This window comes from Schaalia sp. lx-100 (assembly GCF_021083625.1).
In the GTDB taxonomy this organism is placed as follows: domain Bacteria; phylum Actinomycetota; class Actinomycetes; order Actinomycetales; family Actinomycetaceae; genus Pauljensenia.
The window spans coordinates 1-57,671 of sequence record NZ_JAJNRP010000010.1 but is presented as its reverse complement, the minus strand read 5'-3'; the positions used below and the strand labels follow the sequence as shown (position 1 = coordinate 57,671).

Here is a 57,671-nt window from a genome sequence, read left to right as displayed (position 1 = left end):
TGAGGCGAAAGCGCAGTGCCGATACCTAATGCTTTGTATTCAGCGGAGGCAGCCTTAGCGAATTCCAGCACAGTGGAAGGTGAGAATGTCGCCGCTAAACCTAATGAGGAAGGCCACTTCGAGATTTCACCAACCTCACTGAAAGACTTGTCTTTGGAAGCATCAGAACGAGGATCGGATGAGTAGTTCACAGGAACATACGGGGTTTGTGCGCTGGCCAGTGTTTCCACATAAGCTTGCATTTCATTGACCCACTGAACATTCTGCTTCGCATCAGAAGTGCCTGCATTCAAAACTGCACGCAAATGCGAACCTGATAAGTATTCTTTCTGCTTATCGGTCAGGCCATCGCCCGGAGCACGTTCATGAGATGAGAACAGCATCAAACCAGCTTGCTGTTCTTTTGACAACTGTGGAGCCAAATCAGCTGCGCGCGCGCTGTCATCTAGGCGCCAGTCCTCAAAGGGGTCCAATGTGCCATTTGCATTCATATCTTTGAAAGCGTAAGTGTAGTCGCCATCAACAACTTCAATCACTTTCATGCTTCCACCGGTTGCGAAACTTAAAGTTGCACCACCGTTAGGGTTCACTACGCGAGTGAATTCTGTTTTTCCGTCAGTTAGTTCCTGTGTTGTAAATGTCTTAGCGGCATTACTCTCACCGGAAGCCTGCGTGTTATTAGCAGATGAGCATCCTGCTAAAACGAAAGCTACTGCGCCGACTGCAGCGACTGCGCCTGTGCCTCGTACTTTCCGCATTCGTGAGTCTCCTCAAACTGTATCCCGTTTTCGGGCTGTCATGTGTTGCCTGGGCATACACCGAAGCTCCAGAGCCTTACCCACCCAATAGGTTGTGGCTCCATTGCCGTCGGGGGCTGTCCCCCACATGTGATGTCCACCTACGATGGTATTGACAGGCAGGTAAAGAGCGCCTTTCGTTATGCATGATCTGTCAAAGGCCGCACACAATCTGTCACGCTGTAACCACTTCGTTATCAAAGCCTATTTTGCTTCCACTGCTTATCTATGCCCTCTACAACATGCTGCGCCTTTTCCTTTCACTTACTTCAAAAATAGGTACACGTCCCCCGTAAGCTATGGCAGGATAAAAGTTATGAACTCAGCTCTGCACTCATTTCGTTCTTTTCTTTCCGAAGGGCCCGTTGCACTTTTCATTGACATTGATGGCACACTTATCACGCATGAGCAGCGCATTCCTACCTCAGCGCTTCATGCTTGTCGTTCAGCTCAAGAAAAAGGGCACCATCTGTTTTTGTCCTCTGGGCGTTCCCTGCCTGAAATTTACCCTCGTCTATGGGATTTAGGTTTTTCAGGATTCATCGGTGGAGGCGGCGCATATGTGCGTGTCGCAGATCAAGTCCTACAAGATGAACGCCTCAGCTCACAACAAATCACAGCTCTTGATTCTCTTTTGAGTAACTTGAATGCCGTGTACTTATGGCAAGGTGTTGACGCTATGCATCCCAGCCCTGGTTTCATCGACTTTTTCACACATGCAATGGATAAACCTGAAGCCGCCGGATGGCGCGAATACAATGAGGTGATTACACCTTTTATTCGCCAAGGCACACCCGATACCATAACGAAATGCACCGCTTATATTCCAGCGTGCGATAACCTGCTGGATATTTTGACTCATCATTTACCTGACGGAATCCGTTATATCCCAGGGTCGATAGCTGCAGGTAATACAACAGTTGCCGAATTTATGCCTTCTCATATTTCTAAAGGCGCATCAATGGGACTGGTCTGCGATTACTTAGGTATTGCTCGCCAGCACAGTGTGGCTATTGGTGATTCGCATAATGACATTGAGGCTTTGCAGGTCGCAGGCTGCGGCGTTGCAATGGGTCAAGCTCCCACGCAGGTTCGTGAAGCTGCTGATTACGTCACCGCACCGGTCACTGAGGATGGTTTGGCACAAGCATTAACTCTACTTGGACTTGCCGAATAGTCACCGGTAACAAAAACCGCATATTCACAGGCCCAAAGCCACACATAGAATACTTCAAAGGACTATCGTTAACACATAAGTTGCGCGAAATATCAGCACGCTACGACGAGGAGGCACCTATGACGCAGGCAGAATCAATCCTCTCAGCACTTGGAGGATGGGACAACATCACTACCATTGAAGCATGTATTACGCGTATCCGCGTTGATGTGAAAGACACCGATTGTGTGGACGAATCCGCCCTCGAAAAAGCTGGAGCCTTCGGTGTCGTTGGCCTTGGTCAATCACTTCAAGTAGTCATGGGCCCTGAAGCTGAAGAAATCACAGCAGAAATTGAGGCACTCAGGTGACCATTAGCTTGCATTCACCTATCGCAGGTATTCTTGTGCCCTTATCGGAAGTTCCTGATCCTGTATTTGCGCGAGAAATCATTGGTCCCGGTGTTGCTATCCGCCCAAGTGTAGGTCACATACATGAATTGTGCGCGCCAGCAAGTGGCACACTTATCAAAGTGTTCCCACATGCCTTTGTTCTTAGAACACTGAAGGGAACCGATATCCTCATTCACTTAGGAATTGATACGATCAAACTCCACGGCCACGGCTTTACGACATTACGTGAAGAAAAAGATAGTGTAGCCGCAGGTGAACCACTTATTCGCTGGGATACTTCTGTTGCCCATGAGGCGGGTTTTGATCTTTCTGTTCCCGTTATCATTTTGCATGGGCCACCTCATATTGTGCCCGCACAGAATTTTCATTCAAATATAGAGGTTGGTGCACCGCTTTTTACCGTGCCAGAGTAAATACGCTGCGCACTAAAATTTATGCCCTGTACAAGCTACAGGGCATATTTTGTTGGAGGATCACCGAGTAGGAAAACGAGTATTTCCTCAGAGGGAAAACTCATCCCACAGATGATGCCTCACAAGGACAATCATTGAGTTCATGACGCATCACGCGAGACAGCGAATGAAAACGATCATTATGTGCTAACAATTCAACTGTTATTTCTTCACCTTGTTCGTTACACAATGGGACACACCAGTTCGGATATTCCCGATATGTTCCTGGTAAATTCTGTGGGCGCACATCCCCTACCGCATCCACTAAAGAAGCCACCACTAAACGTGCAGGAGTACGCGCCGCATAACGGTGTAAAGCTTCAACGAAAGTCTGCGTATCCACCTCACAGGTATCCGTGTGATTGTTAGTTGGGGCTGAATCAGAATCTAAAAGGCCATACTCATATAGGCGTAGGCGCATACGTTCTTGTTCGTCCCTATCAGCTTGACGCACTGTCTGAATATCATCAACCAGCAAGCCAAGCTCATGACGTAAGCTCGTTTGAATTCCATTAATATAACCAGCAGTGGGCGGTAAATCATGAGTGGTTACAGCAGCAAGACATTCCGTACGATATTCCTGCGCATGTAAAGGATCTCCCGATTGGTCTTTTTCAAACCATAATACGGAAGTTCCCTGCACACCACGCTCACGTAGATAATCACGCACCCATGGCTCTACCGTGCCTAAATCTTCACCGATTATCTGTGCCCCTGCACGCTGAGCTTCCAATAAAAGCACACCCACCATGGCCTCATGATCGTAATAAACATACGTTCCGGCACTTGCTTCTTGGCCAGCAGGAATCCACCATAAACGGAACATACCTAAAATATGATCAATACGAACCGCGCCAGCATGTGCCAAAACCGCACGTAACATGTCACGTAGCGGCGCATAACCAGCCTCAGCTAAACCACGCGGAGACCACGGTGGCTGCGACCAATTTTGACCTTGCTGAGAATACATATCCGGCGGAGCACCCACACTCATTCCACGTGCAAATACCGTCGGCATTGACCACACATCTGAACCTGTCGGATGTACACCCACAGCTAAATCAGCCATGACTCCCACATTCATTCCTAGCGAACGAGCCAGAGCCTGAGCATGGGACAATTGCTCAGAAGCTACCCACTGACACCATTGCCAAAATAAGACGCGCTCAGCGAAGTAATGACGTGCTTCCTTTACAGCAGGAGCATGAACGTTGCTCATATTTTCTGGTAGTTCTAGGCTGCCTTTGTCTTCAACCAGAGCGCACCACAGTGCAAAGTTTTCTAAATCTACACCGCATTTTTCAACGAAAGTACGGAATTGAATCTCACGATGTATGCTGCGTGGCTGATAAAAAATACGCTCCAACGCCTTGCATTTACCTGTCCAACTTACATCACGATCAATATAGGCTGCCGTTCCTGTTGCCTTATTCGTTTCCTCATGCAGTTGCTGCACATACTCGCGGTCCGATTCAGAAAGGAACGCGTATTCTTCAATAGATTCTGGATGAATATATAAAGGATTCACCCAGCGGCGGCTCACCGGTAAGTAGGGGGAATTCTCAATCGGTGTAATAGGCGCACACGCATGGACAGGGTTCATGAGCAAAAAATCTGCACCCTGCTGTCCGCACAAAGCTAAAATATCAGCCAAATCTGCCGTATCGCCCATCCCCCATGAGGTACGGGAACGGATCGAATACAACTGAGCTGCTACCCCCCAGCGACGTGGCTCATCAGTTAAAGGAACATTCAGACGTTGAGGAACCACAATCAGTGTAGCTTCACAGGTCTGATTATCTTGAGCAGTTGCGACCAAGCGATGCCACCCTAACGGCATATCTGAGGGCACAGTAAAAGTGGCTCGACCTATCACTTGTCCGTCTACTTTACGGGGAGGAACCCAACGGTCTTGCTGCTGACAGTGGCCGCGAGCACCTTCTTCGCTCACCCATTCCACATATACCCAGTGCCCATCAGGAACATGAACATTGAATTCACGGCTTTCACCTTGACGGGCGACAACAGTTGTTGGGAGCAAGCGACGCCAGTGACGGTCCTCTGTTTCTTTGAGGGCATTGTGGATATCAGCACGGGTGGCTTGTGGTGTGACAGGTAAATCTAAAGATTGAAGGACACGTAACAGAGAATCTGCAGATACGTCTTTGCGTTGTCCGTACCAGTCCCAAAAATGTGTTGCAATACCATTGAGGTCAGCTAGGTGACGCAGTAAATCCATGTCGTGAGCTGCTGGAGTCTGAGCGTCCACTGATTCCCCTTTTTTGTGTTTATTGCATCGCGCAGATCAAGACACTATCACTGGGCGTTTACATGGTAAAGCGTAGCGAATTATCTGCTGTATAGCAGTTTGCGTATTCGGTATTTTCCGCTTTCATCCTAGGACTTTTTGCAGGTGAGAGCGAAAACTTTGATCTGTTATCTCAGATGTAGCAACGTGTACCTGTTCACATTGTTTTATGTGTGTGATCTGCATATTCATTGCGTTGTTCTTTGTGATTTGGTGCGTGCTCTCAGGAAAAACCACGATGCCTCATGAAGAATATATGTATGACTCGACCTATTCCTGTGCCTTTGACAAGTGAAGAACCTGTTGCTTCTGTTCTTCGGATTTTGTCTTTGCGTGAAGTAGAAAATGATACTTTTACCGCATATTCGCTTCCTCAAGTTCGCAGAGTTTATGGTGGGCAAGTTGTTGCTCAGGCTTTACTTGCTGCCGCTGCAACTTTGGAGCATCCTTCACGTGTGGCACACTCACTTCATGCGTCTTTTTTGCGTGGTGGTAATCCTGAAAATGCTTTTACTTTAGCGGTGCAACGGATACGTGAAGGGCGTTCTTTTACGTCACGTTTTGTGCGTGCTTTCCAAGATGAGCGGGAAATATTGACGATGTCTGCTTCTTTTGCTCCTCCTGAAAATGGTCTTGAGTTTGTTGTACCTGCCCCGAAGGTGCCTGAGCCTGAAGGTTTACGTTCTGCGATTGAAATTTTCCGCGCAATGAATCATCCTGTCGGACGTTTCCTTGGGAAAACAGCTTCTTTTGATGTTCGCCATGTGGAGAATAATCTGTACACGGGGTCGGATCCTGCCCGCGCCCATATTCAGCATTTGTGGATGCGTCCACGGGCCTCAATGCCTCCTGCGTTGTCTCAGCATATTCACCGTGCGCTTTTAGCCTACGTTGTCGATCAGGTCATGTTTGAGCCGGCAATGCGTGTTTTAGGCTTGTCGTGGATGACTCCAGGAATGTCTGCGGCTTCGCTTGACCATTCCATGTGGTTTCATCGTGATGTGAATATGAATCAGTGGCTTTTATATGAGGGAACGTGTTTTAACGTGAACAGTGGTCGGACTTTGACACGTACACGTATTTTCACTCGAGAGGGGATTTTAGTCGCTGAGGCCGAGCAGCAAGGTATGTTGCGTATTCCAACAGAAGAACATCAAGGATCTGATCGTTGGGGTTTTGGTGTGGATTCTCGTGGTCAGGTCTCGGTAGGTATGGCTTAGGTGTAGGCAGCTGACATCGAGTTTTCGCTTGTTGCCGGTAAGTTTTTATTCCTGCACGTATCATTACTGCCACTATTTACGCGCATCAGCTTAGGTGTACGCATTATATGGGAGCTATACGGTGCGTACATGCAGCTATCAGAAAAACTATTGAGGACATACCCCCTTGTACGTACAAACCCTCCGAGCGGGTAACTGTGATGACTCATTCACATTACCTGCTCGGAGGATTCTGTTTCACGTGCGGCTGTGTTTCCTGCCGCTATTGATTTATTTCAGCCACGAGTGAGTTTGCGGTGTGTTACGCGATGAGGTTTAGCGGCAGCTTCACCTAAACGCGCCACTTTATTTGCCTCGTATGCTTCAAAGTTCCCTTCGAACCAGTACCAGTTAGCTGGATTTTCTTCTGTTCCTTCCCACGCAAGGATATGTGTCGCTACGCGATCAAGGAACCAGCGATCGTGGGTAACAACTACGGCGCAGCCTGGGAATTGGAGAAGCGCATTTTCCAAGGAGCTAAGAGTTTCCACATCAAGGTCGTTTGTTGGTTCGTCAAGAAGCAACAAGTTACCACCTTGTTTGAGTGTAAGCGCAAGGTTCAAACGGTTACGCTCACCGCCAGAAAGTACACCAGCTGGCTTTTGCTGATCGGCACCTTTGAAACCAAATGCGGACACATATGCGCGTGAAGGCATTTCCACGTTGCCAACCTGTATGTAGTCAAGACCGTCAGATACAACTTCCCACAGGGTTTTTTCAGGGTCGATACCTGCACGAGTCTGGTCTACGTAGGAGATTTTGACTGTCTCACCAACTGTGAGGTCGCCACCATCTAAAGGTTCTAAGCCAACGATTGTTTTGAAAAGGGTGGTTTTACCGACACCATTTGGACCAATCACCCCAACGATTCCGTTACGTGGCAAAGAGAAAGATAAACCGTCAATGAGGGTACGTTCACCAAAACCTTTCATCAGGTTTTCTGCTTCAATGACAACACTCCCTAAACGGGGGCCTGGCGGAATCTGGATTTCTTCGAAGTCCAGTTTACGAGTACGTTCGGCTTCCGCTGCCATTTCTTCATAGCGTTCCAAACGTGCTTTCGATTTGGCTTGGCGACCCTTCGGGTTAGAACGAACCCACTCAAGTTCTTCTTTCAGACGTTTTTGCAGTTTCGCATCTTTTTGTCCTTGAACTTGTAGACGCTTTTCTTTTGTCTCCAAATAGGTGGAATAGTTTCCTTCATAGGGATACAGGTGACCTCGATCAACTTCAGCGATCCATCCTGCCACGTGATTTAAGAAATAGCGGTCGTGAGTGACTGCAATAACAGCACCAGGATAATCTGCAAGGTGTTTTTCTAACCATAAGACAGATTCTGCATCTAGGTGGTTCGTTGGTTCGTCAAGAAGGAGCAGATCCGGAGCCTCAATAAGCAAACGACATAAAGCCACACGACGTCGCTCACCACCTGACAGAACATTTACCGGCTGATCTGCTGGTGGGCAACGGAGCGCGTCCATCGCTTGTTCCAACTGTGAATCAATATCCCATGCATTAAGGGCATCAATTTCTGTTTGCAGCGTGCCCATTTCTTCCATGAGTGAATCAAAATCCGCATCTGGATTAGCCATTTCTGCGGATATTTCATTAAAACGCTCAAGTTTTGCGAAAGTATCCGCAGCTCCCATGCGCACATTTTCGACAACAGTTTTGGTGTCGTCGAGTTCTGGTTCTTGCATGAGTATGCCAACTGTATAACCAGGGGTCAGGCGTGCTTCACCGTTGGAAGGCTCATCAAGGCCCGCCATAATTTTCAAAATTGATGATTTACCAGCACCATTCGGTCCGACCATACCGATTTTCGCACCGGGGAAAAACGACATACTCACGTCGTCAAGAATGACCTTATCGCCGTGCGCTTTACGTGCCTTAATCATCTGGTAGATATACTCAGCCACTGTGCTCCATCCAGGGTTGAAATAGATTGTCTATATATACACTTCCATGCTAAAGCATGGTGACAAATGAACGATCAAGCAAAGCTCATCAAGTGGCCTATCCCACCGCATAAAAACTTTTCCCCCCTAAATACAAACCACAGGTATTTTCCAAGGAATAGGCCGCATCATTTCTTTCTATCAATCACTTTCAGCGTCTGTTAGGAGCCTTTATACGAGGATATTTTGTTGAGAATCTTCAAAACATTCATCGTCATTCACGTGTTGCTGCGGATATTCATTACTGCGTGAGGACAGATCCATAGAACTTTCAGAATCAAGTGGGCCTGGAACCCACATATGTGAAAGTATCGACTCACATGCCATATCTGATTCTTTTGTGTTGTTTTCTCTAGAAATATTCTGTGAAGCAGAATCCTTCGTCTGAGCGTTTACTTCCTTTACTTCATTGTTATGCAGCGAGGTAAAGCGACTAGTCCCTACAGTTAAATCATGCCCAATTGTTATTGCTGTCACCGATAAAGCTGAATGTATATTCCCCTCTTTATCTTGCCAAGCTTGTGCCGTAGGACGACCAACAACAATGATTTTTTGCCCTTTATGTAAAGAAAGTAAAGCATTGTCCCCTAATTGGTCCCATGCTTTCACTGAATACCAACGTGTCCCTATTTCTTGAAACTCACCTGAATCTTTCATGCGCCATTGCGGGACTGCTAAACGGAAACGTATAAACCTGTGCCCTTGTGTTCCTTTATGCAATATCAGTTCTGTCCCCACACGTCCACGTAATGTCATCATGTGCTCAGCCATTGTTTTCTCCTTTCAGTGGCATACACGCCTCATTGATTCCTATGAATCTCACCTATGAAGCGGTATATCCACAGTGCCGAAAAAATCTCTTGATGCCTAGTTTTTCCATACAAACTGTGGATAAAGAAAAGAAAAAGCTGCACCTTGTGGATAAAGAGAACTATAGACGCTGATAGTGCCCACACTTATGAGTCTTTAAGTAAAGAAAATCCGTAAATACGTTCAAGCGTATTCAGTTCATTTCCAGCTACCTAACTATTCCTTCCGCAACGACTGCACGAGATGCCTCCCGCGCATCCTCACGCGATATTCCATGAGAGGGAAACAAAATTCGACGATAATATTTCAGTTCCTGAATGGATTCTAAAATATCCGCAAGAGCACGATGGCCTCCATGTTTCGTTGGCGCTTCATCAAATGCGACCCGCGCCCAACGTTTCGCTAATTCCTTTACAGAGGACACATCAATAATGCGATAGTGCAGGTAGTCAACAAGTTCAGGCATATAGGCTTCAAGGAATTTCTTATCGGTCCCCACTGAATTACCTGCAAGTAAAGCTTTACGCGCCAAGGGAACAAAACGTTTCACATACTCAAGCACTTGAGCAGATGCTTCTTCTAAAGAAACACCACGCTCTAAATCTTTCAACAAACCTGAGGACGTGTGCATGTGACGCACAAAATCATTCATATGTTCTAAAGCTTCAGACGGCGGAGCAATAAGAACATCAATCCCAGGATCAAGGATATTAAGCTCTGAATCCGTGATAACAACTGCGACTTCGATCAGTGCATCCTTTTCGACATCTAACCCTGTCATTTCACAGTCAATCCACACCAAAGGATCTTTTAGTTTCGCATTCACCCTCCTATTTTAAGACTCATCCGCTTTTTCATCTTCATACGAGTACTTTCTTTTGCCTCACATATGCGCAGCAGAACAGATTTTTCTTTCCACGCTGCGGGCATCACGTCACAGCCCATATTGCGAGGTTTACAATCCCAAAGCACGTATTTTGTCAGGAGGAAACATGTCTGCCCCGAAGAACACTTTGCCCGTGAGTCCTGAACTTATTGACTCTGCCGCAAATATTCTTCAGGGAATTGTGCGCCGTACCCCCGTGGAACGTTCTGAACGTTTATCAGCCGCCCTTGGCACTGATGTCTATCTTAAACGTGAAGACCTCCAAAAATGCCGTTCTTTCAAAGTACGAGGAGCCTATGCGCGCATGGCTGTTCTTACTCCTACAGAACGTGAACGTGGAGTCGTCTGCGCCTCTGCGGGTAACCATGCTCAAGGAGTTGCCTACGCGTGTGCCCATCTGAAAGTTCGTGGCACCATTTATCTGCCCTCAAACACACCTACACAAAAACGCCGTCGCATAGCCGATATTGGAGGCAAGTGGGTAGAACAAGTAATAGTCGATGGCACTTTTGATAAAGCGAATGCTCTAGCACAAGAAGCTGCTCGCGTATCTGATCGCACTTACATTCACCCGTATGATGATCCATTGACCGTTGCAGGACAAGGAACAATCGGTGTTGAATTAGCTGAACAAATGCCTGAAAATACTGCTGCTGTCCTCGTCCCTGTTGGGGGAGGCGGACTGCTTGCTGGTATTGTGACCGCGTTACACGACTTGCGTCCTGATGTTCGTGTTATCGGTGTGGAACCAAGTGGAGCAGCAAGTATGTATGCTGCGTTAAATGCTGGACATCCTGTACGTTTAGATCACGTTGATCCTTTCGTTGATGGTACAGCTGTTGGCTGTGCAGGAACAGTTCCTTTTACAACAGTTATGGCACAAGTCGATGACATACTTGTTGTCCCTGAAGGTGCTGTATGTACTGAAATGCTTGAGCTATACCAATCTGATGGTGTGATTGCCGAACCTGCAGGCGCTCTTACCTCCACAGCAACTTTACATTCTTTGAAAACAGCTGAAGCACGTGAAAAGATACTTGGTCGTCATGACGGCGCAATCGTCTGCCTCGTATCCGGGGGTAATAATGACTTAACGCGCTATGCGGAGATCATGGAACGCTCATTGCGGCATGAAGGTTTGCGTCATTATTTCCTTGTGACATTCCCACAGCAGCCAGGTATGCTCCGCATGTTCCTTGAAGGTGTGCTTGGACCACATGACGATATTGTGCATTTCGAATATACCAAGAAGAATAATCGTGATTCTGGTCCTGCCCTTGTAGGCATTGATTTATCCGATAAATCAGATATTCATGCTTTGCGTGCACGTATGGAAGAATCCCCTTTGCATGTCGAAGAGTTGCAAGCTGATTCTGATTTTTACCGTTTAGTGATCTAAACCTATGGGAAAAGTCTGCGGCACGTTTTCACGAGGTCACTTCCATCAGTGAATTATCAGATGATAAGGAACCGGTCTTCTTAGGGTTATACGACTTTTGACAACAAATCAGTAACGTAGGAAGCGAATAAAACCTCAGGCCACCAAAGCATGAGCGCGTGAAATCTGCACACGTACTTCCGGTGAAGAATTAAAACGGTATCCTTCGCCACGAACAGTAGAAATGAGGTCAGGCACATTTAACTTGGCACGCAAACGACGAATATGCGCGTCAACTGTGCGCGATTGTGCATCCAAGTCGCTGCCCTGCCACACAGTGTTAAAAAGTTCTTCACGCGACACAGCCCGGTCACTGTGGAGAACTAAGTGTGCTAACAATTGAAATTCTTTGTGGCATAAAAGCAGGTGAATACCATCAATAATGACATGGCGGTTATCAATATCAATTTCAACGCGGGCTGGGCTTAAATGAAGGCTATCTAATACCTGCAAAAATTCTTCAAAGGAAGTTTGAGGAGCGGCAGAGACAGTTTCAGGGGAAAATTTCAAAGTCATTTTTGTGTATCCGTTTCTTACGGAGCCGCATGCCTAATTCCGATAGAAATTTTTGAGGCTTTGATCTGCGGCTGGATCGACAAGGGAACTGGGGCGTCGATCACATACACATTCGAGAGCACATGGAACCGCACTGGGGGCGGCACATCATCAGCATCTCGAAAGCGGTCATGTACCCAGTATGACGTGCCCTGCTCTCAAGGCAGAAACTGTCCACATATTGAAATTATGTGATATGCAAGCAGGTCATATTTTCTTTTATAGGAATAACACACCCTTTTCACAGAGTTTCAATCACATAAAAGCACACAACATCCGCGCAGCTCATATATAAAAGACACAGAATGTAGGATCGCCCACCCCTAGGTAGCACTCACAAATATCATGAAAATGATCCTTCTTTGGGGTCGGGACATCATTCTGATAGAGTGCCTGTGATATCGCCTCCGTAGCTCAATGGATAGAGCAAGGGCCTTCTAATCCCGAGGTTGCAGGTTCGAATCCTGTCGGGGGCACTTTTCCCGAGGAACAGAATTTAGCAGTAACACGCAACCGGACCGCTCGGCCCCTCAATGACACGAATCGGTGTTTCAAAAATATCGCTCAAAACTTCGTCGCGCATAATCTGTGCAGGAGTGCCCATATAGGCCACTTCCCCATTTTTCATTGCGCAAATCTGGTCAGCAAAACTCGCAGCAAAATTAATGTCATGAAGGACAACCACAATTGTCCTCCCAAATTCAACACAGGCTCGTGTCAGATGACGCATCATATCCACACAACGAGCGATATCAAGATTATTCAGTGGCTCATCTAAGAGCACATATTCAGTTTCTTGACATAAAACCATTGCAACATATGCGCGCTGGCGCTGCCCACCTGATAATTCATCAAGATAGCGCCCTTCAAGATCGCTCATACCAAGGAAATCAATGCTGCGTGAAATAATCGCTTCATCTGCCTCACTGAGACGACCATGCGAATACGGAAAACGCCCAAAACCAACCAACTGACGCACAGTAAGCCTGGATACGAAATGATTTTCTTGACGCAAAATAGAAAGTATTCGTGCAAGATCCGCTGATTTTGTTGTTGTCACATCCATACCAGCAACTTCAATGACCCCCTCATCGACGCCTAAAAGACGCCCAATCATTGTGAGTAGCGTTGATTTACCTGCACCATTTGGACCAACGAGAGCAGTAATACCACCTCGTGGAATATCAAGAGTGACAGGACCAATACGCACTGTATCGGAGTAGTTCTTTACTACATCACGAAGGGTAATCACAATCGTCCTTTCTTGAGAATCACAATAATAAACGTGAGGCCACCAATAAATTCAATAATGAGCGAAACAACGCCTTGCGCATTAAAGATGTGATTCATAATGAAATAGGCGCTTGTCAGGACAACAACACCTAAAGCAATAGCCATAGCAAAAAGCCGTCGGTGATCAAAAGTTCCAGAAAACTGGTAGGTCAAAGTTGCCACCATGAAACCTAAGAAAGTCATGGGGCCAACTAACGCAGTTGAGGTAGCCATTAGTACTGATACGAGAATAAGCACAAGGATGCTGGTCTTACGATGATTCACGCCAAGAGTAATTGCCATTTCACGTCCTAAAGCCATGATATTGAGGCGAGGTGACAACAAGAAAAGGCCCCCAGCGCATATTAAAACCAGCGTAATGGCAATGGGATAGTATTCGTCGCTTGCATTATTGACTGAACCGAAAAGACGAGCCGTCAGTACATCAAATTCACTTGGGGTGAGCAAACGCTGCATAAGGGTTGATATAGAACCTAGACCTGCGCCTATGACAACCCCAAGCAGCAACATTGCGTGTAGGGTCGCGTATTTGCTGGTAAGTAACCACGAGTAGAGCAACAAACACATAGCCACCATCAGTATGAGGGTTCCCACGAATGTTTCATGTGTGCGGGCAGCAACTAGGCCGCTCACGCCAAGGAAAAAGATAGTGGATGTGTGGATTGCTCGGTATAGGGACTCAAATCCAAGGATTGAGGGGGTGATAATCCGATTGGCTGCAACTGTTTGGAAAGCGATGGTGGCCATTGCCTGAGATACAGCAACAATGAGCATAGCAATAACAGCACTGCTCCGTCGTTGAACGATAAGCCAAAACGCACGTGTCCCTGGCTCTACTGGATTTGCCCACATCAGCAAAGCTAGGCACATAATGAATCCGAGTAAGCACATGGCGATAAAAAGAATCCACCAGCGTCTGTGTGCTTTTCGCGTAGGAAAAGACTGTGAGCGCACATGTGTTGGATGTTTTTTAACGTCACATGTTTTCATAGGCTGTTCTTTCGTGAGCGCATGATGACAAGTACGATAAATACGCTCGCACCAAGGATCCCTAAAATCACAGATACAGGGATTTCAAAGGGAGAAATAATTATTCGCGCTAGTAGGTCACACACGGTCACCAATCCAATTCCCATCACAACAACCCACGGCAGGTTGGAACGCAGGTCATCGCCTCGCACCATGGACACAATGTTGGGAACAATCAATCCTAAAAACGGTAAAGAACCAACAACAACTGTGACAACGCCCGTTGCCATAGCAACAAGTCCTGTGGCGATAAGAATCATTCGTCGGTAATTCACACCTATGCTAGTTGCTACATCTTCCCCTAAACCAACAGCGGTTAAACGATCAGCGAGAAGGAAAACAATGGCGACAACTCCTGCCACAATCCAGAGGACTTCATATTGACCGGTGTAGACAGATGTAAAAGAACCTTGAAACCAGATTCCTAAAGATTGCAGCATATTTGCTTGTAGGGCAATGAATGTTGATACTGCTGATACAACAGAACCGAGCATAATGCCAAGGATTGGTACAAGCAGCGAAGAACGTAATGATACGCGGTTCAAAAGTAGAAAGAAAACCATTGTTCCCACAAATGCTGCGCATACCGCACCTGTCATACGTGTAAGAACGGAAGCTCCCGGAAAGATTGCCATAATAAGCAGCAAACCTAAGCCTGCCCATTCGGTTGTCCCTGTTGTTGTCGGTTCTGCAAAACGATTTTGTGTAATGAGTTGCATGACTAAACCGGACATCGACATGGCTGCACCGGAAAGAATCAGTGCAATTGTCCGAGGAATACGCACATCAAAGAACATGCGGCTACCTTCAGAACCGGTAAGTATGGAGTATTCACCTGTCGCAAGGCTAATCAAAAGCAGGGTAAGTACAGCAAGTGTTGCTATGAGTAGTCCCCCTGTTAATCTGCGCGTGCGACCTCTTTCAGGGGCAGGTGTTTCTTCAGAAAATTGTGCAGGGCAAGGCTCGGAACCCTGTGTTAGCGATTCCGAGCCTATACCGTTAGAGTGTGTTTTCAACACCACAGTAGCACCTTAGGAATGGGCTGCCTCGAATGCCTCAGCTATGTTATTGAGGATTTCGGTGTAGGTGATAATTGATTCATTGGTGTAAGTGTCAGAAGGTGCGACAACGAGGCGTTTGTGAGCAACCGCGTCGATTCCTGACAGTGCTGGATTATGTGCAATGACATCAGCTGCAGGTGTATATCCAGCTTTGTCAGCGGCTATAGCACCATCACGGTCGAGGACGAAAATCCATGCAGGATTGGATTCTGCAATGGCTTCCACTGAAATATCGTCGCCTGTGTGTGAGTGTGTTCCTTCAGGAACTTCAAGTGCAGGTTTGAGGCCAAGTAGGTCAAAGAGTGGCCCCCAGGTGCGACCAACTGAAGGTGCGACGTAGCCGATTTCACCGCCAGAAACATTGACTGCCATGACCGTGGATTTTCCGTCATATGCTTTCTTTGCACGTTCAATTGCGGCAGTGAAGTTATCAATGAGTTCTTTTGCTTCAGCTTCTTTATTAAAGATTTTTCCGAGGTTTTCGACTTGACGGATTATTTCTTTATCCAGTGGCTGATTTTCGCGTGGTTCAAAGTCAATGACAGGCGCATCAGTTAAAGAAGCAATGTCTTTATTGTGCTGGCTGAAGCGTTGTCCGGAGATAATCAGATCAGGCTGAGCTGCGACCAAGGCTTCAAGATTAGGTTCACGATGGGTTCCCACATTTGCTACATCGGGTCCCGAGTAGGCGGCAATCGTTGAGGGAATGAGATTTTGAGGTGCGGCTACCAGTGGAATTCCCCATGCAGCCAAGACTTCAAAAGTGCGATTATCAAGGGAAGCTGCACGTTTAATTGGCAATGTGAGTGTGGCTGTTCCAAGGTTAGATTCGATGGTGAAGGAAGTGGGTGCTGCGCTTTGAGCCATGCTATCCGCGGCACTTTGTGATTGCGAAGATGCGGAGCTTCCAGCGTTTCCTGAGCAGCCACTCAGGAGGAGTGCAGCGGTAGCTGTTGTCGCCATGATCCGAGTGATTTTCACGGGCAGCAGTATCCTTTCCGTTATTCACAATTGGTATAGGTAGGTTGCACTACCAGAAGAATTTATTAGCTTAGGCTTTCCTAAGCATGAATGAAGATACTAAAATTTCAACAATTGCTCAACGAATGAATACTCTAAGTAGCGCAGTTCACAGCGGCAGGTACATAAAAAATCTGCGAAATTCACACATATCTCATCCGAGGTACTCCGCATATAACAGCACGTATATGAAGCATATGAGCACTCAAACGACACATAAGCACTCAAGGTCCGAAACGACGTGCACGCGTCCCATATTTTGACACGACGCTTCACATATCCTTGAGTTTCCCTTTATTCCACATACATATTTGTCACTGCAAGATCCACATGAACAGCCCCTGACAAAATATCTGGAATCTCGGCGAAAAAATCTCCCATACGCTGCCATAATTCCATATCTTGCTTCAATGACACAGAGCCATCGTCACCCATAAAAAGCGGAAGAGTAGCCGTTAAAACCTCACGAGCTGTCTGCAAGCCTTCACTACTTAAAGACGGATCTTGACGCTGAGTTGCCTCAATGCCTTCTTCAGGATGGGTCATCACCTGCTGTATCCCTTGTCGCGTTCCATTCAGCACCGCACGCACAAGATCAGGATGAGCACGCGCCCACGCACTTGTCGTCACCAAAGAAGCTGAAACTAATGGGATACGCGCAAAATCCACAGGTAACTCGCGCACATTCATACCGGAACGTTGCATAAAAACTTTGTCATTATTAGAAAAACCAACAACAACATCCACCTGACCTTGAGCAAGGGCAGATTGCTGCGTATAACCAATCGGAATAATTTCCACATCCTGACGAGTCAAACCAACATCTGCAAGTACTGCCAACAATGCAAACCAGTTTGAACCATATTCACCGGGAATACCTACGCGCTTACCTGCAATATCACGCAGATCGTGAAGCTGTGATTCTTCGGGCACAATAAAAGCCACCGGTGAACGCCTATAGTAGGTCCCCACCGACACAAGATCCATTCCAGCTTCACGCGCTTGCAAAACTTCATCTCCTGAAGCCAGAACCATATCTTCATGACCCGACACAAGAGCCGTAAAAAGCCCTTCCTCCGCCCCGTGATGCCGAAGCCTCACATGAGCACCTGCATTCATATAAGCCTGGCTATCAGCAGCAACATACACTGGCGAAAACTGCACATTTGGCACATAAGTCAACCCTAAAATCACATCTTTACCTGAAGGCGTGACAGCTGGCTTCACATGCTGAGTACCAGATTCTGTAGAAGGTACCCCCCCTGTGCACGCTGTGACAGCAAGAAGAATCACCCCTACAAGAAAAGCAGATAAAGCGTAATGGATAGAGTGTTTTTTCATTGTGAACCCATCGAATAAGAAAGCGCATCACGCCTATAGCGATGTTCAATGCGATGCACGGTAACGTAAATTACTGTTGCCATTGCGCAGAGGAGGAAAATCGTCACAAAAAGAGAGACTGTATCTACATTTGTACGCGCTTGAACAAGAACCTGTCCAAGACCTGTCCCACCCATCACCATTTCACCGACAACAGCTCCGGTAACAGATAAGGTGAAACCGTTACGTAGGCCCGCCAAAATAGCAGGAGCTGCAAGAGGCGCTTCCATTGTCCACAATAATGTCCATCCAGAAGCACCATCAAGTTCAGCAGCTTCTAATACCTGCGGATCAATATGACGGAGCCCTAAAACTGTGGATACAAGAATTGGGAAAAAAACCATCAAGGCACAAAGCGCAGAAATAGCCCATATCCCATAGCCCAACCAGAGAACCAGAAGTGGTGCCACAGCGATCGCTGGTAAAGCCTGTGTAGCCCCCAAAAAAGGCTCAACTGCAGCAGCTAATACGACAGAACGATAAATCATCCAGCTCAGCGGTAAAGCACATACAGCACCTAAAACAGCACCGAGTATAGCTTCATACGCAGTGACTCCTACACGCTGCCATAGCCACAGGTGAGTAAGCATATCCGTTCCACGTACAAAAACTTGTTGAGGCGAAGGTAAACGCCACGCTTCCACACCGGAAAAATAAGTAAAAAACCACCATGCAGCAAGCACAAGAAACACAAAAATAACAGGAGCTACCACCAGCGTTATTTTGTTCCTTGTACGGTAACGCGCCACCGTCGGTTCCTTTCCGGCATACGGGGCGCACGTATCGGACTACACGCACATACAGGCACATGTAGCCCTGCGTACTCCTCCCATCCGGACTTTCACCGTCGGTGTCGGAATTTCACCGACTCAGCCACCATGTAGGCGGGTCGCGGACTTTCACCGCCGGCTCGGATTTTCACCGACCCCGAAGCACCCTGCTATTGTGCCATGTTCTGTACGAATATGCGCAAGAAAGAATCAGGCACACACCTACTTGAAACGCTCAGTGACAGTGCTGAGAAGCCAATTCGCGCAAAACCTCAATTTCCGCATACGCGTCTTCTGCGTTAAATACCGCTGAACCTGCAACGAAATTATCAGCACCCGCTTGCGCAGCCATTTCAATAGTTTTACGTGAAATTCCGCCATCTACTTGAATACTCACAGGTAATTCAGCACTGCGAATAGCTTCTCGTGTACGACGCACTTTCGGCATCATCGACTCAATAAATGATTGACCGCCGAAACCCGGCTCCACCGTCATAATGAGGATCATGTCAAATTCATGCAAAATATCAACGAAAGGCGCAATATCCGTTGCCGGTCGCAAAGCTAAACCCGCGCGAGCACCTAAATGCCGCAACTCACGCGCTAAACGCACAGGAGCTGTTACCGCTTCAGCGTGAAAAGTAACAGAAGCACAACCAGCTTCAGCATATCCTGGGGCCCAACGGTCAGGATCCTCAATCATCAAATGCGCATCCACTGGCAAAATATTTGCCTGTATCGTTGCTTCAACGATTGGTAATCCCCACGATAAATTTGGAACAAAATGATTATCCATCACATCCACATGAACAAGGTCAGCATGTGCAATTCGTTCAAGTGATCCACGTAGATCACCAATATCACAGTTCAAAATTGACGGAGAAATAGTGCTATGAGTCATAAAGCAATTTTACCTGTTTCAGAGCTTCCGTAAAGCGGCAATATACATCAAATCTGTGTCATGACGATGAACCCATAATTGGATACCTTGCGGCCGTGATTCTCCCTCAGAAATTCCCGTAATCGGATGAGATGAATACTGATGAGCAATCGCAGCAGTATCCAATAACTCGACCTTTCCCTCAGCAACAAGTGCATGCACCTGCTGCACAGTCTCAGCAACATGCGGTGAACAAGTCACATATGTCAAAACACCGCCTGAACGCAATAATTGCACAGCCCGACCTAGCAAAGCACTTTGCAAGTCCACAAGCTCAGCCACGTCACTTTCTTGCCGCCTCCACCGTGACTCTGGTCGTCGCCTCATAGATCCCATACCAGAACATGGAGCATCTACCAGAACACGATCAAAGAAACCGAAGGGCCATGCTGTTGCTGGGCCTCCTAAAGTACGCCCATCTGCGCAAAGCACATTCACATTATCAAGAGCACGAGTAGCACGCTCCACTAAACGCGCACGATGAGGATGGACTTCATTTGCTACCACCTGTGCGCCACGCTTTGCACCCAGAGCAGCCAGAAGCGCTGTTTTACCTCCTGGCCCTGCACATAAGTCCAGCCAACGCTGATCGGAACCTGTGACAGGTGCTTGAGCTGCAATAATAGCAGCCAATTGGCTACCCTCATCTTGTGCTCCTGCATGTGCAGAACGAATTGACGGTAAACGAGCAGGATCCCCGTTCTCAATAAAAACTGCGTATGGGCTTAAGTCGCCTAATGCCACACGAGTACGTAAGTAATCTTCGGCTTCATCAGCAAGATCTTCTGTTTCAATAAGCCCTGGACGCGCAACCAAGGTCACGATCGGCGCTTCATTGTCAGCAGCTAAAAGATCCCTTAACTCATGCGCCGCACCACTATGAATTTCAAGTGCTCGACGAAATTCTTTTACCATCCATTGCGGATGTGAGTACTCAATGGCAAGGCGTTCATCTTCATCAATGATATTTTCGAGGACAACTGCACGTTCTTCTGAGCTTTGTCGTGTAAGAGAACGAAGAACCGCATTACAAAATTTTGCTGGCCCATCAGTACTCACTTCACGGGCAAGATCCACGCTTGTTGCAACCGCCGCATGTTCTGGCACACGCATGTACAGCAGCTGATACGCGCCCATACGTAAGAGATCAACAACAGCGGAGTCTACAGCGCTCAACGCCCGATTCATATGCTGTTCGAGAACCCAATCAAGGTAGCCGCGAGTACGCAGTGTTCCGTACACAAGTTCCGAGGTAAAAGCCGCATCACGCCCATCAAAGCCAGCCTCATGCTGGGCTTCACGCAGGGCTTGAGGAAGCACAATATTTGCGTATGCTCCCTGCTCATGTACCTGTCGTATCACTTCATAAGCAATGCGACGAGGCCGATCAACTAATTGGCGAGGACGATACCCCTGTGAATAAGGCCGTGTGGACATTTTTATCGTGCCTCCCCCAGACGAAAATCTGCTTCAGGTCGTGCTCCGCGTGCCCATGCTGCTCCGTCCATCCAGCCTTTACCGGCAGGTGCTACTGTGTCAATTCGCAGGCATGTATCTGTGCATCCAACTTCAAGAGTATTTTTTGTCGCACGTACAATTCCAACACCTGGACTGGGAATATCAGTTAGTGTGACTGCGGCAATTTTCATCCTGCGACCGTCAGGCAACACAGTCCAAGCTCCAGGATTTGGTGTTACTGAACGAATACATTGGTCGATACGCGCGGCAGTATCTGCGAAATCCACGTAACCGTCTTCATGTGTCAGCATTCGTGCTTTCGTGATTCCTTCACTGCTTTGCGGTGTGGCAATGGCCGTTCCTGCTTCTAAAGAATCAACCACGTCACGTACTTGTTGGGCACCTGTAAAAGACATTTTTTCAAGTAATTCACCTGTATTTTCACCCCTGATCGGCATGTACTGTCGTGAGAAAACAGGACCGGTGTCTAGCCCTGTTTCCAGTTGGAATACGCAGCTTGCAGTCATTGTGTCCCCTGAGCGGATGGCCCATTGGACAGGAGCGGCTCCTCGCCACCGGGGGAGGTCTGAAAAATGAAGGTTAATCCAACCAAAGCGCGGGATCTGTAAAACCTCTGAAGGCACTAGGCCACCGTAGGCAACGACAACACCTAAGTCAGGGTGTAGCTCGCGCATATGATGCGCAAATTCCGGTGCTTTCATATGGGATGTTTCAATCAGGGAAATACCGGCGCGTGCAGCATATTCTGCAACGGGTGAGGGGTGAAGTCCGCGTCCTCGCCCCACACGTGAGGGCGGTCGGGTAATGACTGCGATAACCTCATGTGATGAAGCGATAAGATTTTCAAGTGTTGGAAGGGCTACTTCGGGAGTTCCCGCGAAAACAATACGCACTCCCACAGTGTACCGTTATAGGCAAGCAGACCTGAATTTTAGACAGGCGATCAACGCTCGTCTTTCGCTTCCTTTAGCGCTTTTACGCGGGTTTTTCGTTCGAGACGTGCTCATAGTGTATTCAGGCATATGCCGCATAGGAAGGACATATATCAGCAGATGTGTATTTTCCATGTCGAAACTGAGAAAAGAAAATACTTTTAGAATAACTCCGGTGGATTCACGGTGATTTTCACCAAAGGCAGGTGCCGCGAAGAACGCATTTGTTGAAGGGTTTTTAATGTATGTAATCCGTCAGAAGTTGTTTCTTTAGGCCACCGCACGAGGGTACGAACCGTTGCATGCTGTTCTGCTTTGCGAGGGGGACGGGAAACTGTTCCAAGAATCTCCCCCCCACATGCATCTGCCATGGCGTACACATCTGCGGCCTGCCCATCCAGTGCGACAACTGTGGCAGCCGGGAAGTATCCTAAGGCTTCACGTTCATCAAGTAACCTGTCGGCAAAATCAACGAAATCCCAGCGGATAAGATTTTGTGCAAGTGAAGGTTCAAGTCCCCCAGTAATCAACGCAGGTGCCCCTGCCCGAGCAAGCACAAGCGCAGATGTCCACCGGCGGATAGCTTCTTCTGGTGCCCATAGTTCTGGACGTCCAGCAATAGCTGGCGCGTCAAGTATAAGGACCGCGGCATAGCCATTTTCTGCTTCTGGTTCGCTTCCTGGTGTGGACACAACAATCCGCGGGGTGGAGTCAATGTGCCGACTGATTTCACGCTCTGCTGATGAGACAGTGAGCGGAAAACCTGTAAAAGCACGTCCAAGTTCCTCAGCGGTACGTTCTGAGCCAATACGCACAGCACGCAGCTTCTTGCTCTGACAGTGACGGCAATGCCAGCTTTCTTCGCCTCGCCCACACCACGTACATGCAGGTGGACCTGAGGCGTTATATTCCACGGGCCCTGAACAGGCTAGGCAACGGGCTGGCTGACGACAATGCGCACACGCAGTGATCGGAATATATCCGCTAAAAGGCGTGTGTATAAGTACTGGACCTTGCTGTAGTCCCTCATGTATTAAACGCATTGCTGCGGGTGGTAAACGATGTTTTCCTGCGGGTCCTTCACGTTCAATCTCTTTTTCATCTTGTACACGAATAATCGCAGTGGTTCGACGGCGTAACTGTAAATCAGCAACAATGTCACGCGCCCATCCTGAACGCACAAGGGCTTGCGCACGTAAAGAGCGCGTCCACGAAGCACAGATCAAAGCGATGTTTTCCATGTGGCTGCGAGTAACAGCAACTTCTAAGGCATCTGTTCGCGGAGCACGGATTTCACGTAAAAGATCATTTCCATCATCCCATACAATAATTGCTCCAAGATTTTTCATTGGAGTCCATACTGCTGAACGAGTTCCGATAACAATTCGTATATGCCCTAAAAGGCTTTCACAGTAGATACGCTGTCGGTCTGCTGCGTGGCTTTGCGATGTCAGTAATCCAATTGATTCTGGTATGTATTCTGATATACGATCATGCAGTTTTTGAGCCAGCGTGCCTGTTGGAACTATGAGAATAATTGATCGCCGCGAAGCCAAGGTTGCCTGAATTAACGATATGAGCTGACGATCACGATGCCCTGGCACGCACGTCCACACAGCACGCGGTGAATGTCCCGAAGCTAAATGCTGTATCAGTGCCGCTCCCCCAGCATAGCCTTCCCATATGCCAACGTCAGGTGTATTTATTGTGGAAAAAACAGGAGGCTTTTGACGAAGTACTGCTTTTTCGGCCCTTACATGGCGATTCGGTATTGCCAAACTGAGTGTTTGCGACAAAGTGGCAACATGTTTATCAGCAATAACACGAGCTGATCGGTGCAGTGATTCTGTCAGAATTGGCAGATACGAGGTCACTTCCTCAAGTGGTTGAATAGTTGATGATTGAGGGATACCTCGCATACGCTGAACAATCCATCCGGCCCTTTTCTTTCCGGCCAGAAATACCCTCACAGCCTTACCTTCGAGCGCATCTTCAACAAGGTCTGGTGGCACGCTGTATTCCAGCGGATAATCGAGGTGAGGCACATCAATATCAACGATGACGTGAGCAAGCTCTTGTTCTTCAACCGGTGGAGGCTCCATACCGGGAAGGGCTACCTGTGATGTCATCATGGTATCCATTGGACCACATACCACCTACATCTGCGTCCCAAGGCGGCAGACTATAGGTGTCACATACAAACGAAAATACTCGTTCTCCACTTTCATACGAACACATACGTGCAAGAAGCACGGCACATACCAATACGGGTGACCCATATACGTGAACACTAAAAACTCACGCCCTATGCTGACACCTCACATCAATAGGTAAACCCCATAACGGGCAAAAACCATAGCTGCCAAGATGAAAAGGAATAATCCTGTTACAGCCCAATCCATACCCATATGCACCATGCGACGAATAAAGTCAGGAACCGGCACGATACCTTGACGAATGTTAATACGTGTCAGTCCTGCCCATACGAGTGTCGTTGTCACTGTGATAAGCAAACACCATGGACATAAGACATGAAGAACAAAATATGACTGACTAAAAAGCCACAAAGCAAAGAACAAACCCACCGAGTAGAGGGCTTCAACGCATAGCATGTACCAACGCGGAAAACGGACACCTGCGATCAGAGCGACAGACACCGCAAGAACAACTGTTTCAAAAAGAATACCTAAGAAGGCATTAGGGAAACCCAGCAAAGTAGCTTGCCAAGACTGCGCAACCGCAGAACATGATAAAACCGCTGAAATATCGCAACTAAAGCGCGTAGAAGAATCTTGCGCAAGCTGCCATGCCTCAATAGAAAGCACAAAAGAGGCAAACAAACCCACGATGCCAGAGACAGCCATTTCAGTAGCTGTACGACGAATCCACCTGCGACCTTCCAAGCTATGAACAAGATCTAGCGACGATGGAGCGTGGTCTGAATCAGTTTTTCCTTCTGTTAGAGGGTCACTATCTGCCAAAGATGCCTTATTCGTATCACTCATATGAGAATTTCCCTCACGGCTGTTCATACTTACACGCCACATTCTGCCTGTAAAGCGTCCACACGATTCACCTGTTCCCATGGGAAGATATCTCGTCCAAAATGTCCATATGCCGAGGTCATCCGATACATGGGGCGTAGCAAGTCAAGTTCAGCAATCATCGCTGCCGGACGCAAATCAAAAACACGTTCAATGGCTTGAGTGATCCGCTCATCGCTTACAAGACCTGTTCCAAAGGTATCCACATACAAACCAACGGGACGAGCACGACCAATTGCATATGCCACTTGAATTTCGCAACGCGCAGCCAATCCAGCTGCAACAATATTTTTTGCTACCCATCGAGCCGCATACGCAGCAGAACGATCAACTTTCGATGGATCTTTACCAGAGAAAGCTCCTCCACCGTGACGGGCCATTCCACCGTAGGTGTCAACGATGATTTTCCGTCCGGTTAATCCGGCATCCCCTGCTGGGCCACCAATAACAAAACGCCCTGATGGGTTCACTAAAATCTTCATATCTGCCGTGTCAAGCTTCAGTCCACTTTGCTCAAGCACAGGGTCAATAACATGACGTTTCACTACTTCATGCACATGTTTTTGTGTCAAATTTTCATCATGCTGAGTGGATACAACAATCGTTTCAACACTCACTGGCTGATGATTTTCGTATCCCAACGTCACTTGTGTTTTACCATCTGGTCGTAAGCCTTCAACTTCACCACTGTGGCGCACATCAGCGAGTCGTTGAGCTAAACGATGTGCTAACCAAATGGGTGCAGGCATCAGATCCGGTGTGTCTTGGCAGGCGTATCCAAACATGAGTCCTTGATCGCCAGCCCCTTGTTTATCGTAGAGTTCTTCACTGCCTTCATCGCGTTCTTCAAGGGCATGGTTAACGCCTCCAGCAATATCTAAACTTTGCTGCCCGATAGATATTGACACCCCGCAGGAGGAACCATCGAAGCCTACTTTTGATGAGGTGTATCCGATACGACAGATTTCATCTCGTACTATCTGCGGTATTTCCACATAGCTTTCTGTGGTTACTTCACCAGCAACATGTATGAGTCCTGTTGTTGCCATTGTTTCAACCGCAACACGGGCAGCCGGATCTGAGGTAAGTAAAGCGTCGAGGATTGCATCAGAAATACGATCACAGACTTTATCTGGATGTCCTTCAGTCACAGATTCTGATGTAAAAAGCTGTCGTCGATAAGTCACTGATCTATCGTACCCAGCATGGGTATCATATGCGTAAGAATGTCACGTGCTACGCAGATCTTTTCTCCGCGAAAATGCGCTACTTCATTTCCTTCCCCATTCATGAGATATACCTCATTGGGAACGTCACCAAATCCATGCCCTTCGCCTACACGGTTTACTGCAATAAAGTCAGCACCTTTACGTCGTGCTTTTTCAATGCCGTAGCGTCGAACGGTAGCCGCTGACCCTGTTTCCGCTGCAAAACCGATAACAAGTGAAGGACGATCAGGATGTGCGCATACGGTGGCTAATATGTCTGTCGTGCGTTCCAATGCGAGTAGTGGCGCTTCATCCGTGTGAGGATCTTTTTTTATTTTTACAGATTGAGTATTTTGTGGTCGAAAATCCGCAACAGCAGCAGTCATGATGAGGGCATCAGCTGTATGGATGTGGGCGAAAACTTCACGTTCCATATCTGCAGCCGTTGATGTTGCGATCAGTGTGAGCGCTTTACCTGTCGGTAAAAGATCAGGGGCAACATGAGAGGCAATGAGCGTGACCTGTGCTCCCATATCTAATGCTGCTTGTGCGAAGGCACAGCCTTGACGTCCTGTGGAAATATTGCCGATGTAGCGCACTGGATCAATAGGTTCACGTGTTCCCCCTGCGGTGATCACAATATGTCGCCCCTGTAGAGGCTGTTCAGATCGGCGTCTATCACCCTCGATTTTTTGCAGGAGGGAAAATGCTTTTTCCGCGATTATATGAGGATCCGCCAGTCGTCCTTTACCGTAGTCACCTGATCCGAGAGGCCCTTCCTCTGGTTCGCATATGTGAATACCACGTTGTTGCAGGGTCGCTATATTGTCTTGAGTGGCTGGATGAGTCCACATGGCGGTGTGCATCGCAGGGGCCAGGAGCACAGGAGCTGAGGATGCAAGAACTGTTGTTGTCAGCAGATCATCAGCTTGACCAAGTCGAATACGGGCAATGAGATCAGCTGTTGCAGGTGCGATGACGATAAGATCTGCACGTCGCGCAAGTTCCACATGATCGGCGTCGCCGGTATCAAATACACCCGTATGTACAGGATTTTGGCTCAGGGAACTCCAGGTCGCTTCACCGACAAATTTCAACGAAGCCGGTGTCGGGACCACATGTACGGTATGTCCCGCACGGGTAAATTCACGCAGAATATACGCGGCTTTATACGCAGCTATGCCCGCACCAACACCGAGGATAATGGTAGCGGACATAGTGGCAACACCTTGTGTCAGGAATGTGATTGCACGTCGAGAGCTAATAAGCCCTCATTAATTTCACGTAGGGCGATTGCCAGAGGCTTTTCGTGAGGATCACTTTCAACAACCGGTCCAACGAACTGGATCATATTCTGTTCCAGTTGTTGATTGTAGGAATTGATTTGACGCGCACGTCGAGCGGCAAAAATCACGAGCGCATACTTTGAATCAACATGTTCAAGTAAATCGTCAATTGGCGGAGAAGTAATCCCCTGTGGTTGCGCAACAATTCCAGACATTTAGCCCCTCCTAGGTGTGAGTGTTCCCGACTTGCGGGGAACATAAAAGTCACGGGTGTTGATTTTACTCTAGCCCCATCAAGTGAGCCAGTTCTAATACCGCTGTGTCAATGTCGTCATTGGTCACAGTTACATCGAATTCATCTTGCGCAGCCATTTCCACACGAGCAGTTTGTAAACGTCGCGCTTGTTCTTGGGGACTTTCCGTTCCACGTCCAATTAAACGACGTTCCAATTCTTCCCATGAGGGCGGGGCAAGGAACACGCATAAAGCATCCGGTTGACTACGGCGCACCTGACGCGCACCATCAAGATCTATTTCTAAAAGCACACAGCGACCTTGACGTAAAGCTTCTTCTACAGGAGCTCGTAAGGTGCCATATTTATGATGCCCGTGAACAATCGCGTATTCCAGCATTCCACCAGAATCAATGAGGGCATCAAATTCTTCTTCAGAGATGAAATGATAGTGAACACCATCTATTTCATCGGGGCGAGGAGGGCGTGTTGTCGCAGAAACGGTAAGAACGACCTGTGGATAACGGTCGAGAAGAGCACGTGTCACTGTCCCCTTCCCGACCGCTGTTGGACCTGCGAGGACGATAAGTTGCGAAGAAGCCATATCCCCATCATCCCACGACTTATGGGCTTCAGCCGAAACGAGCAATAAGAGCTTCGCGTTGTACAGACCCTAATCCACGGACACGACGCGAAGGGGCAATGCCTACTTCCGTCATGATTTGTGCAGCCGTATTCACACCCACACGAGGCAGCGACTCAAGGAGTGTTACCACTTTCATTTTTGCGAGTGCTTCATCAGTCTGAGCTAAATCAAGCACCTCAGAAAAAGTCATGTGACGACTTTTTAGCGCAATTTTTACCTCTGCTCGACGTCGACGTGCAGCGGTTGCCTTTACGAGCGCTTCAGCCCGCTGTTGCGGAGTCAAGTCTGGTAGGGCAGCCATAAGATCCTCCTAAATGTTGCCTAGGTTCTTATGACAGACAGCATGCCACTAAGAGACCAGTTTTGTGTAATAAATAGATGAAAATTCGCTGATTTTTACTTAAAGACTCAAAGAAGATCGAGTTTTTTCATAGGCCTCATACAGAGCCTCTTTTGAGGGACCCGCACTCAACACAGCGCGAGATGTTGAAATTAAAACGCGATCAATCATCTTGCCAAAAACCGCCCTGACCTCAGCTGATCCAGCTCCTTGAGCGCCCACCCCTGGAGCAAGAAAAATCCCAGAAAAATCTGAAGAATTAACTAAAAACTGCCGTAAAGCTGAGCCCACGGTTGCACCAACAACAACACCAAAAGGACCGCTGTGATTAAATTCATAGTCCATATTCTTGCGTGAAACTTCTGACATCACTTTCGCAGCTACTGATTCTCCACCCTCATCCTTACAATGCTGAATAGACATACCTTCAGGATTCGATGTCAAACCCAAAACAAAAACACCTCGACCACTTTGACCAGCCATTTCTAAAGCAGGCATCAAAGCCCCCACCCCCACATAGGGCGATAAAGTCACTGCATCACCGGCCAGCGCAGAATCATCAGACAAAAACGCGCGAGCATAGCCCATCATTGTTGAGCCGATATCACCCCGCTTCGCATCCACGATACATAAAGTACCTGTAGCGCGACAGGCTGCAATCACATCTTCTAAAGCCGCCACACCAGCACTGCCATACTCCTCAAAAAAAGCGACCTGCGGTTTCACAGCAGCAACGTGACCTCCTAAAGCATCAACGAGCCGAAGTCCAAAATCACGAACCCCCTGAGCTGAGCACGACAGTCCCCAATCACGCAGCAAAGCCGGATGCGGGTCAATACCCACACACACTGGACCATACAGGCCCATTGCTTCATATAACCGATCACCAAAAGAAATACCCATACCCATCACGCTTTCCTACGAATCTCATCCCATTCCTGCAGCGAACGCACCTGATACGAACCCCGAGTACGCGCCTCCATTGCTTGAACAGCAGCATGGAAAGCCTGAACCGTCGTAATAACTATCTTGTTATTAGCACTTGCAGCCGTCCGTATTCGGTACCCATCATGACGATGCGACGAAGTCTGAGGAGTATTCACAATAATGTCGAATTCACCTCGTGAAATAAGGTCCACCACCGTCGGTTCCCCATCAGGTCCAGCTCCCTCCGAGGACTTACGAACAACCTGAGCTGCAATACCATTACGACGTAAAACCGAAGCCGTTCCCTGAGTAGCTGCAATGGTGAAACCCAATTCCTGCATACGCAAAGCAGGGAAAACCATTGCTCGTTTATCGGAATCAGCAATCGACAAAAACACTTTCCCACCCGTCGGGAAATCAGTAATCGCAGCTGACTGAGATTTCGCGAAAGCAACAGGGAAATTCCAATCAATTCCCATCACCTCACCCGTCGAACGCATCTCAGGTCCCAAAAGAGTATCCACAACAGAACCATCAGCACGACGGAAACGACGAAATGGCATGACTGCTGCTTTAACAGAAATTGACGTATCCTCACGTAAATACCGTGCATCCTCAAGCGGCAACACACCGGCCTGACGCAAAGACGCGATACTTTCACCCACCTGAATAAGTGCCGCAGCTTGAGCCAAAGGCACACCCGTCGCCTTAGAAGCAAACGGTACTGTACGTGAAGCACGCGGATTTGCCTCAATGACATACAAAGTATCGGATACCAAAGCAAACTGAATATTCAACAAACCACGCACACCCACGCCTCGCGCAATCTGCTCCGTCGAATGTGTGATTCGTTGAATCTCACGTTCAGAAAGAGTCATCGGCGGCAATACGCACGATGAATCACCCGAATGAATCCCGGCCTCTTCAATATGCTCCATAACGGCCCCCATAAAAAGGTCCGTCCCATCGAAAAGAGCATCCACATCAATTTCAATTGCAGCATCAAGGAAACGGTCAATCAACAAAGGACCACGTTCCAAAAGAGTCGGCATATCAGGACGATCAAGATACGTTCGCAACGCAGCAACGTCATTGATGATCTCCATGCCACGCCCACCCAAAACAAAACTTGGGCGCACGAGCACCGGATACCCCACACGCTCAGCTACAGCTAATACCTGCTCAGGTGTATGCGCCACATCATGAGCAGGAGCAGGACAATCTGTCGCAGCCAAAACCTGACCGAAAGCCTCACGATCTTCAGCTAAAGCAATAGATGCCGGACTTGTCCCTAAAATCGGCACACCCGCAGCCTCTAAATCTTCCGCCAAAGACAAAGGTGTTTGCCCACCTAACTGCACAATCACACCACGTACCGGGCCTGCCACACACTCAGCTCGATATACCTCAAGAACATCTTCAAGAGTCAAAGGCTCAAAATACAAACGATCTGAAATATCGTAATCCGTTGACACAGTCTCTGGATTACAGTTCACCATAATCGTGTCAAAACGTTCCCGCAAAGCCATCGTCGCATGGACACAGGAATAATCAAATTCAATTCCTTGACCAATACGATTAGGTCCTGCACCTAAAATAATGACCGCTTCACGCTCACGCGAAACTACCTCATTTTCCTCATCATAAGAAGAATAATGATAAGGAGTACGGGCTTGGAATTGACCGGCGCACGTATCTACTGTCTTGTAGACGGGATGAATACCAAAAGCTGTGCGAATCTCACGAACAGTTGCCTGCGACAAACCTCGAAGCTCAGCAATCTGCACATCAGAGAAACCATGCCTTTTTGCCTCAAAAAGCACATCAGGTGAAAGAGCCTTTGCCTGACGTATTCGAGTCGCCACTTCGTCAAGAAGAACCATTTGGTCAAGAAACCACGGATCAATCTTCGTTGCCTCATAGAGTTCTTCAATAGAGGCACCACCACGAATAGCTTGCTGTATCTGAACAAGACGTCCCTCGGTAGGAATCGCACACGAACGCACCAATTCAGCAGTATGCTCGGGAGTCGGTACCGGACCATTCCAGTGGAATTGAACGCTTCCTTTATCAATGGAACGCAGTGCTTTTTGCAAAGCTTCCGTGTAGTTACGCCCAATCGCCATTGCCTCACCCACAGCTTTCATAGAAGTTGTCAGGGTCGGATCAGCGTCAGGGAATTTTTCAAATGTGAAGCGTGGAACCTTCACCACCACATAATCCAACGTCGGCTCAAAAGACGCAGGCGTTGATTGCGTAATATCATTTGGAATTTCATCCAATGTGTAGCCCGTTGCCAGACGAGCAGCAATTTTTGCAATAGGGAAACCTGTCGCTTTTGAAGCCAAGGCTGAAGACCTAGAAACACGAGGATTCATTTCAATAACAATGATGCGACCGGTTTCTGGGTGCACAGCAAACTGAATATTACATCCACCCGTGTCAACCCCCACCTCACGAATCACCGCAATACCAATATCACGCAGACGCTGAAGTTCACGGTCCGTTAACGTCAAAGCCGGAGCCACAGTAATGGAATCACCCGTATGCACACCCACAGGATCCACATTCTCAATGGAACACACCACCACCACGTTATCGGCAGTATCACGCATAAGCTCCAGCTCATACTCTTTCCACCCGAGAATAGATTCCTCAAGAAGTACCTCAGTGGTCAAAGAATCAGCTAAACCTTGACCAGCAATACGTTCAAGATCTTGCGGAGTATAAGCAAAACCGGATCCTTGACCTCCCATAGTAAAAGAAGGACGAACCACCAGTGGGTAGCCTAATTCAGCAGCAGCCTGATGACATTCCTCCATCGAATGTGCAATAAATGAACGCGCTACCTCGGCCCCACATCGCTCCACAATGTCACGGAAAATATCACGATCTTCACCAGCGCGAATTGCCTCAATAGAAGCACCGATCAACTCCACATTGTATTTTTCTAAAACCCCAGCCTCAGCTAAAGCAATCGCCGCATTCAAAGCGGTTTGCCCACCAAGGGTAGGCAAGAGCGCATCAGGCCGTTCTTTTTCAATAATCGCTGTCAGTACTTCTGTATTAATAGGTTCAACATATGTTGCATCAGCCATACTGGGATCAGTCATGATTGTCGCCGGATTTGAATTTAACAAGACGACACGCAAGCCTTCTTCCTTAAGGACACGACATGCTTGTGTTCCTGAATAGTCAAATTCACATGCCTGACCGATAACGATAGGACCTGAGCCAATGACGAGAACCGAATGGATGTCAGTTCGACGGGGCATGATTAGCCTTTCTTGTGGTCACGCATCATAGCGATAAAACGATCAAAAAGGTGCTCACCATCATGTGGGCCTGCGGCCGCTTCTGGATGGTATTGCACAGAAAAAGCAGGGCGTTCAAGAGTGCGAATCCCCTCAACGACACCATCATTAAGACACACATGTGTGACTTCAACATCTCCATATCGTCCCCCATCGAAAGGAGCACGTGAAGGAGCATTACTTGGCGCATCCACCGCAAAACCATGATTTTGCGCAGTTATTTCAACACGGCCGGTAGCCAATTCTTTCACAGGCTGATTGACACCACGATGCCCAAAAGTCAATTTATATGTGCCATATCCTAAGGCACGCCCAAAAAGCTGGTGTCCAAAGCAGATACCGAAAAATGGGATTTGTTCATCAAGGACGTTACGTAAAAGTTCAATTTCATGTTCTGCTGAGGATGGGTCACCCGGACCATTTGAGAAGAACACTCCATCAGGATTCAACGCAAGGAGCTGAGCAAAAGTAATAGTGTGTGGGACAACAAGGACACGCGCTCCCCTATTTGCGAAATGCTCCGGTGTACGTGACTTGATTCCAAGGTCAACAGCAACAATTGTGGCGACAGGTTCGCAGCCCTCATATTGTCCTGACGGTTCATATATGTAGGTATCGTGTGTAGAAACTTCACTTGCCAGCTCTGCACCTGCCATATGTGGTTGTTCAACAACAATACGGACTAGGGCTTCTTTTGCTTGCTCACTCATATGGTCAGCACCTGCAGGCAGCGCGTTACCGGAAAAAATACCGGCCTTCATTGCCCCATGAGAGCGGATATGACGTGTGATGGCACGGGTATCGACTCCGCTAATACCGACAATATGATGCGCGATAAGTTCTTCTTCAAGGCTGCGTTGTGCTCGCCAATTTGAAGGATGTCGAGCAGGATCACGGACAACAAAGCCAGCAACCCATACGCGCTGTGATTCAGGGTCCTCATCATTGACACCTGTATTTCCAATATGAGGCGCTGTCATGACAACGATTTGTCGGTGATATGAAGGGTCTGTCAAAGTTTCTTGATATCCCGTCATACCCGTGGAAAAAACAAGTTCACCGAGTGTGCGCCCACGGCTTCCCCATGCTTTCCCCTGGTAAATAGTTCCGTCTTCAAGAACTAGGAGGGCAGGATCTGTTTCGTCAGAAATGAAGTGAGTAAAAGTTTTCATCGGCTTTCTTTCTCAAGGGGAACACCGAGAGCAACAGTCGGTTGACCAGCGTAGAAGGTATAGAGGACTTGTCCTGGTAATTCTGCTCCCACGAATGGACTATTCGATGAGCGTGTCCATTGACTATGCGGGTCAACAACACGACGAATACTAGGATCAAGTAATGTCACATGAGCAGGTGCCCCAACATTTAAGCCCTGCCCTTGAGTATGCACACGGCCAATCCGCGCAGGAGTTATGGACATGACACGTGCCACGTCAGCCCAAGTGAAACGTCCAGTCTCTACCATTGTGGCAATAACAACAGGGAGCGCTGTTTCTAAACCGGTCATACCGAAGGCACCTGCTTGCCATTCGCAATCTTTTGATTCCAGAGGATGCGGCGCATGGTCTGTTCCAATGGCATCAATCGTCCCATCAGCTAAGCCTTCACGCACTGCTTCCACATCTTCTGCAGAACGCAAAGGCGGGTTCACCTTGTACAAGGGGTCATAAGTGGTGGCACGTTCCTCTGTGAGAAAAAGATGATGCGGAGTTACTTCCGCGCTCACCTGAACCCCCATACGTTTTGCCCAGCGCACAATGTCTACTGACCCTGCAGTGGATAAATGGCATACATGCAATCGTGAACCCACATGTTTCGCTAGAAGAACATCGCGAGCAATAATGGCTTCTTCTGCGACAGCTGGCCATCCAGTAAGCCCGAGTTCTCCGGATAGAGGCGACTCATTCATTTGAGCACCGTCTGTGAGTTCAGGATCTTGCGCATGTTGAGCAACCACACCGTCAAAAGCTTTCACGTATTCAAGTGCGCGGCGCATGAGCACCGGATCAGATACACATTTGCCGTCATCGGAAAACATTCGAACGGCTGCTCGTGAACGAGCCATTGCTCCCATTGCGGAAAGACGTTTTCCTTCAAGCCCTACGGTGACTGCACCTACGGGACGTACATCTACCCATCCGGCTTTGCGTCCCAATTGCCATACTTGTTCAACAACTGATGCAGTATCAGCAACCGGTGTTGTATTTGCCATTGCGTGGACTGCTGTATATCCGCCGACAGCGGCAGCACGCGTACCGGTAAATACTGTTTCTGCGTCTTCTTGTCCTGGCTCACGCAGGTGAGTATGCAGATCAACGAGTCCAGGCAAAGCAATCAGACCATCTGCATCTATTATGTGAGGATCATTGGCCTGTTCACGGGCATCTTTACCGAGGGCGATAATAGTGCCTTCACGTATAAGCAGATCGCTGCGGCCGTGACCGGTGAGGTCTGCGGCAGTAATCAACGTATCGCGCGTGTGGGTGTTAGTCATGGGAGGCTCCTTCGGGGGCAAGCAGCAGGTAAAGAGCGGCCATGCGGATGCATACGCCATTAGATACTTGTTCAACAACAACGGAACGTGGGGAATCTGCTGCTTCTGCGCAGATTTCAAGGCCGCGATTCATAGGTCCCGGGTGCATGACAATGCAATGATCTGAAAGGGCTGCGAACCGTTGATGTGTCAGTCCGTAGGCTGAGTGGTATTCGCCAGGTGAAGGGAAGAATCCTCCACCTGCTCCGCTCATACGTTCTCGCTGGACACGAAGCATCATGATGGCATCCGGATTGGATGCGATCGCATGGTCAAGGTCGTAATCGATGTGGCAGTTCCAGTTTTCGCTGCCAACAGGAAGTAATGTCGGTGGCGCGACCAGTGTGACTTCGGCTCCGAGGAGGCTCAGTAAGTCAACGTTGGAACGTGCAACGCGCGAGTGTAAAACGTCGCCTACGATGACGACGCGAGCACCTGCAAGGTCGCTACCTTCAAGAATAGGGGCGCTTATTTCCTTGCCGGTGCCACCTGTGGTACGGCCTATGAAATGCCGCCGTAGTGTCATGGCATCTAATAGAGCTTGTGTGGGGTGTTGGTGTGTCCCATCCCCTGCGTTCAGTACGGGGAGGTTCATCCATCCGGCATGTGCTAAGCGGTGTGCTGCACCTGAGGATGGGTGGCGCACAATGACTGCATCTGCTCCCATTGCTTGTAGCGTGAGTGCTGTATCTTTTAAGGATTCGCCTTTAGATACTGAGGATCCTCTAGCGGAAAAGTTAATCACATCAGCGCTTAATCGTTTGGCAGCTGCCTCAAAAGATAGACGTGTACGTGTGGAGTCCTCAAAAAAGAGGTTAACTACTGTGCGCCCATGCAGTGTTGGTAGTTTCTTGACTTGGCGTGATTGTGTAGCTGCCATGTGTTCAGCGGTGTCCAGTATGAGTACTGCTTCACGGTAGTCAAGGTCACGAATAGAGATCAGATGTTTGAGGCCCACGGCTTAGCCTTTCTTTCCAAGAAGCACGGCATCGCGTCCGTCTTTTTCTTCTAAAAGTATCGTCACAGTTTCTAGGCGTGATGTGGGTAAGTTTTTTCCAACATAGTCTGGACGTATCGGTAATTCACGATGTCCGCGGTCAACAAGCACTGCAAGTTGCACGCTACTGGCTCGCCCAATTGTGCTGAGGGCATCAAGTGCAGCTTTAATTGTGCGTCCCGTGTATAGGACATCATCGACGAGGATGACTGTCCGACCTTCAATTCCTTCAGAGGGAACATGAGTGTTTTTTGGCGCGCGCAGTGGTTGATGTGCCAAATCATCGCGGTACATCGTCGTGTCGATAATTGCGAGGTCAATCGTTGTGTCAGTGATATGACCTAAAATGTCCACCAGACGTTCTGCCAAGTATGCGCCGCCTGTGGGAATACCGGCGATGACAAGATTACCCGTAGGATTCTTTTCAATAATTTCGTATGCGATACGCTTCAACGAGCGTCCAATGTCCTGTGATCCAAGGACTTCTTTATAGTGCGACTCAGCGTATGCGGTAGCCACAGTCCTCTCCTTTCCGCCTCTCTGGACGATCCTTAAAGGATTAACTTCCTTCCCACAATAGCAGTACGCGATACTCTTTCTTACCTTCATCACAGTTATGTGGATAAAACCAATGTTTTTTTACTGATTTTTCGCGGAAAATGCGCGTGTCATTCTTAGTATGCAATACGTCATATGTGAAGGAAGTAGGTGTTATGCCTCTGAATTTCCTCCAGTAAAAAGAATTCCCCGTTCTGTGAAAAGAACGGGGAAATGAATACGACGATCAGTTTTTAGTATTCGTCAAGGAGCTCATCAAGTTGAGCAAGATCAGCGGCAGTAATATCAGCCATTGTGAGGTATCGCTGCTCATTTTCGGCACTGTGTTCTTGCGACTCGCGCTTCTGTGTTTCGCTAGCGTGAAGCTCATCAACACGTTCAGAGTCATTGGATTCTTGCTCTGCATATGAGGAGAGCGAATCAGCAGAGGAGGTAACGCTGTTACGCTGCCATGCCGGAGATTCAAGATCTTTACGTATCGCATCCAAAACGGCATTAACGAAAGCTGGTGACGAATCTGTTGAAATTGAGGTGACAATCGACAAAGCCTCGTCAATGGCGATAATTGGTGATACATCCTGAGCTTGAGCCAGCATTTCCCACGTTGCCACTCGCATAGTTGCTAAATCAACAGCAGCTAAACGATACAGTCCCGGCGTTTTTGCATGTTTTTCAATGAGCTTATCAATCCGTGACAGATTATCGGCAACCCCTTGAATAATCTCAATGGAATATTCAGGAAGCGGCGTTAAAGCAGCAGTAATTACTTTACGTTCACGCAATAAGTCACGTAAAACTTCAGAGTTACGTCCCATGCCTCGTTGGTCTGCTTCAAAGACCACATCGACTGCACGTTTACGTGCCTTTGTGCGAGAAGTGAACTTATGTGCCCGTGACATCAGTCGTTCACACGGCCAGAGTACGAGCCGTCACGTGTATCAACTTTCACGCGCACGCCTTCCTCAAGGAAAAGTGGCACCTGAATTTCGTATCCGGTTTCCAAAGTCGCTGGCTTAGTTCCAGCGTTTGAACGATCACCTTGTAGGCCAGGCTCAGTGTGCGCAATTGTCAGGACAACCGTTGCGGGAAGCTCCACAAATAAAACAGTGCCATCGTGTTGGGACACAATAACATCTTGGTTTTCGACCATAAAGTTACGCGCATTTCCCACCACATCAGCAGGCACATTGATTTGCTCATATGTGGAGGTGTCCATGAAAACGTAGTCAGCACCATCTTGGTACAGGTAAGTCATATCACGACGATCAACTGTTGCCGTCTCAATCTTGATACCCGCATTGAATGTCTTGTCCACAGTTTTACCTGACATGACATTCTTAATCTTCGTGCGAACGAAAGCGGGCCCCTTACCCGGCTTCACGTGCTGAAATTCAACAACCTGCCACAGTTGACCATCAATCACCATGACCATGCCATTTTTAAGATCGTTTGTGGTTGCCACGAAAGTGCCTCACTCATTAGGGAAAAATTAACCGTCCAACATTTTACACGTATTCATCACGTCAAAAGCCACCTGTGTGATGGACTTCTTATTTGTATCTACACGGATAGCTCCAATGCGTTCACACGCACTCTGATGCGCACTCATCATCTGAGCTAACATTGCACGCGGAGCACCCAGACTTACAGGGCGCGGCACATTCATTCCCTCACGCACCGTAAGCGTTGAAATATCAACAGATAATTGCACAATATCAGTACCTGCGCGTTGAGCCCGATCAATAGATTCCACAATCGCAGGATCATGCACTTGAGAAGCACCTAAGGCGACAATCACGCCTTGTGTACTGATCGCATCCAAAGCAACACTTTGACGTACCTCATGCAAACGCTCATCGCCGGTAATAATGAGATCATGTATAGGCATATGTAGAACCTGACCTACACGTGTATCCACATCAATAAAAGTCACACCCGTATGCTGCGCAATATATTCACCAACAGCAGTTTTACCGCTACCAGGCACTCCCACGAAGATCAGACGAGCATAGGCTTTTTCCTCATACATGAATGAGTCCCACTTTACGGGCAGGTTCAGTAAGTTCTTCAGCGCTGACGCGGTACACGTGCGGATTACCTATCCCATCCAAAAGAACGAAACGGAGCTGACCAGAGCGTACTTTTTTATCATTAAGCATCACTGATAACACATCCGATAAAGAAGCGCCCTCATAGCAAACGGGTAGTCCGATAAGTGAAAATACGTGACGATGCAGGTCTACACTTTCACGGTCCAACACACTACGAGCACAAGCTAGCTCTGCGGCAAAAACACAGCCCACCGCCACGGCATACCCATGGCGCCACCGGTAATTTTCACAACGCTCAATTGCATGAGCCAGCGTGTGACCATAATTAAGGATTTCACGCATACCCAGCTCGTGTAAATCCTGCGAAACCACATCAGCTTTGACTCGTATAGAGCGTTCTACCAGCTCCATCAAAACCTCACTGTCATGCGACAGCATATCGGCACCATGTCGGACAATAAGATCCGTAATAACACCATCACGTATGAAACCGCATTTAGCTATCTCAGCTACACCAGAACGCATATCCTCCAACGGCAAAGTTGATAAGAAATCCATATCAACTATCACTCGTGTCGGCGTATGGAAAGAGCCGACAAGGTTTTTCCCCGCCTGCGTGTTAATACCCGTTTTCCCACCTACAGCAGCGTCCACCATTGCAAGCACAGTGGTAGGCACCTGAATGACATCAATTCCCCTCAGCCAGGTGGCGGCAACAAAACCTGCCATATCCGTGGTTGCTCCACCACCAACAGCAACAATTGCATCATGTCGACCTAAACGGATACGACCGGCCACATCCCATAGCTCGGTAACAACCTCAATATTTTTACCTGCTTCAGCATCCGGATGATCCGCACAATGAACCTGATACCCTAAAGCACGTAAACCCTCAGCTAAAACATGAGCTTGATGAAGCATTGAAGGCGCATGGATCAGTAAAATCTTCGTACACGTTGAACGTAAACCAGCGGCCACGTCACTGGCATCACTTCCACGCCCAATAATCACAGGATACGGTTTTTCCCCTCCCACATGAACAATGCGATGCGGGACCTGCACATGAGCATATAAACGCTCAGCAACCTCATCAGCAGGAGACGAATCAGAATATTCATGATACGTCGCTACTTGCGCATATAAGTCAGCACGTTCTTCACGTAAACGCCGCAAAGCCTCATCCGGATGATCTGCCAGCAAAGGCCGATGCGTTTTCCCTTGAGTGCGTCGCACAAGTTCATCATGATCTACGTCTAAGAAAACGACACTATGCCCACGCAACATATCACGCACAGCAGGATTGGTAACAGCCCCTCCTCCCAGCGAAATCACCGCATGAGAACGTAAAGCAGTCTCCACAGCCGCACATTCCATATCACGAAAAGCTGCTTCTCCTTGTGCAGCAAAAATTTCACGCACACTGCGCCCCTCACGTCTTTCAACGAGAAGATCAGTATCCACATGCGCGACACCAAGTTTTTTCGCCAGAATACGGCCCACTTTTGTTTTACCAGCGCCAGGTAAACCCACAAAAACAATAGGCAATGTCAGGAGCATTATGACCATCCTCCTAATCGAGTATTCACATGCTGCACATAAGCGTCTAAGTTACGTTTCATTTCATTGACCGACAGGCCACCAGCATGTTGGAATAACGCATCGGCAAGAACCAAAGCTACTTCAGCCTGCGAAATCACAGCAGCGGGAACGACATGGCATGTATCTGAACGTTGATGCAACGCTGTAGTAGCTTCTCCGCTTTCCACATCAACTGTGCGCAGTGCATGAGGAATCGTTGAAATTGGCTTAAAAGCAGCACGCGCAATAATGGGCTGCCCATTGGAAGTGCCTCCTTCAATACCGCCCGCATGATTTGCTGTGCGACGCAGGCTCCCATCATTTTCACGGATCAGCTCATCTTGAGCAGCAGAACCAGGTAAAGCTGCTTGAGCAAAACCATCCCCAATTTCCACACCTTTAACAGATTGGATTGACATGAGCGCTGCCGCAATACGCGCATCCAAACGACGATCAGCGTGGACATGTGAACCTAATCCCAAAGGCACATGCCATGCAATTACTTCAACAACACCTCCAACAGTATCGCCAGTATCTTTCGCAGATTGAATACGAGCAAGGAAACGTTTTTCTGTTTCCGCATCTAAAGTACGCACAGGTGAGTCATCTAAAGCTGAAACATCATCTGGGGTAGGTACGCGCTCTCTGGCAGCAAGTTCTTCACCAACAGAAACCACGTGAGAAACTAAACGAATACCTGCTACCTGTTCCAATAAGGCTTCAGCTAAAGCACCTAAAACGACACGTGCCGCAGTTTCACGAGCTGACGCACGTTCAAGCACATTACGTATATCAGTGAGGTCATACGACATTAATCCAGCCAGATCAGCATGTCCTGGACGGGGACGTGTGAGTTTCTTATTACGTGCAACCTCGCGTTCGTCTCCACTTCCCGCGTCAATGAGGAGAGCTTCAGGTGGGACAGGATCCGCAGACATCACTACTTCCCATTTAGGCCACTCTGAGTTAGCGATCTGGATTGCAACTGGGGCACCTGTGGTTTGCCCGTGGCGGATACCGCTCAGAATTGTGACCTCGTCTTTTTCCCATTTTTGCCGAGGCCCACGTCCCGCACCAAGACGACGACGAGCCAGCGCGTCACGGAAAGTTTCAGTGGTGACTTCCACTCCGGAAGGCATGCCTTCAATTGTTGCAAGTAAAACGGGGCCGTGTGATTCCCCTGCGGTCATCCATCTGAGCATGGTGTCAGTTTTTCATATCTATCGGCAGTGTTCTGGGCGCGTCCGATCAGTAGGCACAGGAAAGACAAAAAGCTTTCTCGCGTTCATAAGCGAACGGGGAAATGTGCATTTTTTAGGGCTTGTTTCACCTCATGAATATGTAAAAGACCAAAATGGAAAACAGAGGCTGCAAGTACCGCATCTGCGCCAGCTGCTGCGGCCTGCACGAAATCTTCACACCGCCCCGCGCCTCCTGAAGCAATCACGGGAACGGACACATGTTCACGTATGGTACGCAGCATATCCACATCAAAACCTTCACGTACCCCATCAGCATCCATTGAGTTCAAAAGTATTTCACCAACACCGAGTTCACATGCACGTATCGTCCATTCAAGAGCATCAATTCCTGTTGAACGTCGGCCCCCATGCGTTGTCACCTCATAACCGGACTGCGTGCACACACCCTGCTGACAACGACGAGCATCTACTGAAAGAACAAGCACCTGATTACCGAAACGATCAGTCACACGAGCGATCAGGTCAGGGTCAGCCAGAGCAGCCGTATTCACGCTTACTTTATCTGCACCGCGTTCAAGGAGGCGTGCCACGTCGTCAACGCTGCGTACTCCCCCACCTACGGTCAAAGGGACAAACACGTTTTCCGCAGTTGCAGACACGACCTCATACATTGTGGCGCGTTCTTGTACGGATGCGGATACGTCAAGAAAAGTTATTTCATCTGCGCCTTGCTCACTGTACAGTCGAGCGCGTTCAACAGGATCGCCTGCGTCTGTCAGATTCTCAAAATTCACGCCTTTGACGACGCGGCCAGCATCCACGTCTAAACATGGGATTACACGTACAGCAACTGTCATATGTGTGAGTGTAGTTGGGTTGGCACAGAAAAAAGAGAGCGTCCGGTTTGCGTCTTTCTTTCGTAACGGCAGCACGAAAGAAAAGCACGGAGATTTTTATGTTTATCCTATTTAAGTTTCCTGCTGCCTATGGCCTGTCCTCAGATTGTCTCTAAGGATCAGAACGTGCCTACCCTGATTCCTCAGTATCATTTGCTGGTTCGGCTGCCAAAATATCGACAAGCACGCATAAAGTGTCGTCTCCGTAGGCTAAATCCGGAGGAATTGTGATTGCCACACGGGAGCCTACACGTTGATCGACTAAAGCTTGACGGATCCCCGGCATTGCCTCACCTAATCGCAGCATACGCGGTACGCCGGTACTCCATGTAGCATCACGGACAATCCCATCTGTCCAGCCTGTTGCAATAAATTGCACAACTAAACGATCATCAAGTTGTACTTGTGGCCCGTAACCACGAATCAAAGGGTGTGCGGTTACATTATCTGGAGGGGTTTCTCCGTGACGAATAATCGGTCCTTCCGGTGCAATAGTTACATCCATCGGGCCTGTTGATACGTCAACGTTACTTCCTTGAGCAACTGTATAAAGAATGTCAATAACATCAATTTCAATGGGCGAAGCAGATTCCGCGCGTTCTTCTTCACTGAGGTAACGCACGTATAACAGTCGCGTTCCTTCTGTTTTCCCTACTACCGCACGTAAGATTTCTTGATCGAAAACTTGAGTGCTTGCACGCCCCAAAGTTATTTGTGGCCGACCATGAGGTGACAAAATACTGCCATCACGACCATCAAATGCTGTGATTGACAATAGAACCGGTGATTCTTCCCTGATAACGCGTCCCATGCCGCGAGTAAGAACCTGACGTTTTGCTCCTGTGAGCGAAATAGTTTCACTCACTGTGAGGACCGGAGTAGCCCCCACGCGCCCTGATACTTCAATTCCATAAAAGCTGGTAGGTGATTTTTGTGTGCTCTGCGCAGCATCATATGTTTTATGAGTAAATATGGGTAAGAGGCGCACAATCCCAAAAGTAACTGCGGCTGCTAATAGGAGCACACAGATAATACCGGCATGCCACACGACACGTCGGTATGTGCTTTGTTCTTTCGCATGTCTGCCAACATTGGGGCTGTGTTGATTCATCATGCTGGTAAAACCGGTGTTGAATCAGTGATATCACGTATCAAAGCATCCACGCGCACGTCTTCACATGCGAATGGGTCCTGCAAAGATAAGGGCTGCGCATTACCGTATTCTGGCCGTATATGTACCCAATCTGCTGCAAGATCCACATGCGCATCTTGAGCGGCACCAATGATTTTTCCACGCAGATACGCGCGTGTCGTCAGGGGCGGTGTACGGGTTGCTGATGCGACTTCTTCATCGGTGCTCAGGCGCTTCATTAACCCTGTTTTTTCCATTCGATCAGCCAAGCCGCTCGCAGTGATGTCATGATAGGACAGGTCTAGTCGGGCAATACGTGGATCCGAAAGTCGGCATCCTGTGCGTGACATATAGGCATCAATCAGCTTTTTCTTTATGACATGGTCCAGTTCAGTATCTACCTGGGTCCAATCATTTGTATCTAAAGCATGGATTGCACGATCCCACAGGTCCACAACATATACAAGTAACGATGTCATTTCTTCTGCTGGGCATCGGCGCAGGACTCGTTCATATATTTCGCGTTGAATCTGTGCTGCCGTCATTGAACGCCCATCAGCGAGGTCAAGACGTACTTGCGTGTTATTCCCCGTATTGAGTTGCCGGATAGCACCCATAGGATCTGCCAAGGCGAGGTCCTCTAGGTGGATTCCTTCTTCAATGGCATCTAAGATGAGCTGTGTCGCACCAATTTTTAACGCAGTTGTTGCTTCACAAACATTCGTGTCCCCCACAATGACATGCATACGACGGTATGACGTGGAATCTGCCAAAGGCTCATCGCGGGTATTAATGATAGGGCGTGAACGTGTCGTCGCAGAAGAAACAGCATCCCACATGTGCTCAGCTCGTTGTGATGTGCAATATACTGCGCCTGCCGGGGTGCGACGAATGTATCCTGATCCTACTAATGCTTGACGCGTAATAAAGAAAGCAACAAGAGCGTCAGCGACTTGCCGGAAATCTCGCCTGCGGTGCAGCAAATAGTTTTCATGGCATCCGTAGGAATTTCCTTGTGAATCAACGTTATTACGGAACAGGTACATGCGTTCAGGGCGACCGTGTTCTTCTAATCTGCGGTCAGCTTGTGCGGCAAGATCAGTAAAAAGGCGGCTTCCAGCACGGTCTTGTGCAAGTAGATCGTCAAGGCGATCACATTCAGCAGTTGCGTATTCAGGGTGAGAACCCACGTCAAGGTACAGTCTGCCGCCATTACGTAAGAACAGGTTCGTTGAGCGATACTGTTGGATAAGCGGAGTAAAAAGTTCACGCGCAGCCTCATCGGCATTTAATGAGGCAGGTGTTCCATCCAGTGTCGCAGCGGTAAGCCCGTACTCTGTTTCTATACCAAAGACGCGGCGTTTCACCTTACTGGCCACCTTTCTGAACGAATCCTTGAACGAATTGCGTGGCATTACTTTCAAGGACTAAATCAATTTCGTCCAGAAGGGCATCAATGGGTTGTACTGTTGCATTTACTTGTCCGTTGAGGATCTCCCCTTCGTCCTCATGCGAGGGGCCACCACCATGTGCGCGTAATTGTTCCACTGAATTATCTTCCTTCTCTTTGTTCTTTTCTGCTACTTTTCATTAGTTTTTATCTGAGAGACTTTACCTTGCCTCTGAAATAACGCAAAGATAAAAGTACGAACTACCGAATAGTTACGGCCTCTTATGCTGGCAAGTCAGGTAAGTAGCGTTCTATGATGGCCCAATCGACGCCTTCAGCCTGCGGCAAAGGAACACGAATCAGGTCAGCACCTCCCGAATCGAAAACAAGGGATGTCCACGATGCTTTCACTAAATCAGGACGGTGAGCAACTGCTCGACCGCGTATATATGCGCGAGTATTCGATGGTGGTTCCGTTACTGCTTCACGTACTTGTTCTAATGTGAACATGCGTCGTACACGGCCAGCTTCTTCTAATTTTGCTACGAGGGAACGCTGCGGCCTCATATCAGCCCACTGCAAATCCATTGCCGCTAACCGTGGATCATCCCATTGCGCGCCTAAACGTTCTTTTTGACGGGAAAGTAACTGGTATTTCGCTACCCATTCCACTTCAGGAGCAACAGAAAATAGATCACGTTTCATACGGTCAATAATGTCTTGCCATAATGTTAATGCGTGTGCTGATTCTGTGTCCGGCTCAATACCAAGCCGTTCATAGGTGGCACGCACTAAATCCAGATAGGTTTGTTGCATATCCACAGCAGTCCACGAAGCGCCACCTGCCGTTGTCATACGGTAATCAATATGAGGATGGTGGCTGACTTCCCATGTCGCTTCTACCGGGTCATCTAAAGCTAAAGCTTCCCATTCCAGACCGATCCCCTGCTCGATAGCCCATAAGACTAACGAGGTTGTAGCGAAACGCAGGTAAGAAGAATAGTCAAAAAGGTTCGCATCTCCACCGATAACATGCAGACGACGAAAACGGGATGGGTCTGCATGTGGTTCGTCACGCGTGTTGATAATAGGACGGTTGAATGTGGTTTCTAGTCCCACTTCATTTTCAACGAAATCTGCACGTTGCGATATTTGGAAACCTGGTTTTTGTGAACGCTGACCGATGCCTACACGCCCTGAACCGCATAAAATCGGTCGGGTCACCATGAAAGGCGTAAGTCCGCGAATAATGTCCTCTAAATCAACGTCACGTCGTACTTGATAGTTTTCATGTGTTCCGTAGGCCGCGCCTTTTCCATCTGTGTTGTTTTTTACGAGGACAATTGCGCCTTCTGGCTCTTGGGTAAGTTCAGCCATCGCGTCGCATGCAATAAGTTCGCCTGCACGGTCCCATAAAACAGCGTCGCGTGGGCCAAGTGTTTCAGGGGCAGAATATTCCGGATGGGCGTGGTCCACATATACTCGCGCACCATTGGTCAAAACAGCCGCTGTAGCAGCTGGGAGCGCCAGTTCTTCGGCTCGTGGACGTGGTACGTGTTCTTCGCCGCCTGATGGGGCTAAATGGTACGGGTCGTCTGTCAGTAAAGAAGGGTCTGCTGCTGCGCGTGTCATACGCATTCCACGTAGGTCATTCAGTGGATCTTCTGCAGTGTAATCCCATCTCACAGGAGCAGAGTCTGCAGCAGGTGTTTTTTGACGTGAACGCCTGGCAAGGGCGCGTATCGTTTGGGTTGATAGGAGTACGGGATTAGCCCACGTATTTCCTACTTGATAGATACCGAATTCGGTTTCTGTTGCGATGATACGATTCACGCTCATTGTGTGGTCCTTATAGGTCGTAGTGCAACAACTTCAGCTTCAAGTCCTATGGTTCTGGCCCATTCAGTTGCTGAGCTTGATGCTGCTACATCTACTGATTCACCTTTTTCTTCTTCTATTCCCTGTATCAGGTGGTCACGGTGCAGACCGTAAGAGGAATTGGCAAGGAAATCTTTGATGGCATATTTTTTTGCTCGCTCAACGATTCCTGCGATAAGTGCTCCAGATAGGACATCTGCAAGGTAAATGGTGAGTGTACGCCCATCGGCTAGCTCAGCTTCACGCAATGCCATATCGTTTGTGCGTGAAAATAGTCGTTCAACTGCTGCTTGGATTACGGCTTCGCGTGCAGCTTCTGGAGTGCCAGCGGCAGCTATCTCATCAGGATGTAGCGGAACGGTTGAACGTAAGTGTTTGCTGAAGATTTCAACAGCGCCTGCACGATCCGGACGGTTCACACGAATACGGACATCTAAACGTCCTGGTCGTAAAACAGCTGGATCGATCATATCTGCGCGATTAGAAGCGCCAATAATGACAACATTTTCTAAGGATTCAACTCCGTCCATTTCTGCAAGGAGCTGAGGAACAATCATTGTTTCAACGTCGGAGGAAATACCTGAACCTCGTGTGCGGAAAAGGGCTTCCATTTCGTCAAAGAATATGACAACTGGGACATTACCTTGGGCGAGTGTGCGGGCTCTCGAAAAGATCGCACGTATATGGCGTTCAGTTTCACCAACGAACTTATTCAGCAACTCAGGGCCTTTAATGGACAGGAAGTATGCTTTTTCAGCATGGTCACCTGAAAGTGAGTGGGCAACTGCTTTAGCTATCAATGTTTTGCCTGAGCCGGGTGGTCCGTATAGCAAAATACCTTTGGGAGGTCGAAGCCCGAAACGCTTATACAGGTCAGGATGACGAAATGGTAGTTCAATCGCATCACGTACCTGACGTATTTGCTCATGAAGACCACCGATGTCGTCGTATGTGACGTCGGAGATTTCGGGGGTCAGCATTTGTTCGACATCTGAACGAATGATGCGTTCTAAAGCGATACCTGCGCGCATGTCAATGACAACGCAATCACCTGAGCGTAGATTTCCGTGTCGTAAAGGGCCAGCAAGTTCAAGGAGGATTTCTTGCCCGTTTTCTGCCGCAACAAGTAAGCGGTCGGGTTCAACAATTTCACGAACAACACCGATTGATCCCGTGCGAGCCATTGCGTCTGCTGCTATTGCAATCATTTTGTCATCGAGACGTACCCACTGTCCGACGCTCAGATTTGTGATGTTCAGATCGGGGGCGGCAGCAACACGCATACGCCGTGATGCAGACATGACTTCAATTTGTTGTTCGCTGACATGTGCAGCTAAAAAGATAGCCATTGTATGAGGAGGACGGTTCACTTGTGTCAATTGTTCTTGCATGTGTACAAGTTGTGAACGTGCTGTGGTCAGTGCTCGTGAAAGGCGTTCATTTTTTTCTTCAAGGGAAGTAATCATGCGTCCTTGTTCACTGATACGAGCAGAAAGAACATCCTCATTCATCGTCTTTCCCTTCCACCCATGCTTGAGTTTTAGCTGAAAGGTCACGGCGTACTTTACGGATTTTCTTTGGGCTGCTTATCCGTGCTCCTACGGCTTCATCGCTCCAGTTTTCTTGGTCATCCCACATGCCTTCTTTTCCATCAGCACCCGGTGAGGGGCGTGTATGCCGCTCTTGTGAGCGCACTCCGGGGGCAAGGCGACGAGTGGTTACTAGGAAACCTGTATGCGCCACCATACGATGGTCTGGCCTGACAGCAAGACCGTCAAGGTGCCAGCCGCGCGCCATAGTTTCCCATGCTTCAGGGTCAGTGAAACCACCGTAGGAACGGATATCTTCAACAAGGCGTGACATTTGAGTGACTGTGGCAACGTAACACAGTAAAACTCCGCCTGGGATCAGGGCGTGGGCTGCTGCGTCTAAGTTTTCCCAGGGTGCCAGCATGTCAAAAATAATGCGGTCGATACTGCCCTCATTCATCGCACATAGTTCATCAGCTGCATCTGCAATACGTAGATCCCATGCCGGATGGGGACGTCCAAACCATAGGTCAACATTTGCCCGAGCAATATCCGCAAAATCTTCACGACGTTCAACGGATATCAGATGTCCGTGTGTTCCGACAGCATCAAGCAAAGCTAAGCTGAGGGCTCCCGAACCGGCTCCTGCTTCAAAGACGCGTGCCCCTGGGAAAATATCAGCATAGTGAATGATTGTTCCCGCGTCTTTTGGGTAAATGATGGCGGCTCCGCGTGGCATTCCCATCACGTAATCGTGACGTAATGGGCGAAGCACTTGGAATTGTCGGCCTTCAGGGGTGGTAATTACTTGACCGTCAGGATGACCGATCAGATCGTCGTGGTTAATTCCTCCACGATTAGTTTGGAAATATCCTCCCGCAACAAGTGTGATCGTGTGTAGTCGCCCTTTGGGGTCTTTAATTTGTACTCTGTCGCCCTCACGAAGGTTTCCTCTGCGAGTTTCTTGCCCTATCGGGAATGTGGGGCGCAGGTTTTCAGGAGTTATCTGTGTGCTCATCGTATTGAAGTTTATCGCTGTGTCCACATTCTCTGCTTGTCAGGTTCGCCACTGTTAAGGGTTGCCACTACCGTGGTATGTATGGCACGTACAAAGACATGGGAACCAGCCTTGTCAGCATCGCGGGCAAAGGAATATCGTCGTTGTCCGCTGCAGTATCGGCTGCATGTGGTTGATGGTTTCACCGATCCACCAACTCATGCCACAGCGATGGGAACACTGATTCATAGTGTTCTTGAGGATCTTTTTGATCTGCCTGCGCACGAACGCACGGTTACATATGCGCAAAAATTACTGTCGGAGCATTGGCAGAAAACCTGCGAGGAAACCCCTGAAGTACTGTCTTTATTTCCTGTGACAGACTTGCAAGATGATCCTCTTGCTCAGGTGCGCTCGTTAATTTCCTCGTATTTTGATATTGAAAAGCCTCAGCATATTTCACCTGTTGCGCGTGAGTATCATGCGGAAGCTGTGACTCCTGGCGGTGTGCGTTTGCGTGGTTTCATTGATCGCATTGACCGTTCACCTGAGGGGCTTTTGCGTGTTGTTGATTACAAAACAGGGAAAGCTCCTGCCCCGCGTTTTGTCGAAGATGCCTTGTATCAAATGCGTTTTTATGCACTTTTGCTTATGTTGAAGGATCGTTTTCCCGCGCGTTTGCAGTTAGTGTATTTGCGTAGTGGTCGTGTTCTCACACTTGATCCGGAACGTGAGGACATCATTCGTTTTGGGAAAGATGTTGAGACAACATGGGCCTCCATTGAAAAAGACGCGCATCAAGGCGTATTTACTCCTCGACCTAATCCTCTGTGTCAGTGGTGTGGGGTACGTTTTGCATGCCCTGAATTTGGTGGTGTAGTTCCTGAGCTTTCTGAAGAAAAAATTACACGCCTCCTCAGTACTCGAATATCCACCTCAACAAGGACGTGAGGTACGTGAAGTAAGGTTTTTCATCACTTCACTGCGATTGTGGCTTTCCGTGCCCTTCTCCTCATTTTTAGCGTCCTCCCCTGCTTGCTTTTCTCCCTCGCTTTCTGTTTCACCGGGAAAATATGAAGCTGTTTTCTTCCGATCAGCACACAATATTTCTTTAATTTGTGCGCAATACTCGTGGACGATGTTTCACATATGCACCCTTTAGCTCACCATTGCATGTGAAGTGGCTTCAAGTATTCCGCTTGTCAAAAGGATGGCCAGCACAGCAGCTATTGCCAATCGGTACCATACAAATACGGAATACGACTGTGTGGATACTAAACGAAGGAACCATACAATCACAATCCATCCAACAAGGAAAGCTACAAGTGTGGCACCAATCGTTGGGGCGACATCAACATGTTCTCCACCAGTGAACACTTTTGCAACCTTATACAGGCCTGAAGCAAAGACTGCTGGCATTGCTAAGAGGAATGAATACCGCGCGGCAGCTTCACGCGTGTATCCCAGCGCTCGCCCCATGGTGATAGTTCCACCGGAACGTGAAACACCTGGGATTAAAGCCATTGCTTGTGCGAAACCGTACAGAACAGCGTCTTTCCATGTCATACGTTCCAATGTGCGAGTGCGCGGTGCCCATCGGTCTGCAAGTCCTAGAAGCGCAGCGAAAAACGCCAAAGTAAAGACGCTCACCCACAGATTACGGAAAGTGGTGTCAATCCAATCTTCAAGCAGTAATCCGAGGATACCGATAGGGAGTGATCCAACAATAATCATCCAACCCATACGTACGTCAGGATCAGTAGCGGGGACGCGGTTTTCTTTTGGCCCAATTGGTAAGGCTCGGAACCATTTCGATAAAATACGGGCGATATCTTTCCAAAAAACGATGAGGACAGCGGCTTCTGTCCCTATTTGAATGATTGCGGTAAAACCTGCACCAGGATCAGTAATACCTGTGAGTTCGCCTACTATACGCAAGTGCGCTGAAGATGAAACGGGCAGAAATTCAGTGAGTCCTTGAACTAAACCCATGATAAGTGCATCAAGCCATGTCATGTCTTTACTGTATTCCCTGTCTGCCTCCATGCTGAAATACGCTGCACAACGTAAGGTGGCTTTATGGAAATTCGTCAGTGCGGGAAGTCGGGTTTGTTTGTCTCGGCCCTGGGCCTTGGAACGCTTACGTGGGGACGCGACACTGAGCTGCATGAAGCAGCTGAGATGTTGGAATTTTTCACGGACTCCGGTGGTTCTCTTGTGGAGTGCGCGCCGTGGCATGGTGATGGTGCGGCTGTTGATGTTCTGGGGCATTGTGTGCGCACGATAGGACGACATCGGCTGATTTTGGCTTGGCGTGGGGGTTTACGACGAGGTGAAGGGGGTGTGGCTCGTCCTTCATCTTCGCGTGGCGCTATGCTGGCGGGTTTAGATGAGGCTTTGGAGCGTTTAGGGACAGATCATGTTGACCTGTGGTTACTCACTCCTGATCTGCAAGTCCCGTTGGAGGAAAGTCTTGAGGCTTTGGAGGTGGCGTATCGTTCTGGTCGTGCGCATTATGTAGGCCTCGATCACCTCAGTATGTGGGACACAGCACAGGCAGTATGGGCGGGGCAGCACGGTACTTATCCACCTATCAGCGTGGTGGAGCAAGAATTTTCTTTAGTGAATGCGCATCAGCAGGCAGCGTATATTCGTCAATCATATGAGGCAGGTCTTGGGGTCTTTGCTCATTCGCCACTTGCCGGCGGAGTGTTGACAGGTAAGTATCGTCATTCGACTCCTCCTGATTCACGAGCAGCTTCAGAGCACCTTCGCCATACAGTTACTGATTATGTGACAGGTTCACAGGGGATAGTAGAGGCGGTGGCACGTGCTGCTCAGGGGCTTGAGCGTTCGATGGCTGATGTGTCTTTAGTGTGGGTGCGCGATCATCCCCATGTGACTTCAGCGATTATCGGGCCGCGTACAGCACGTCAGTTAGAGCAGATATTGTCTTCTTCTTTATCGCCTTTACCTAGCCCTATTCGTCGTGTGCTCACTGAAGTGGCTGATTGCTGATTGTGTTGGCACGGATTGAGGAAATTTATTCGCCTACCCTTCACGCATATGAGCCTTTAAGGGAGCAGCTACCTGTTGGGCTGAGCAGCAAAAGCGCTCTTATACGTATAAGCCTTGGTTCCTGTGCAGGTTAGGAAATAGTCATCAATCCAGTTGAAATACCCTCTTGTAGTGTCTAACGCACAGGATTGCGCTCCGGAGTGAACTTTGCGCGTCTGAAGATATGAAATGAAGCTGATCCCAGTTATGAGGTCAGCTTCATGAGTAAAAATTTCTTCAGAGGAAAACTTTAGTCGATGTCCATATCGTAAATATCGAGGTCTTCACTATCGTCAAAGTCTTCATCGTCTAGTTCGTCGTCGTTTTCTTCATCTTCCTCGTCGTATTCCTCATCGCCTTCATACATGTCGAAAGGTAGTTCTACATCAAAACGTCGGAATAGGACATCGTCGTACAAGAAGAAAGCGTCACGTAGAGCAGATTCAGCCTGTTCCAAAGCACGTTCATCAAGCCTGTCCTGCGCGCATGCCACATCAAGGTGATGTTCAAAGGCTTCGATCAGGTGGTTTAACGCATGACGTGGATCTGTGCTCATAGTCACATCTTACCTTGTTCCTAGAGTTACGGCAGGTTTAGTTGTGCGCGAATAACTGACACCATGAGGTCTGCACCTTTAATTTCTGCTGTCTCATCTGCACCAAGAATTCGCGTATTTCCTTCATCATCCAGTAATTGTGAAGCACCCATCCGCGGTCCTAATGGGAGGATCACCCATTCTTTAGTCGGACGATACACGTTTTCTGGTTGCTCTCCGCGAATCTGAGCAGAAATATTCGCAATAACTACTCGCGCTTGCTGGCGGGCTGCATCTGCGCGTTTTGATTCACGCACATCAGTAATATCACCTACAGCATAAGTATTCGCATACCCGTTCACCTGAAGGGTTGGTTCCACTCGAATTGTCCCATCGGGGTGCAGAGCTTCTTCATAGGATGTTCCTGCTAAGAAACCCGAATTTGCGCGAGCACCGTAGCATTGGAACCAAAGATCCGCTTGTATTTCTTCACCGTCCACCGTTTGCACCGTAAAATGCCCTAGCTCACCCACATTAAAAGGCGGAAGGTAGGCCAAACTTGATCCTGTGATAAGGCGAATACCAAGTTCAGCAAGCTGAGTCTTAATTTCTTCGCGTAGTTTCGGTGAATACCCTGGCGTGGATAAAATATCTTGTTCTTTTTCCACGATTGTAATGTTTAAGTCAGGGTGTGTTGCCGCAAGTTCACCGGCGAATTCAATGCCCACAGTACCACCACCGACAAGCATGACAGAACGTGCAGCACGTAAATTTTCGTGCAATTGTTCCAAACGAGCTTGCGCCACTTGAGCACGAGAGGACGAATACTTCGCTGGGAAGGGGTAGGTAGAGCCTGAAGCAAGCACCACATAGTCAGCCTCAATAGGTTCACGTCCGTACACGTGAACAGTGGTTCCTTCAACCCGTGACACAGTTCCTTGAATGAAAGTTCCGTGCGTGAGCAGGTTGGAGTATGGCATGAAAATGGAGTGTTGCCATGTTTCTTCAACTGCAGCACGTAAAGCAGCCGCATGGTGAACAAAACGATCTTTTTGTTCTACAAGGATTACTTCCGCTAAAGGATCCAAACCTTTAGCTACTGTTACGCCTCCGTAGCCGCCACCGACAACAACAATGCGAGCCATTGTGGGCCTCCATTTCTTACTCGTATGTATCATCGTCTCATTAAGTGCGCATATGCACCATGTAAAACACCGTGTGCAGTGTCGCACTTTCGTGTCACACGATTTTTCCAACGAAAATAATGCCTGTTTTAGCGCCTACATCCTATTTTCAGGGTGTCTAAAAATTTCACACGGCGCTGTTTCTTCTTTCTGAATGTATTCCTCGTGTCATTCGTCCAGTTTGAGTGCTCTGCGCACATTCGGTGGGAAAAAATTCGGGCCTTTGAGGACTTTCCCATCTTCCCGCAGAAGAACAGAACCATCGGGCATAAGTTTCGACAGGTTCGACGCTTGAACCTCATCAAGAACCGCATTTAAGTCAATACCGCTTTCTAAAGCCATCCCATAAATCACGTAAACCAGGTCAGCTAAAGCATCCGCAGCTTCGACAACGTCATGCGTATGATCGGATATTTCTTTTGCTTTTGCAGATGCGTCCTCAATGATTTTTCGAGCTTGTGGGCCGTAAACTGCGCCTGTAAGTTCAGCGAATTCCTCACTGATAAGCGACATTCTCATATCCAGACGGTCAAAATCTAAGGTAGGCCGCTCCCCTTCAGCTACACGATTTGGCATTGAGTAGGTCGTATGAAATTGGGTAACTAATTGTGCTGGGCGTGTCGAATCGTATTCCAGAGCAGGTAAACCAATTTTTTGAGGCCCGTCCCATGGGCTTGCTGGTTCTCGACGGTCTTCTTTTAGTAGGGAGGCTACCCAAAATTTACCTGCATCGCGCCGCGTAATTCCTTCCCGTTGGAAGCCGCATCGCCAGACAGGTTTCCATGAACCCCAGTTTCCTACATTCGCAAACCATTCAATGCGTGTGGCTTGAAAGTGATCAAAAGCCGTGGCCACAGCTAGGCGAACGGCTTGCGTCATAATTCCTCTACCCCATTGATCGGAACGTGTCATGAAAGCTATTTCAAAGCAATGAGGAATACGTGCGTGACTGAACAGGTTAATGCGTCCAAGGAGTTCACCCGTTTTTCTACATGTAATAGCCCAATCTGGCTCACCTTTATCCCAAGCATCAGCAACTTCGTTCAGGTGAGAGTAAGCCATTTCTTTCGTGTAAGGCCACGGAATAGTTGTTGTCTCAGCAAATCGTGGGTCTTGGAGGATTTCATAGAGTTCCTCAGCGTGTCCTATGCTCATAGGTACGAGGCGAATATTTTCCCCCTCAATATTTACTGGCGTAAAACCCATGTCATTGTTCCTTCCGTGAACGGGCGTGTTTCCACGCTGTATCGCAAGCGTGACGTAACGCTGTTGTTGTCTGCATTCCTTGGAGTACGAATGTATTATCAAACAGCAAGGTAGGGACAGAATCTATTCCCATGTGCATAGCAAGCTGGTATTGCGACCAGACATCATCAGCTGTTGCTGGGTCCGACAAAGCAAAAACTGCATCCTGTGGGGATATGCCGATATCTTGTGCGCATCCGATAATGACCTCAGGGTCAGCAATATTTGATCCCATCTCAAAACGTGTACGAAAGATTGCGTCGGCGAATTTCAGAACTAATGTGTCTGGACCTGTGTTTTCTCCTGCTTCCCAGGCTGCGATATGTGATTGAACGAGTACGCGGAAAGCAGCGGTTCCTGGAGCAAGAATCATGGAATCGAGGTCGAAACGGATACCTTCTGCGCGTCCTAATGCCATAATCCGATCGCGTAGGGCCAGCGCTTCAGCGGGTTGCATATCTTCATTTTCAATGAGGGATTGTACCCAGGGCATGTCGGTTACTTCTTCTTGTGCGGGGTCAAGAAAAAATGGGCGCATAGTGACTTCAACTTCGTCGCGGTGAGGAAAGTCTGCAAGCACCCGACGTAAATGTCGAAGTGTGAGATATGACCATGGGCAGGTGAAATCTCCCCACATTTCGATCTGCATGAGGCGTCCTTTTCGTGAGTTCTCAGCTTTTTTCTTATATTTTGCCGTATTTCAGCTATTTATGATGTCAGCTCACAGACAAAATATGCGTTGTGAGCTCAATTTGGTATTACCCCCTCTTTTCATGCTAGACTCGTCTGCGCTTGGAACAAATTGTTTTGTTTCATCGTCATCTGCGCGGGTGGCGGAATAGGCAGACGCGCTAGCTTGAGGTGCTAGTCCTCGTATTAGAGGGTGGGGGTTCAAGTCCCCCTCCGCGCACGAGGAAAGGCTCTGTGAATGTGAATTCACGGAGCCTTTCGTTTTTTCGATCTCTTTGGGGTCTATTGGCCAAAGCGGGCCTATTGGCCAAAGCGTGTTGGTTTTTGGGTTGTTTTTTGTTGCTATGAAGCCCGAAAGTGGGTGTTGGACTCGTTTCGGCTCGAGTTTTTGGTTGGTCATTTCGTGTTGGTTTTGTCCTGGTTTTTTATTGATATTACGGGGCAAATTCGGTGTTGGAGTCGGCTTGGATTGAGGGATGGGAAATCCACGATGCAAAATCTGCGGTGGTACAACTCAAAAATAAGGCCCAATTCAAGCTGATCGACCACGATTTCTCTGTCCATCATTACCGATATTCTTCCGAGGGGTCAGTACTCACGTGAGTCACTTGTAGCCCATAGCCCCCTTCACTTGTTTCCGTAACATGTAGTGCATTCAGAAAATAGGCTACCGGCCCAAAAGGTGTGAGGGTATGCCCTTCAGTCGAAACCGCGTAGCCTGAGTCAAGTTACCGGCCAGAAACATGTGTGTGAAAGAAAAAGAGGGATGCTCCCCTTTTTAGGGGAGCATCCCTTTCCCGCACGCGCGCGGGGTTTATGCGGGGTTTATTGTGTAGCTACCCCGTTCACACCGTGTATGCGTCGTGTGCGTCGTGTGCGGGTGGTGGTTATGAGTGTCAGGCCAGCTAGTGCTGTGCTTGCGGCCAGTACCCAGATGAGCGGCATAGCGCCGGTCATAGCCAGAGCGCTCTTACCGATCTTGACCGGGACAGGCTCATTGACTATCACGCCGGCATCTACTGTCACATCCTGCTCGCTCACGTTGACTGTGCGTGTTTCCTGGTTTAACAGGTAGCCATGCGGGGCATGAACCTCACGTAGCACCCACTGCCCGTACAGGGCAGCAGAAAAACGCACAACACCATCCGAGCCGCTGGTCGCGCTCAGCCTTTGCCCGCTTTCTTGATGGACAGCTTCAAAAACAGCGCCAGCAAGACCATGACCCGCCTTGTCTTGTTTACGCAGGACAATATCAGCACGTATCGGAGTATTTTCCACGTCTTCTACC

At 48.4% G+C, this 57,671-nt stretch carries 53 protein-coding genes, 2 tRNA genes and 1 riboswitch (1 of these 56 running past the window's edge); of the genes, 9 read left to right on the top strand and 46 right to left on the bottom strand.

Annotated elements, in window-relative coordinates; all coding sequences use genetic code 11:
• Window positions 1–758 carry the beginning of a glycoside hydrolase family 3 N-terminal domain-containing protein gene (locus LRP54_RS08120; RefSeq protein ID WP_231235706.1) on the bottom strand. It extends 1,636 nt beyond the left edge of the window, so only the first 758 of its 2,394 coding nucleotides appear in the window; it begins with the start codon at window positions 756–758; its stop codon lies beyond the left edge, outside the window.
• A gap of 355 nt (window positions 759–1,113) precedes the next feature.
• Between LRP54_RS08120 and LRP54_RS08115 the strand changes: the two genes are divergently transcribed.
• From LRP54_RS08115 to LRP54_RS08105, 3 genes are all read left to right on the top strand, one after another.
• On the top strand, window positions 1,114–1,974 hold the full coding sequence (locus tag LRP54_RS08115; protein WP_231235705.1) for an HAD family hydrolase: 861 nt from the start codon (window positions 1,114–1,116) through the stop codon (window positions 1,972–1,974).
• A gap of 119 nt (window positions 1,975–2,093) precedes the next feature.
• The gene (locus LRP54_RS08110; RefSeq protein WP_231205176.1) at window positions 2,094–2,324 is read left to right on the top strand and encodes a glucose PTS transporter subunit EIIB; all 231 of its coding nucleotides are present in this window, start codon (window positions 2,094–2,096) and stop codon (window positions 2,322–2,324) included.
• Window positions 2,321–2,779: a PTS sugar transporter subunit IIA gene (locus LRP54_RS08105; protein WP_231235704.1), complete on the top strand. Its 459-nt coding sequence runs from the start codon at window positions 2,321–2,323 to the stop codon at window positions 2,777–2,779. The genes LRP54_RS08110 and LRP54_RS08105 overlap by 4 nt, the downstream gene beginning before the upstream one ends.
• Window positions 2,780–2,879: 100 nt before the next feature.
• Here LRP54_RS08105 and malQ read toward each other — a convergent pair whose 3' ends face one another.
• Window positions 2,880–5,087, bottom strand: coding sequence for a 4-alpha-glucanotransferase (malQ, locus tag LRP54_RS08100; protein ID WP_231235703.1), 2,208 nt, complete (start codon window positions 5,085–5,087; stop codon window positions 2,880–2,882).
• A gap of 299 nt (window positions 5,088–5,386) precedes the next feature.
• Here malQ and LRP54_RS08095 point away from each other — a divergent pair, with 299 nt between their 5' ends.
• On the top strand, window positions 5,387–6,346 hold the full coding sequence (locus LRP54_RS08095) for an acyl-CoA thioesterase (protein ID WP_231235702.1): 960 nt from the start codon (window positions 5,387–5,389) through the stop codon (window positions 6,344–6,346).
• A gap of 275 nt (window positions 6,347–6,621) precedes the next feature.
• On the opposite strand, the gene ettA is transcribed toward LRP54_RS08095, so the two are convergent.
• The 3 genes from ettA to orn form a co-directional block, all read right to left on the bottom strand.
• Window positions 6,622–8,304 (bottom strand): energy-dependent translational throttle protein EttA, encoded by a 1,683-nt coding sequence (ettA, locus tag LRP54_RS08090; protein WP_231235701.1) that lies wholly within the window; start codon window positions 8,302–8,304, stop codon window positions 6,622–6,624.
• Between the two features lie 210 nt (window positions 8,305–8,514).
• Complete coding sequence (locus LRP54_RS08085; RefSeq protein ID WP_231235700.1) at window positions 8,515–9,114, bottom strand: single-stranded DNA-binding protein; 600 nt, start codon at window positions 9,112–9,114, stop codon at window positions 8,515–8,517.
• A 247-nt stretch (window positions 9,115–9,361) separates the two neighbouring features.
• Window positions 9,362–9,979: an oligoribonuclease gene (gene orn / locus LRP54_RS08080; protein WP_442984675.1), complete on the bottom strand. Its 618-nt coding sequence runs from the start codon at window positions 9,977–9,979 to the stop codon at window positions 9,362–9,364.
• A 166-nt stretch (window positions 9,980–10,145) separates the two neighbouring features.
• Between orn and ilvA the strand changes: the two genes are divergently transcribed.
• Window positions 10,146–11,438, top strand: a complete 1,293-nt coding sequence (gene ilvA, locus LRP54_RS08075) for a threonine ammonia-lyase IlvA (RefSeq protein WP_231205182.1) — start codon at window positions 10,146–10,148, stop codon at window positions 11,436–11,438.
• Between the two features lie 135 nt (window positions 11,439–11,573).
• On the opposite strand, the gene LRP54_RS08070 is transcribed toward ilvA, so the two are convergent.
• Window positions 11,574–11,993, bottom strand: coding sequence for a winged helix-turn-helix domain-containing protein (locus LRP54_RS08070; protein ID WP_231235699.1), 420 nt, complete (start codon window positions 11,991–11,993; stop codon window positions 11,574–11,576).
• Between the two features lie 442 nt (window positions 11,994–12,435).
• Here LRP54_RS08070 and LRP54_RS08065 point away from each other — a divergent pair.
• Window positions 12,436–12,508 (top strand) — tRNA-Arg (locus tag LRP54_RS08065).
• A gap of 20 nt (window positions 12,509–12,528) precedes the next feature.
• On the opposite strand, the gene LRP54_RS08060 is transcribed toward LRP54_RS08065, so the two are convergent.
• From LRP54_RS08060 to LRP54_RS07895, 34 genes are all read right to left on the bottom strand, one after another.
• Window positions 12,529–13,284, bottom strand: coding sequence for an iron ABC transporter ATP-binding protein (locus LRP54_RS08060; RefSeq protein ID WP_231235698.1), 756 nt, complete (start codon window positions 13,282–13,284; stop codon window positions 12,529–12,531).
• Complete coding sequence (locus LRP54_RS08055; protein ID WP_231235697.1) at window positions 13,281–14,315, bottom strand: iron chelate uptake ABC transporter family permease subunit; 1,035 nt, start codon at window positions 14,313–14,315, stop codon at window positions 13,281–13,283. The genes LRP54_RS08060 and LRP54_RS08055 overlap by 4 nt, the downstream gene beginning before the upstream one ends.
• Window positions 14,312–15,238 (bottom strand): ABC transporter permease, encoded by a 927-nt coding sequence (locus tag LRP54_RS08050; RefSeq protein ID WP_442984676.1) that lies wholly within the window; start codon window positions 15,236–15,238, stop codon window positions 14,312–14,314. Before LRP54_RS08050 ends, LRP54_RS08055 begins: the two co-directional genes overlap by 4 nt.
• A gap of 147 nt (window positions 15,239–15,385) precedes the next feature.
• Complete coding sequence (locus LRP54_RS08045; protein ID WP_231235693.1) at window positions 15,386–16,396, bottom strand: siderophore ABC transporter substrate-binding protein; 1,011 nt, start codon at window positions 16,394–16,396, stop codon at window positions 15,386–15,388.
• 333 nt (window positions 16,397–16,729) lie between these two features.
• Window positions 16,730–17,776, bottom strand: a complete 1,047-nt coding sequence (locus tag LRP54_RS08040) for an ABC transporter substrate-binding protein (RefSeq protein ID WP_231235692.1) — start codon at window positions 17,774–17,776, stop codon at window positions 16,730–16,732.
• Window positions 17,773–18,564 (bottom strand): ABC transporter permease, encoded by a 792-nt coding sequence (locus LRP54_RS08035; protein ID WP_231235690.1) that lies wholly within the window; start codon window positions 18,562–18,564, stop codon window positions 17,773–17,775. Before LRP54_RS08035 ends, LRP54_RS08040 begins: the two co-directional genes overlap by 4 nt.
• A gap of 68 nt (window positions 18,565–18,632) precedes the next feature.
• Window positions 18,633–18,754, bottom strand: a riboswitch (FMN riboswitch).
• A gap of 66 nt (window positions 18,755–18,820) precedes the next feature.
• A complete protein-coding gene (gene rpe, locus LRP54_RS08030; RefSeq protein WP_231205189.1) occupies window positions 18,821–19,486 on the bottom strand; it encodes a ribulose-phosphate 3-epimerase in 666 nt (221 codons plus the stop codon).
• Between the two features lie 18 nt (window positions 19,487–19,504).
• Complete coding sequence (locus LRP54_RS08025; protein ID WP_231235689.1) at window positions 19,505–20,962, bottom strand: transcription antitermination factor NusB; 1,458 nt, start codon at window positions 20,960–20,962, stop codon at window positions 19,505–19,507.
• A 2-nt stretch (window positions 20,963–20,964) separates the two neighbouring features.
• Entirely contained in the window at window positions 20,965–21,897 is a 933-nt protein-coding gene (fmt, locus tag LRP54_RS08020; protein WP_231235688.1) for a methionyl-tRNA formyltransferase, read from the bottom strand.
• Between the two features lie 200 nt (window positions 21,898–22,097).
• Window positions 22,098–24,077, bottom strand: coding sequence for a primosomal protein N' (locus LRP54_RS08015; protein ID WP_231235687.1), 1,980 nt, complete (start codon window positions 24,075–24,077; stop codon window positions 22,098–22,100).
• Window positions 24,078–24,254: 177 nt separating this feature from the next.
• Window positions 24,255–24,800 carry a vitamin K epoxide reductase family protein gene (locus LRP54_RS08010; protein WP_231205246.1) on the bottom strand — a complete coding sequence of 182 codons (546 nt, stop codon included), beginning with the start codon at window positions 24,798–24,800 and terminating at the stop codon, window positions 24,255–24,257.
• A 170-nt stretch (window positions 24,801–24,970) separates the two neighbouring features.
• On the bottom strand, window positions 24,971–26,167 hold the full coding sequence (gene metK, locus LRP54_RS08005) for a methionine adenosyltransferase (RefSeq protein WP_231235686.1): 1,197 nt from the start codon (window positions 26,165–26,167) through the stop codon (window positions 24,971–24,973).
• The gene (coaBC, locus tag LRP54_RS08000) at window positions 26,164–27,405 is read right to left on the bottom strand and encodes a bifunctional phosphopantothenoylcysteine decarboxylase/phosphopantothenate--cysteine ligase CoaBC (protein WP_231235685.1); all 1,242 of its coding nucleotides are present in this window, start codon (window positions 27,403–27,405) and stop codon (window positions 26,164–26,166) included. The genes metK and coaBC overlap by 4 nt, the downstream gene beginning before the upstream one ends.
• A gap of 17 nt (window positions 27,406–27,422) precedes the next feature.
• The gene (gene rpoZ / locus LRP54_RS07995) at window positions 27,423–27,689 is read right to left on the bottom strand and encodes a DNA-directed RNA polymerase subunit omega (RefSeq protein WP_231205195.1); all 267 of its coding nucleotides are present in this window, start codon (window positions 27,687–27,689) and stop codon (window positions 27,423–27,425) included.
• A 64-nt stretch (window positions 27,690–27,753) separates the two neighbouring features.
• A complete protein-coding gene (gene gmk / locus LRP54_RS07990; protein WP_231235684.1) occupies window positions 27,754–28,311 on the bottom strand; it encodes a guanylate kinase in 558 nt (185 codons plus the stop codon).
• A gap of 28 nt (window positions 28,312–28,339) precedes the next feature.
• Entirely contained in the window at window positions 28,340–28,654 is a 315-nt protein-coding gene (mihF, locus tag LRP54_RS07985) for an integration host factor, actinobacterial type (RefSeq protein WP_231205197.1), read from the bottom strand.
• A gap of 99 nt (window positions 28,655–28,753) precedes the next feature.
• Complete coding sequence (gene pyrF / locus LRP54_RS07980) at window positions 28,754–29,596, bottom strand: orotidine-5'-phosphate decarboxylase (RefSeq protein WP_231235683.1); 843 nt, start codon at window positions 29,594–29,596, stop codon at window positions 28,754–28,756.
• A gap of 5 nt (window positions 29,597–29,601) precedes the next feature.
• Entirely contained in the window at window positions 29,602–32,895 is a 3,294-nt protein-coding gene (gene carB / locus LRP54_RS07975) for a carbamoyl-phosphate synthase large subunit (RefSeq protein ID WP_231205199.1), read from the bottom strand.
• Window positions 32,896–32,897: 2 nt separating this feature from the next.
• Window positions 32,898–34,106, bottom strand: coding sequence for a glutamine-hydrolyzing carbamoyl-phosphate synthase small subunit (gene carA, locus LRP54_RS07970; protein WP_231205200.1), 1,209 nt, complete (start codon window positions 34,104–34,106; stop codon window positions 32,898–32,900).
• Window positions 34,103–35,425, bottom strand: coding sequence for a dihydroorotase (locus LRP54_RS07965; protein ID WP_231205201.1), 1,323 nt, complete (start codon window positions 35,423–35,425; stop codon window positions 34,103–34,105). Before LRP54_RS07965 ends, carA begins: the two co-directional genes overlap by 4 nt.
• Window positions 35,418–36,422, bottom strand: a complete 1,005-nt coding sequence (locus LRP54_RS07960; protein WP_231205202.1) for an aspartate carbamoyltransferase catalytic subunit — start codon at window positions 36,420–36,422, stop codon at window positions 35,418–35,420. The genes LRP54_RS07965 and LRP54_RS07960 overlap by 8 nt, the downstream gene beginning before the upstream one ends.
• 3 nt (window positions 36,423–36,425) lie before the next feature.
• Window positions 36,426–36,980: a bifunctional pyr operon transcriptional regulator/uracil phosphoribosyltransferase PyrR gene (gene pyrR, locus LRP54_RS07955; protein WP_231205203.1), complete on the bottom strand. Its 555-nt coding sequence runs from the start codon at window positions 36,978–36,980 to the stop codon at window positions 36,426–36,428.
• Between the two features lie 272 nt (window positions 36,981–37,252).
• A complete protein-coding gene (gene nusB / locus LRP54_RS07950; protein ID WP_231205204.1) occupies window positions 37,253–37,918 on the bottom strand; it encodes a transcription antitermination factor NusB in 666 nt (221 codons plus the stop codon).
• Window positions 37,918–38,481 carry an elongation factor P gene (gene efp / locus LRP54_RS07945; protein ID WP_231205205.1) on the bottom strand — a complete coding sequence of 188 codons (564 nt, stop codon included), beginning with the start codon at window positions 38,479–38,481 and terminating at the stop codon, window positions 37,918–37,920. The genes nusB and efp overlap by 1 nt, the downstream gene beginning before the upstream one ends.
• A 27-nt stretch (window positions 38,482–38,508) precedes the next feature.
• Entirely contained in the window at window positions 38,509–39,048 is a 540-nt protein-coding gene (locus LRP54_RS07940) for a shikimate kinase (protein WP_231205206.1), read from the bottom strand.
• Entirely contained in the window at window positions 39,041–40,627 is a 1,587-nt protein-coding gene (gene aroB, locus LRP54_RS07935; RefSeq protein ID WP_231205207.1) for a 3-dehydroquinate synthase, read from the bottom strand. Before aroB ends, LRP54_RS07940 begins: the two co-directional genes overlap by 8 nt.
• Entirely contained in the window at window positions 40,627–41,850 is a 1,224-nt protein-coding gene (gene aroC, locus LRP54_RS07930; RefSeq protein ID WP_231235681.1) for a chorismate synthase, read from the bottom strand. The genes aroB and aroC overlap by 1 nt, the downstream gene beginning before the upstream one ends.
• A gap of 83 nt (window positions 41,851–41,933) precedes the next feature.
• Entirely contained in the window at window positions 41,934–42,707 is a 774-nt protein-coding gene (gene hisF / locus LRP54_RS07925) for an imidazole glycerol phosphate synthase subunit HisF (RefSeq protein ID WP_231235679.1), read from the bottom strand.
• Window positions 42,708–42,876: 169 nt separating this feature from the next.
• The gene (locus LRP54_RS07920; protein ID WP_231235676.1) at window positions 42,877–43,860 is read right to left on the bottom strand and encodes an FKBP-type peptidyl-prolyl cis-trans isomerase; all 984 of its coding nucleotides are present in this window, start codon (window positions 43,858–43,860) and stop codon (window positions 42,877–42,879) included.
• A complete protein-coding gene (gene pafA, locus LRP54_RS07915; protein ID WP_231235674.1) occupies window positions 43,857–45,245 on the bottom strand; it encodes a Pup--protein ligase in 1,389 nt (462 codons plus the stop codon). Before pafA ends, LRP54_RS07920 begins: the two co-directional genes overlap by 4 nt.
• 1 nt (window position 45,246) lies before the next feature.
• A complete protein-coding gene (locus LRP54_RS07910; protein ID WP_231205212.1) occupies window positions 45,247–45,426 on the bottom strand; it encodes a ubiquitin-like protein Pup in 180 nt (59 codons plus the stop codon).
• Between the two features lie 124 nt (window positions 45,427–45,550).
• Window positions 45,551–47,107 (bottom strand): depupylase/deamidase Dop, encoded by a 1,557-nt coding sequence (gene dop, locus LRP54_RS07905; protein WP_231235672.1) that lies wholly within the window; start codon window positions 47,105–47,107, stop codon window positions 45,551–45,553.
• The gene (arc, locus tag LRP54_RS07900; protein WP_231235670.1) at window positions 47,104–48,657 is read right to left on the bottom strand and encodes a proteasome ATPase; all 1,554 of its coding nucleotides are present in this window, start codon (window positions 48,655–48,657) and stop codon (window positions 47,104–47,106) included. Before arc ends, dop begins: the two co-directional genes overlap by 4 nt.
• On the bottom strand, window positions 48,650–49,693 hold the full coding sequence (locus LRP54_RS07895) for a tRNA (adenine-N1)-methyltransferase (protein ID WP_231205215.1): 1,044 nt from the start codon (window positions 49,691–49,693) through the stop codon (window positions 48,650–48,652). Before LRP54_RS07895 ends, arc begins: the two co-directional genes overlap by 8 nt.
• A gap of 81 nt (window positions 49,694–49,774) precedes the next feature.
• Here LRP54_RS07895 and LRP54_RS07890 point away from each other — a divergent pair, with 81 nt between their 5' ends.
• Window positions 49,775–50,623, top strand: a complete 849-nt coding sequence (locus tag LRP54_RS07890) for a RecB family exonuclease (RefSeq protein WP_231235668.1) — start codon at window positions 49,775–49,777, stop codon at window positions 50,621–50,623.
• A 207-nt stretch (window positions 50,624–50,830) separates the two neighbouring features.
• Here LRP54_RS07890 and LRP54_RS07885 read toward each other — a convergent pair whose 3' ends face one another.
• Window positions 50,831–51,688, bottom strand: a complete 858-nt coding sequence (locus LRP54_RS07885; RefSeq protein WP_231235666.1) for an undecaprenyl-diphosphate phosphatase — start codon at window positions 51,686–51,688, stop codon at window positions 50,831–50,833.
• Between the two features lie 63 nt (window positions 51,689–51,751).
• Between LRP54_RS07885 and LRP54_RS07880 the strand changes: the two genes are divergently transcribed.
• Entirely contained in the window at window positions 51,752–52,690 is a 939-nt protein-coding gene (locus LRP54_RS07880) for an aldo/keto reductase (protein ID WP_231235665.1), read from the top strand.
• A 289-nt stretch (window positions 52,691–52,979) separates the two neighbouring features.
• On the opposite strand, the gene LRP54_RS07875 is transcribed toward LRP54_RS07880, so the two are convergent.
• From LRP54_RS07875 to LRP54_RS07860, 4 genes are all read right to left on the bottom strand, one after another.
• On the bottom strand, window positions 52,980–53,285 hold the full coding sequence (locus tag LRP54_RS07875; protein WP_231235663.1) for a DNA primase: 306 nt from the start codon (window positions 53,283–53,285) through the stop codon (window positions 52,980–52,982).
• A 26-nt stretch (window positions 53,286–53,311) separates the two neighbouring features.
• Window positions 53,312–54,409, bottom strand: a complete 1,098-nt coding sequence (locus LRP54_RS07870; RefSeq protein ID WP_231205220.1) for an FAD-dependent oxidoreductase — start codon at window positions 54,407–54,409, stop codon at window positions 53,312–53,314.
• 207 nt (window positions 54,410–54,616) lie between these two features.
• Window positions 54,617–55,654, bottom strand: coding sequence for a GNAT family N-acetyltransferase (locus LRP54_RS07865; protein WP_231235662.1), 1,038 nt, complete (start codon window positions 55,652–55,654; stop codon window positions 54,617–54,619).
• A gap of 1 nt (window position 55,655) precedes the next feature.
• On the bottom strand, window positions 55,656–56,342 hold the full coding sequence (locus LRP54_RS07860) for a DsbA family oxidoreductase (RefSeq protein WP_231235661.1): 687 nt from the start codon (window positions 56,340–56,342) through the stop codon (window positions 55,656–55,658).
• Between the two features lie 175 nt (window positions 56,343–56,517).
• Between LRP54_RS07860 and LRP54_RS07855 the strand changes: the two genes are divergently transcribed.
• Window positions 56,518–56,603 (top strand) — tRNA-Leu (locus LRP54_RS07855).
• Window positions 56,604–57,208: 605 nt separating this feature from the next.
• Here the strand turns inward: LRP54_RS07855 and LRP54_RS07850 are convergent.
• A partial coding sequence (locus LRP54_RS07850; RefSeq protein ID WP_231235659.1) for an MSCRAMM family protein occupies window positions 57,209–57,671 on the bottom strand: 463 nt, incomplete at its 5' end.

Bases quoted from the DNA above. Each gene is read 5' to 3' on its own strand.
- LRP54_RS08110 (WP_231205176.1), top strand. From the start codon at position 2,094: ATGACGCAGGCAGAATCAATCCTCTCAGCACTTGGAGGATGGGACAAC.
- aroC (WP_231235681.1), bottom strand. From the start codon at position 41,850: ATGCTCAGATGGATGACCGCAGGGGAATCACACGGCCCCGTTTTACTT.
- LRP54_RS08115 (WP_231235705.1), top strand. From the start codon at position 1,114: ATGAACTCAGCTCTGCACTCATTTCGTTCTTTTCTTTCCGAAGGGCCC.
- LRP54_RS07965 (WP_231205201.1), bottom strand. From the start codon at position 35,425: ATGACTAACACCCACACGCGCGATACGTTGATTACTGCCGCAGACCTC.
- LRP54_RS08040 (WP_231235692.1), bottom strand. From the start codon at position 17,776: ATGAAAAAACACTCTATCCATTACGCTTTATCTGCTTTTCTTGTAGGG.
- LRP54_RS08085 (WP_231235700.1), bottom strand. From the start codon at position 9,114: ATGGCTGAGCACATGATGACATTACGTGGACGTGTGGGGACAGAACTG.
- pyrF (WP_231235683.1), bottom strand. From the start codon at position 29,596: ATGGGTATTTCTTTTGGTGATCGGTTATATGAAGCAATGGGCCTGTAT.
- ilvA (WP_231205182.1), top strand. From the start codon at position 10,146: ATGTCTGCCCCGAAGAACACTTTGCCCGTGAGTCCTGAACTTATTGAC.
- LRP54_RS07875 (WP_231235663.1), bottom strand. From the start codon at position 53,285: ATGAGCACAGATCCACGTCATGCGTTAAACCACCTGATCGAAGCCTTT.
- LRP54_RS08025 (WP_231235689.1), bottom strand. From the start codon at position 20,962: ATGTCCACACGGCCTTATTCACAGGGGTATCGTCCTCGCCAATTAGTT.
- LRP54_RS07895 (WP_231205215.1), bottom strand. From the start codon at position 49,693: ATGAGCACACAGATAACTCCTGAAAACCTGCGCCCCACATTCCCGATA.
- dop (WP_231235672.1), bottom strand. From the start codon at position 47,107: ATGAGCGTGAATCGTATCATCGCAACAGAAACCGAATTCGGTATCTAT.
- LRP54_RS07860 (WP_231235661.1), bottom strand. From the start codon at position 56,342: ATGCAGATCGAAATGTGGGGAGATTTCACCTGCCCATGGTCATATCTC.
- hisF (WP_231235679.1), bottom strand. From the start codon at position 42,707: ATGACAGTTGCTGTACGTGTAATCCCATGTTTAGACGTGGATGCTGGC.
- LRP54_RS07880 (WP_231235665.1), top strand. From the start codon at position 51,752: ATGGAAATTCGTCAGTGCGGGAAGTCGGGTTTGTTTGTCTCGGCCCTG.
- coaBC (WP_231235685.1), bottom strand. From the start codon at position 27,405: ATGTCCGCTACCATTATCCTCGGTGTTGGTGCGGGCATAGCTGCGTAT.
- rpoZ (WP_231205195.1), bottom strand. From the start codon at position 27,689: ATGTCTGGAATTGTTGCGCAACCACAGGGGATTACTTCTCCGCCAATT.
- LRP54_RS07885 (WP_231235666.1), bottom strand. From the start codon at position 51,688: ATGACATGGCTTGATGCACTTATCATGGGTTTAGTTCAAGGACTCACT.
- LRP54_RS08010 (WP_231205246.1), bottom strand. From the start codon at position 24,800: ATGGCTGTCTCTGGCATCGTGGGTTTGTTTGCCTCTTTTGTGCTTTCT.
- nusB (WP_231205204.1), bottom strand. From the start codon at position 37,918: ATGTCACGGGCACATAAGTTCACTTCTCGCACAAAGGCACGTAAACGT.
- LRP54_RS08070 (WP_231235699.1), bottom strand. From the start codon at position 11,993: ATGACTTTGAAATTTTCCCCTGAAACTGTCTCTGCCGCTCCTCAAACT.
- aroB (WP_231205207.1), bottom strand. From the start codon at position 40,627: ATGCTCCTGACATTGCCTATTGTTTTTGTGGGTTTACCTGGCGCTGGT.
- LRP54_RS07865 (WP_231235662.1), bottom strand. From the start codon at position 55,654: ATGGGTTTTACGCCAGTAAATATTGAGGGGGAAAATATTCGCCTCGTA.
- mihF (WP_231205197.1), bottom strand. From the start codon at position 28,654: ATGGCTGCCCTACCAGACTTGACTCCGCAACAGCGGGCTGAAGCGCTC.
- gmk (WP_231235684.1), bottom strand. From the start codon at position 28,311: ATGGCTTCTTCGCAACTTATCGTCCTCGCAGGTCCAACAGCGGTCGGG.
- carA (WP_231205200.1), bottom strand. From the start codon at position 34,106: ATGAAAACTTTTACTCACTTCATTTCTGACGAAACAGATCCTGCCCTC.
- carB (WP_231205199.1), bottom strand. From the start codon at position 32,895: ATGCCCCGTCGAACTGACATCCATTCGGTTCTCGTCATTGGCTCAGGT.
- LRP54_RS07870 (WP_231205220.1), bottom strand. From the start codon at position 54,409: ATGGCTCGCATTGTTGTTGTCGGTGGCGGCTACGGAGGCGTAACAGTA.
- LRP54_RS08015 (WP_231235687.1), bottom strand. From the start codon at position 24,077: ATGGATACCATGATGACATCACAGGTAGCCCTTCCCGGTATGGAGCCT.
- LRP54_RS07940 (WP_231205206.1), bottom strand. From the start codon at position 39,048: ATGTATGAGGAAAAAGCCTATGCTCGTCTGATCTTCGTGGGAGTGCCT.
- LRP54_RS07920 (WP_231235676.1), bottom strand. From the start codon at position 43,860: ATGATGAATCAACACAGCCCCAATGTTGGCAGACATGCGAAAGAACAA.
- arc (WP_231235670.1), bottom strand. From the start codon at position 48,657: ATGAATGAGGATGTTCTTTCTGCTCGTATCAGTGAACAAGGACGCATG.
- rpe (WP_231205189.1), bottom strand. From the start codon at position 19,486: ATGACTCATAGCACTATTTCTCCGTCAATTTTGAACTGTGATATTGGT.
- LRP54_RS08055 (WP_231235697.1), bottom strand. From the start codon at position 14,315: ATGAAAACATGTGACGTTAAAAAACATCCAACACATGTGCGCTCACAG.
- LRP54_RS08095 (WP_231235702.1), top strand. From the start codon at position 5,387: ATGACTCGACCTATTCCTGTGCCTTTGACAAGTGAAGAACCTGTTGCT.
- LRP54_RS07890 (WP_231235668.1), top strand. From the start codon at position 49,775: ATGGCACGTACAAAGACATGGGAACCAGCCTTGTCAGCATCGCGGGCA.